Annotated in this window: 45 protein-coding genes, 3 pseudogenes and 3 CRISPR repeat arrays (1 of these 51 running past the window's edge); of the genes and pseudogenes, 23 read left to right on the top strand and 25 right to left on the bottom strand. The window is 68.1% G+C overall.

The genetic code is table 11. The annotated features are described in order from the left end of the window. The 9 genes from ACI2L3_RS32450 to ACI2L3_RS32490 form a co-directional block, all read right to left on the bottom strand. A protein-coding gene (locus ACI2L3_RS32450; RefSeq protein WP_404755975.1) for a hypothetical protein crosses the window boundary here: on the bottom strand, positions 1-38 show its beginning. Its footprint begins 2041 nt before the window's first position; 38 of the gene's 2079 nt are visible here — the first part of the coding sequence; its start codon is at positions 36-38; its stop codon lies off the left edge, out of view. Positions 39-159: 121 nt separating this feature from the next. Continuing rightward, positions 160-363 (bottom strand): hypothetical protein, encoded by a 204-nt coding sequence (locus tag ACI2L3_RS32455; protein WP_404755976.1) that lies wholly within the window; start codon positions 361-363, stop codon positions 160-162. After that, entirely contained in the window at positions 363-833 is a 471-nt protein-coding gene (locus ACI2L3_RS32460) for a hypothetical protein (RefSeq protein ID WP_404755977.1), read from the bottom strand. Before ACI2L3_RS32460 ends, ACI2L3_RS32455 begins: the two co-directional genes overlap by 1 nt. 144 nt (positions 834-977) lie before the next feature. Then, positions 978-2657, bottom strand: coding sequence for a DUF2637 domain-containing protein (locus tag ACI2L3_RS32465; protein ID WP_404755978.1), 1680 nt, complete (start codon positions 2655-2657; stop codon positions 978-980). A gap of 356 nt (positions 2658-3013) precedes the next feature. Next, the gene (locus ACI2L3_RS32470; RefSeq protein WP_404755979.1) at positions 3014-3166 is read right to left on the bottom strand and encodes a hypothetical protein; all 153 of its coding nucleotides are present in this window, start codon (positions 3164-3166) and stop codon (positions 3014-3016) included. Positions 3167-3266: 100 nt separating this feature from the next. Next, complete coding sequence (locus ACI2L3_RS32475) at positions 3267-3455, bottom strand: DUF5999 family protein (RefSeq protein WP_404756022.1); 189 nt, start codon at positions 3453-3455, stop codon at positions 3267-3269. 206 nt (positions 3456-3661) lie between these two features. Then, positions 3662-3805 (bottom strand): hypothetical protein, encoded by a 144-nt coding sequence (locus tag ACI2L3_RS32480; protein WP_404755980.1) that lies wholly within the window; start codon positions 3803-3805, stop codon positions 3662-3664. A gap of 102 nt (positions 3806-3907) precedes the next feature. Continuing rightward, entirely contained in the window at positions 3908-4165 is a 258-nt protein-coding gene (locus ACI2L3_RS32485) for a WhiB family transcriptional regulator (RefSeq protein WP_404755981.1), read from the bottom strand. Between the two features lie 241 nt (positions 4166-4406). Beyond that, positions 4407-5252 (bottom strand): hypothetical protein, encoded by an 846-nt coding sequence (locus ACI2L3_RS32490; RefSeq protein WP_404755982.1) that lies wholly within the window; start codon positions 5250-5252, stop codon positions 4407-4409. A 346-nt stretch (positions 5253-5598) separates the two neighbouring features. On the opposite strand from ACI2L3_RS32490, the gene ACI2L3_RS32495 reads away from it, so the two are divergent. From ACI2L3_RS32495 to ACI2L3_RS32525, 7 genes are all read left to right on the top strand, one after another. Then, positions 5599-6357 carry a GntR family transcriptional regulator gene (locus ACI2L3_RS32495; RefSeq protein ID WP_404755983.1) on the top strand — a complete coding sequence of 253 codons (759 nt, stop codon included), beginning with the start codon at positions 5599-5601 and terminating at the stop codon, positions 6355-6357. After that, positions 6354-7064 carry an AAA family ATPase gene (locus tag ACI2L3_RS32500; protein ID WP_404755984.1) on the top strand — a complete coding sequence of 237 codons (711 nt, stop codon included), beginning with the start codon at positions 6354-6356 and terminating at the stop codon, positions 7062-7064. The genes ACI2L3_RS32495 and ACI2L3_RS32500 overlap by 4 nt, the downstream gene beginning before the upstream one ends. 633 nt (positions 7065-7697) lie before the next feature. Next, positions 7698-8405 carry a hypothetical protein gene (locus ACI2L3_RS32505; RefSeq protein ID WP_404755985.1) on the top strand — a complete coding sequence of 236 codons (708 nt, stop codon included), beginning with the start codon at positions 7698-7700 and terminating at the stop codon, positions 8403-8405. Then, a complete protein-coding gene (locus tag ACI2L3_RS32510; RefSeq protein ID WP_404755986.1) occupies positions 8402-8992 on the top strand; it encodes an isochorismatase family cysteine hydrolase in 591 nt (196 codons plus the stop codon). The genes ACI2L3_RS32505 and ACI2L3_RS32510 overlap by 4 nt, the downstream gene beginning before the upstream one ends. After that, entirely contained in the window at positions 8989-9897 is a 909-nt protein-coding gene (locus ACI2L3_RS32515; protein WP_404755987.1) for an FAD-dependent oxidoreductase, read from the top strand. The genes ACI2L3_RS32510 and ACI2L3_RS32515 overlap by 4 nt, the downstream gene beginning before the upstream one ends. Positions 9898-11287: 1390 nt before the next feature. Beyond that, the gene (locus tag ACI2L3_RS32520) at positions 11288-13048 is read left to right on the top strand and encodes a hypothetical protein (protein WP_404755988.1); all 1761 of its coding nucleotides are present in this window, start codon (positions 11288-11290) and stop codon (positions 13046-13048) included. A gap of 319 nt (positions 13049-13367) precedes the next feature. Beyond that, positions 13368-14135 (top strand): DUF5131 family protein, encoded by a 768-nt coding sequence (locus ACI2L3_RS32525; RefSeq protein ID WP_404755989.1) that lies wholly within the window; start codon positions 13368-13370, stop codon positions 14133-14135. 12 nt (positions 14136-14147) lie between these two features. Here ACI2L3_RS32525 and ACI2L3_RS32530 read toward each other — a convergent pair whose 3' ends face one another. Beyond that, positions 14148-15263, bottom strand: a complete 1116-nt coding sequence (locus ACI2L3_RS32530) for a three-Cys-motif partner protein TcmP (protein WP_404755990.1) — start codon at positions 15261-15263, stop codon at positions 14148-14150. Between the two features lie 383 nt (positions 15264-15646). Then, positions 15647-16707: direct repeats of the CRISPR family, unit length 29 nt; unit sequence GGGACCATCCCCGCGCGTGCGGGGAGCAG. A gap of 440 nt (positions 16708-17147) precedes the next feature. Continuing rightward, a CRISPR array of direct repeats spans positions 17148-17664; the repeat unit is 29 nt; unit sequence GGGACCATCCCCGCGCGTGCGGGGAGCAG. A 104-nt stretch (positions 17665-17768) separates the two neighbouring features. Between ACI2L3_RS32530 and ACI2L3_RS32535 the strand changes: the two genes are divergently transcribed. After that, entirely contained in the window at positions 17769-18020 is a 252-nt protein-coding gene (locus ACI2L3_RS32535; protein WP_404755991.1) for a hypothetical protein, read from the top strand. Then, positions 18017-18388, top strand: coding sequence for a fic family toxin-antitoxin system, toxin component (locus ACI2L3_RS32540; protein WP_404755992.1), 372 nt, complete (start codon positions 18017-18019; stop codon positions 18386-18388). Before ACI2L3_RS32535 ends, ACI2L3_RS32540 begins: the two co-directional genes overlap by 4 nt. Positions 18389-18413: 25 nt before the next feature. Then, a CRISPR array of direct repeats spans positions 18414-19121; the repeat unit is 29 nt; unit sequence GGGACCATCCCCGCGCGTGCGGGGAGCAG. Between the two features lie 761 nt (positions 19122-19882). On the opposite strand, the gene ACI2L3_RS32545 is transcribed toward ACI2L3_RS32540, so the two are convergent. The 5 genes and pseudogenes from ACI2L3_RS32545 to ACI2L3_RS32565 all read right to left on the bottom strand — a co-directional run. After that, complete coding sequence (locus ACI2L3_RS32545; RefSeq protein WP_404755993.1) at positions 19883-20275, bottom strand: hypothetical protein; 393 nt, start codon at positions 20273-20275, stop codon at positions 19883-19885. Continuing rightward, on the bottom strand, positions 20275-20499 hold the full coding sequence (locus ACI2L3_RS32550) for a hypothetical protein (RefSeq protein WP_404755994.1): 225 nt from the start codon (positions 20497-20499) through the stop codon (positions 20275-20277). The genes ACI2L3_RS32545 and ACI2L3_RS32550 overlap by 1 nt, the downstream gene beginning before the upstream one ends. A gap of 554 nt (positions 20500-21053) precedes the next feature. Continuing rightward, positions 21054-21596, bottom strand: a complete 543-nt coding sequence (locus ACI2L3_RS32555) for a peptide deformylase (RefSeq protein ID WP_404755995.1) — start codon at positions 21594-21596, stop codon at positions 21054-21056. Positions 21597-21619: 23 nt separating this feature from the next. Further along, positions 21620-22360, bottom strand: coding sequence for an XRE family transcriptional regulator (locus ACI2L3_RS32560; RefSeq protein ID WP_404755996.1), 741 nt, complete (start codon positions 22358-22360; stop codon positions 21620-21622). A gap of 62 nt (positions 22361-22422) precedes the next feature. Then, positions 22423-22947 (bottom strand): annotated as a pseudogene (locus tag ACI2L3_RS32565) (multiprotein-bridging factor 1 family protein); the annotation flags it as partial. Between the two features lie 583 nt (positions 22948-23530). Here ACI2L3_RS32565 and ACI2L3_RS32570 point away from each other — a divergent pair. Further along, positions 23531-23878 carry a hypothetical protein gene (locus ACI2L3_RS32570; protein WP_404755997.1) on the top strand — a complete coding sequence of 116 codons (348 nt, stop codon included), beginning with the start codon at positions 23531-23533 and terminating at the stop codon, positions 23876-23878. A 49-nt stretch (positions 23879-23927) separates the two neighbouring features. On the opposite strand, the pseudogene ACI2L3_RS32575 reads toward ACI2L3_RS32570, so the two are convergent. Further along, positions 23928-25250, bottom strand: a pseudogene (locus ACI2L3_RS32575) (transposase); the annotation flags it as partial. A 2418-nt stretch (positions 25251-27668) separates the two neighbouring features. Between ACI2L3_RS32575 and cas3 the strand changes: the two are divergent. From cas3 to ACI2L3_RS32615, 8 genes are all read left to right on the top strand, one after another. After that, positions 27669-30479, top strand: coding sequence for a CRISPR-associated helicase Cas3' (gene cas3 / locus ACI2L3_RS32580; protein ID WP_404755998.1), 2811 nt, complete (start codon positions 27669-27671; stop codon positions 30477-30479). A 245-nt stretch (positions 30480-30724) separates the two neighbouring features. Continuing rightward, a complete protein-coding gene (gene casA, locus ACI2L3_RS32585) occupies positions 30725-32356 on the top strand; it encodes a type I-E CRISPR-associated protein Cse1/CasA (RefSeq protein WP_404755999.1) in 1632 nt (543 codons plus the stop codon). Beyond that, positions 32353-32949, top strand: coding sequence for a type I-E CRISPR-associated protein Cse2/CasB (casB, locus tag ACI2L3_RS32590; protein WP_404756000.1), 597 nt, complete (start codon positions 32353-32355; stop codon positions 32947-32949). The genes casA and casB overlap by 4 nt, the downstream gene beginning before the upstream one ends. Positions 32950-33003: 54 nt before the next feature. Next, a complete protein-coding gene (gene cas7e / locus ACI2L3_RS32595) occupies positions 33004-34170 on the top strand; it encodes a type I-E CRISPR-associated protein Cas7/Cse4/CasC (protein WP_404756001.1) in 1167 nt (388 codons plus the stop codon). Further along, positions 34167-34973, top strand: coding sequence for a type I-E CRISPR-associated protein Cas5/CasD (gene cas5e / locus ACI2L3_RS32600; RefSeq protein WP_404756002.1), 807 nt, complete (start codon positions 34167-34169; stop codon positions 34971-34973). The genes cas7e and cas5e overlap by 4 nt, the downstream gene beginning before the upstream one ends. Positions 34974-34981: 8 nt before the next feature. Then, positions 34982-35812, top strand: a complete 831-nt coding sequence (cas6e, locus tag ACI2L3_RS32605; protein ID WP_404756003.1) for a type I-E CRISPR-associated protein Cas6/Cse3/CasE — start codon at positions 34982-34984, stop codon at positions 35810-35812. 920 nt (positions 35813-36732) lie between these two features. Further along, positions 36733-36888 (top strand): hypothetical protein, encoded by a 156-nt coding sequence (locus tag ACI2L3_RS32610; protein WP_404756004.1) that lies wholly within the window; start codon positions 36733-36735, stop codon positions 36886-36888. Between the two features lie 386 nt (positions 36889-37274). Next, positions 37275-37892 carry a hypothetical protein gene (locus ACI2L3_RS32615; RefSeq protein ID WP_404756005.1) on the top strand — a complete coding sequence of 206 codons (618 nt, stop codon included), beginning with the start codon at positions 37275-37277 and terminating at the stop codon, positions 37890-37892. Here ACI2L3_RS32615 and ACI2L3_RS32620 read toward each other — a convergent pair. The 5 genes from ACI2L3_RS32620 to ACI2L3_RS32640 form a co-directional block, all read right to left on the bottom strand. After that, on the bottom strand, positions 37881-38453 hold the full coding sequence (locus ACI2L3_RS32620; RefSeq protein WP_404756006.1) for a GNAT family N-acetyltransferase: 573 nt from the start codon (positions 38451-38453) through the stop codon (positions 37881-37883). The genes ACI2L3_RS32615 and ACI2L3_RS32620 overlap by 12 nt on opposite strands. 95 nt (positions 38454-38548) lie before the next feature. Continuing rightward, entirely contained in the window at positions 38549-38965 is a 417-nt protein-coding gene (locus tag ACI2L3_RS32625) for a hypothetical protein (protein WP_404756007.1), read from the bottom strand. 425 nt (positions 38966-39390) lie between these two features. Continuing rightward, positions 39391-39516, bottom strand: a complete 126-nt coding sequence (locus tag ACI2L3_RS32630; RefSeq protein WP_404756008.1) for a hypothetical protein — start codon at positions 39514-39516, stop codon at positions 39391-39393. Continuing rightward, on the bottom strand, positions 39516-39662 hold the full coding sequence (locus ACI2L3_RS32635; RefSeq protein ID WP_404756009.1) for a hypothetical protein: 147 nt from the start codon (positions 39660-39662) through the stop codon (positions 39516-39518). Before ACI2L3_RS32635 ends, ACI2L3_RS32630 begins: the two co-directional genes overlap by 1 nt. Positions 39663-39671: 9 nt before the next feature. After that, positions 39672-39896 (bottom strand): hypothetical protein, encoded by a 225-nt coding sequence (locus tag ACI2L3_RS32640; RefSeq protein WP_404756010.1) that lies wholly within the window; start codon positions 39894-39896, stop codon positions 39672-39674. A gap of 163 nt (positions 39897-40059) precedes the next feature. Here ACI2L3_RS32640 and ACI2L3_RS32645 point away from each other — a divergent pair, with 163 nt between their 5' ends. Both ACI2L3_RS32645 and ACI2L3_RS32650 read left to right on the top strand, forming a co-directional pair. Beyond that, positions 40060-40224: a hypothetical protein gene (locus tag ACI2L3_RS32645; protein ID WP_404756011.1), complete on the top strand. Its 165-nt coding sequence runs from the start codon at positions 40060-40062 to the stop codon at positions 40222-40224. Between the two features lie 171 nt (positions 40225-40395). Further along, on the top strand, positions 40396-40929 hold the full coding sequence (locus ACI2L3_RS32650) for a hypothetical protein (protein ID WP_404756012.1): 534 nt from the start codon (positions 40396-40398) through the stop codon (positions 40927-40929). Between the two features lie 72 nt (positions 40930-41001). Here the strand turns inward: ACI2L3_RS32650 and ACI2L3_RS32655 are convergent. Continuing rightward, a protein-coding gene (locus ACI2L3_RS32655; RefSeq protein ID WP_404756013.1) for an IS5 family transposase occupies positions 41002-41845 on the bottom strand; the annotation gives its coding sequence in 2 pieces (ribosomal slippage) (positions 41002-41484 and positions 41486-41845; 843 coding nt in all). Between the two features lie 57 nt (positions 41846-41902). Next, positions 41903-42319 carry a hypothetical protein gene (locus ACI2L3_RS32660; RefSeq protein WP_404756014.1) on the bottom strand — a complete coding sequence of 139 codons (417 nt, stop codon included), beginning with the start codon at positions 42317-42319 and terminating at the stop codon, positions 41903-41905. A 246-nt stretch (positions 42320-42565) separates the two neighbouring features. On the opposite strand from ACI2L3_RS32660, the gene ACI2L3_RS32665 reads away from it, so the two are divergent. The 3 genes from ACI2L3_RS32665 to ACI2L3_RS32675 all read left to right on the top strand — a co-directional run bounded on the left by ACI2L3_RS32665 (position 42566) and on the right by ACI2L3_RS32675 (position 44402). Then, entirely contained in the window at positions 42566-43183 is a 618-nt protein-coding gene (locus tag ACI2L3_RS32665) for a hypothetical protein (protein ID WP_404756015.1), read from the top strand. A gap of 33 nt (positions 43184-43216) precedes the next feature. Then, complete coding sequence (locus tag ACI2L3_RS32670) at positions 43217-43357, top strand: DnaJ C-terminal domain-containing protein (RefSeq protein WP_404756023.1); 141 nt, start codon at positions 43217-43219, stop codon at positions 43355-43357. 274 nt (positions 43358-43631) lie between these two features. Further along, positions 43632-44402 (top strand): calcium-binding protein, encoded by a 771-nt coding sequence (locus ACI2L3_RS32675; protein ID WP_404756016.1) that lies wholly within the window; start codon positions 43632-43634, stop codon positions 44400-44402. A 393-nt stretch (positions 44403-44795) separates the two neighbouring features. Here the strand turns inward: ACI2L3_RS32675 and ACI2L3_RS32680 are convergent. Then, positions 44796-45293, bottom strand: a pseudogene (locus tag ACI2L3_RS32680) (peptide deformylase); the annotation flags it as partial. A 59-nt stretch (positions 45294-45352) separates the two neighbouring features. Then, positions 45353-45523, bottom strand: coding sequence for a hypothetical protein (locus tag ACI2L3_RS32685; RefSeq protein ID WP_404756017.1), 171 nt, complete (start codon positions 45521-45523; stop codon positions 45353-45355). Positions 45524-45721: the final 198 nt, after the last annotated feature.

Here is a 45721-nt window from a genome sequence, read left to right on the forward strand (position 1 = left end):
AGCGTGATGACGTCCGCACCCCGACCCTCGTCGGTCATCTTTTCGTCCTCACTTGACGTAACCGTCCACCTCGCGTACGCGCGCGCGTGACGCGCACGTGTGGCGACAGCCGAAGCGGCCGGATTCCTTGATTTGAACGTTGATTTTGAACGCGGAGAGTTACGAGCCGAAGCCCTTCCCCTTCAGGTACTTGCCGAGCTGGCCAGCCATTGCCGCCCACATCGGATCGTCGGCGGGAAGGTGCGCACGGGCCGCATCGATGAGGACGACGACCTGATCGCGAGGTGTGGCCGCCGCGTTGATCCGGGGCGCCCACAGCTCGAACGTGAGGCGCTTCGACCGCGCAGGATCCTTGCCCGGCATCACGCCCCCTTGTTGAGGTGCGCGAAGAACGGGTTCGTATCCGTCGCGGGTTCCGCTTTCGGCTCGGGCGCCTCGATCTGCTGCTGCCCTCCGCCGGCCTTCAGCTCCTTCAGGCGCTGCCGCTCAGCCTCCTTCGCGGCCCGCTTTGCGGGCAGTTCCTCATAGCTGCGCCGGTAGCGCGCGCTGTACGCGGTGAGCTGGACGATCACGTCCTCCAAGTCCGCGACAACCTTCGCCAGCGGCCGGACCGTGTGGCGCGCCCGCAGCTTCGACTGAAACGGCAGGTCACCGGGCAGCTTGTCGGCCTCGCCCAGATCAGCCTCGATCTCGGCGAGCAGCGCCTTCGACTCCGCGAGCAGAGGGGCGAGGTACTGCCTGCGCTGCTCGATGAACACCCGGCGCTTCTCAGGTCCTTCCGCGAGCAAGTCAGGCGTCCACACGCCCTTCCGCGGCTGCTTCTCGTCGCTCATCAGGGACTTCTCTCCTTTACGGGGCGCTGCCACAGGAGTTGGTGGCAGGCTGAGGGGCGGCGTTTCGGCGCCTTCACCGCGCCCCCGAGGCGCTGTCTTCGTCTCGGGGGCCGGTGGAACCGTCGAAACCGCGGGTCGTGCAGGTCACCACTCCGGGCGGTAGCCGCCCGCGAGCAGCTCGGCTGCCTCCTGGCGGTACTCCGAGGCGGTGCCGGGCGAGGCGACCGCCAGCTCGCGCTGGATGTCCGCGAGCGGCAGCCGGCCGGCGTCGCCAGCCGTGAGGATCATCCGGGCGACCTTGCGGACCGCCCGCTCGCGCGGCTTGAGCTTCGCGACGTCCTCGGCTTCGACCGCGCGCCGCTCGATTTCGGCAGCGGCGAGCCGGGCTTCAGCAGCGGCGTACTCGGTTTCGGCCTCCCGCTTGCGGGCCGCCTGCGTGTTCGCGTCGGCAGTCGCCTTGCGCTCGTTCTCCTCCGCCGTAAGCCGGTCGGCTTCGGCAGCGCGGCGGCGGGTTTCGGCAGCGGCCTCTTCCGCTTCGGCGGCGGCGCGGCCGGCTTCGGCAGCGCGCTTCCGGGCCTCCGCGATCTCCGCCGTCTCGAAGGCCTGAGCCTCCGCCGCGGCGATGCGGTCGGCCTCCGCCGCGAGCCTCCGCTTCTCCGCCGCCTGGCGCTCAAGTTCCGCCGCGCGGACGTCCGCGGCGGCCTTCGCCTCGTACTCCTGGGCCTCCTTGCGCTCAGCTTCCGCCGCGCGGGCCCGGGCTTCGGCGATGACGGCCGTCTCCAACGCCGCCTCCTCCAGCTCAGCGGCCCGCTCTGCGGCGCTGACCTGGGCTCGGGCATGCGCACGGGCCTGGCCGGTCTCGCCTTCCACCCGGGCACGGACAGCCTCGAGCTTGCCCTCCGCCTCCAGCCGGTCGGCCTCCGCCTTCTTCCGCGCGAGCTCCTGGCGCGTCTCCGCGTCCAGACGCCGGCGCTCCGCCTCCTCCGCGCGCGCCTCAGCAGCACGTTCCTGCTGCTCAGGCATCGCGAGAGCCTGCGAGACGGTGTAGCCGTGGGCAGCCATCTTCATCGGCAGCAGTTCGTCCTCACTCGCCTTGCCGAGGTCGCCCTCGCACTTGCGCCTGAGCCACTGCTCATAGCCGATGAGCTCCTGCTGGCGCCGGATCATCTCCGGGTAGGAGGTGACGTTGTGCAGCCGCATCCGGCGGTAGAACCGCGGCGTGGCGATGGGGGAGAGGATCCAGCGGTGCAGCGGGATCCGATCGGTGACCGTTCCCGCCTCCAGCCTGGCCTTCTGAATGATCAGGCGGCGGGCGGCCTCGACGCCGATCACGAACAGGATCGGCATGACGCCATGGCTGGCGGCCTGCACCGGGTCGGTGCTGATCTGGCCCTGTGAGCTGGCGTTGAACCAGATCGTCGCGCCCGTCATGGCGTGCGCGGCGAGCCGCAGGAGCGGCCATGGAGTGCTCTTGCGGATCAGGTACAGGTCCAGGGCGAGGAACGCGATGATGCTCGCATCGACGCCGACCGGGAACCAGGGGGCCAGTTCCTTGCTGAATCCCCAGCTCAGGGCAACCTTGGCCAGGGTGCTGTACGACATCGCGAAGCCGATGACACCGACCAGCGTGCCGCCGACCGCGGCGACGAGCGACAGGGCAGTCATCAGCCGGTCACGGGCGGGCTTGATCGTCTTCCGCTTGTCCGGTCGCGAAACGGTCCGGGCCGCGCCCGAAGTCTTCTCCGGTGCGCCCGAAACGGCGTCCGGCGGGCTCGAAACGGGGGCGTCAGGTGCCGCACTCTGCGGCACTTCGGTGATCGTCATGGGGGGCCTCCCAAGAGGGCGTTCAGGACGTGCGCGAAACGGCGGGGGCTGCTCCCGAAACGCGGCGGTGCTTTCCCGAAACGGCGGTCGGAGCAGTCGGTTGATCGTGAAACTGGCATCGGCTCTACCCGCTCCGGGCGCACGAAAAGGCCGGCCGCCCGGGAGGTGGGCGGCCGGTCTCGCGAAGCGTCGCGGGGTGGGCGCGAAACTGGGTGCGGCTCCCGCCGGGCGGGCGCGAAATCACCTGCTCGAGGTGGGAGGGCAGCGCCGCCGCCCAACCCCGCCACCAAGATGACGGCGAACGGCTCAGACGGTGATGGCACATGCCGCTCAGCAGGGCCGGACCAGTCGCGGTGCTATCCCCAGGCGCGCCCGCAGCAGCCGCAGGCGTCGTCGGTGTCCGCGTTGTCGGTGGCGCCGCAACCGCCGTTGCCCTGGCACGTCCAGCCGAGGACGAAGTTCCGGGTCACACGGTCCGAAAAGCGGGTGAGGAGGAGAGGCATGGTCATCGTCCTGACTGTCTGCGGGCCGGACTGTCCGGCTCCCCGACATCGCCCGGACCGCACCGCCGCGAGAGCGGCAGTCGGTGCGAGCGGTGCCAGGCAGCCGTCAGACCAGGACCGCGGGACGGTGCGGCACGACGATCTCACCGTCGGGGAGCAGCTCGCCGGTGTCCTCGAAGAGCAGGACGGCGTTGCACAGCAGGCTCCATCCCTGCTCCGGGTGCGCGGCCACGACGTGGGCGGCCTCCCGGTCCGGGCTGCTGGCCGACGGGCACTGCGGGGTGTGCAAGCACAGCGAGTCCGGCAGCCGGGCGGGGCCGGTGGCGGTCGTCGCGGTGTCGATCTGGGTACTGCTACGCATGGGCTCTCCTGCGGGGATGCGGGCCCGAGACTCTCCCGGGCTGGAGGCGTGCGAAAGGCCGGCCGCCCGGGGTACGGGCGATCGGCCTGGAGGAAGAGCGTGACGCGGGCCAGGAGTTGCAGCTCTGTCCCGTACCGCGGTCAGCGCCTCTTCTGCTGGGCGAGATAGGAGTTCTGCAGGCGGACGAACACCTCGTACAGCTGCTGACCGGTCTCGCACCGCGCGTCCGGCGAGCACCTGGTACAGGACTCACCGTGCGCACGGCAGGCGGCGCTGGCCTTCATGTAGCGAGCGTGCAGAGACTCAGCCACGGGACCTCCGACCGAAGTCGCGGTCGGCATTGGTCCGGTGCAGCTTGTCGGCGAGCTCCTGGCGCTCGGCCTCGCTCATGCCAGCCTCCGCGCCGCCCGCTTCCGGGCCGCGCGACGCTTCATCGAGCGGCGCTCGTCCTCGGACAACCCGCCCCAGACGCCCTCGTCCTGGCCGGACTCCAGCGCCCACTGAAGGCACTGCTCCATGACCGGGCAGCGGCGGCAGACCGACTTGGCCTCCCGGATCTGCAGGAGCGCCGGGCCGGTGTTGCCGATGGGGAAGAACAGCTCGGGGTCCTCTTCGCGGCAGACCGCGTTGTGACGCCAGTCCATGCCGCTCACTTCCCCTGCCGGACGCGGCGCAGGGCCTCATCCATGTCCGGGTCGGAATCGGTGGCGATCGGGCGTGCGATGCTGGTGTGCATCAGGTCCTCCTAGACAGGTCCTGGACAGCCCCGGGGGCGCAATCCCCGGGGCTGTCGCTTTGCTGGCTGGTCGTACGAGCAGCCACGGCCCCGGCCGTCCCGAGCGATCGGGATGGCCGGGGCCGTGGTCGTTCGTCGTGCGGTCCTACCTACCGGGTGAGCTGCTCTTCCTGCGTCGCCAGGAGAGTGATCGCGCTCATCAAGTCGGCGCGCTCCCAGGCGGTGAGCTGCGGGGCGTCGGCCTTGCGCGGGTTGAGCATCTGGATCAGCGCGGCCAAGGTGTCACGGACGCGCCGGAGGTCGGCATCGGCAACCGCCTCAGAGACGTTCTGCCACTGCTGCTCGTGCAGCAGGCGCAGACCCCACGCCCGGCGGTCGTTGAAGTCCTCGCGGTCCATCTGCGCCTTGCGGCGAGCGGGGGCGAGGCGCTTGGTGTGCGCGGCAAGCTGGGCAAGGCGGCGGCCGTCCGTGCACCGGGAGGCGAGGTCGGCGGCGCGCAGCATGTTGCCCTTGTCGTCCCTGATAGAGCAGGTGGAGCAGCCGCGGACGTGGGCTTCGTCCAGCTTGCGAGCCGTCTTGTCATCCACGGTGCCGCCGACGATCTGCATGACGGCCGGGGTCGAACCGGCCTTCGGCTTACGGATCACGCGGGTGGAGCGTCGGCCGGCCGTCTGGGTCAGACCCTCTTCCAGCCGCTGGAACCACTGGTCGACGGAAAGGTCGACGGTGACCAGGCGGTAGCTGCCGGGGCAGCGGACCGGGTCGTCGGTGCCGGCCTTCTTCGTGTGGTGAGGGACGAGCTTGGGCCGCGAGCTATGCGGCGTGTTGATCGGCACCCAGGTACGGCAGGTGGGGCAGACCAGCGTGGAGTAGGCGAGGTCGACCTCGTGCGGCTCGAGGCTGGAGACGACCAGCGGAGGCAGGGCGCTGATGGCGCGGGACCGGACCCGGCGCGGACGCTTCTGAGCGGTGAAGTCACGGGTTCGCGTAAGCATGAGGGCTCCTTCTACGGAGTGACAGGGGTGCGTCGCAGGTGCTCTCTCCGCCCCTCAGGCCGCACGGCGAACCGGCGTCCCGAAGGACGGACAACGCATCAGCGCTGCGGGGTAGTACTCGCCGCAGACCATGGGCGGAGGAGTTAGAGGTGCCTCGGGCTCCAGCCACCGAAGTGGCTAGGGCTTTGAACTCCGGCCACCGAAGTGGCGATCTGCTGCGATGGTGCCTACTCGGTGCTCCCGAAGGAGCACCGACGCCTTACATACATCAGGTTGCCTCAGGTACCCTCAGGTGTCAAGCGGTATAGTGAGGCACCCAGAGGAAATTTGAAGGAGGCGAAGGCACATGTCAGGGCCACCCCGAGCCGACAATCGGCCTCCGTACGCGCGCATCGCGGGCCACTACCGCGACCTGATCAGCTCTGGGGAGCTCTCGCCCGGTGACCTTCTGCCCAGCATCAAGGCGCTGGCGACCCAGTGGGAGGTCAGCACAGCCACTGCGGACCGGGCCATGCGCCTGTTGCGCGAAGAGAAGCTCGTGCAGGGCATCCCGGGTGTCGGCACCGAGGTGATGGCGTGCCCCATCTCGCTGTCCTCCGGGGCAGAGCGCCACGATCGCAGCAGCAAGACGCAGTCGTCGTGGGGCGTCGGCGAGAAGTCGTCCGGCCACACCGCCGGCATAGTCGAGGCTCCCGAAGACGTCGCTGACGTGCTGGGCATTTCGCCTGGCGACGACGTGATTCGCCGTAGCCGTGTCTACCGGGACGGTCATGGCATCGTCTCCCACTCCACGTCATGGATCCCGACGGAGCTCGCCCAAGCCGTGCCCGAGCTGGCGCGGAACGAGCGACTCAAGGGCGGGTTGTCGCTCGACTTGATCGCTCGGGCTACCGGGCGGCACGTTGTTAAGCGCGTGGATGAGGAGACGGCTCGCATCGCGACGGAACGCGACCTCGAGCTCCTGGAGCTGGAGGCCGACACAGTCGCGGCAATCCTTGTGCTGACCGCACGCTTCCTGGACGCCGACGGTGAACTGCTGGAATACGGCGTGGACCTGGGCGCCCCGGGTCGCACCCGGCGCACGACGTCAGAGGTGCAGCGGTGACCACGTCCGACGCCGCCGTACTGGACGACGCGCTCGTCTGCTGTCTCGAAGGCCGCCTCGGCCAGCTCCTTCGAACCGAGCGCACCGACACCCTCACGCTGAAAGGACGATTCGAGATCACGCGCATCGCCGCCGCATTGTCCGGCCGACCCGGCCCCGCGCCTCGCGCGATTCTCATGTCCGGTCTGCAGGGCGCTGGCAAGACGACCCTCGCCCGTGCCCTGGAAGAGGCCGGATTCCGGCGCCTCTGCCCTGACGAGGAGATGTTCCGCCGCTACGGCCATTACGGCAGGGACTTTCCCCGCGGGCAGTTCAGGGTCCGGGAGGCACCCGTACTCAAGGACATCGCCCTTGAGCTCCAGCGACTCCTGGCGGCCGGACAAGAGGCAGTAGTCGACCACGGCTTCTGGACTCCGGAAGAACGGGCGCAGTGGGCAGCGACCGTGATGGAGGCCGGCGGCGAGCCCGTTCTCATCTACTTGCCTGTGCCGCATGAGGTGCGCTGGGACCGAATCCGGAAGCGCAACGAGCAGTCGATGCTCGACGCGAACAGCATCGAGTTCAGCGAGGAAGATCTGCTCAGGCACGCGGGCCGCTTCTCCCCGCCGACCGACGATGAGCCACACATCGTGTACGACGGGCGACCGGAGCATGTGCTGGCGGAGCTCCACCGTGCGCGCCCCTCCACGGACGGCGGTCCACATTGACTTCTACCTCCCACTCGCCACACCGGGCGCCGGAATTGCAGGTGTGGAACAACAAGAACCAGCATCCGCACCAGGGGCCTTGAGCGAGATGCCCGACCGTGGAAGTGGTGTAGAAACAGCGTGGCAATAGGGCCGTTGATACCTGGAAGGTGACCGCCAAGGGGGTGTGTAGTGATCGCTGTGGACAGGTGGACAGGTGAGGAGGCGCTGCTGTTGCGGTCGGTGATGCGAGCGTCTGTGCGCGAGTTCGCCGGTCGCCTCGGCATCAGCCCCCGGACCGTCTCGAACTGGCAGCGGAACAAGACGAGTGTCTGCCGTCCCCAGATGGCACAGATCCTGGACACGGCGCTCCTTCAGTGCACCCCGGCTGAGCAGGAGGCGTTCAGCCTCCGTCTGGCAGCGCTGCGTGGAACGTCAGCTCCCCTCAACGCGGAGTCGGCAGCGCGTCCAGCACCGTGCACCGTTGTCTCCCACAAGTTCTTGCCGGTGTACCTCGGTGAGTGCAGTACGCCTCTCTACGCTGCGGGTTCGCCAAGCGAACCAGGGCCAGGTGGCTTGAAGCAGCGAGTCCTGCCAGCTGACCACGACTCCGCGCAGTCGTCGACGGTGCACATATACGCCTGCGGTGTCGCTGTGGTGCATCTCGAAGAGCGCCATCGTCTCGAGTCCTTGACCGAGCTGGCGTTGTGGCGCTACCGCACGTACCTGAAGGAACCGGGCTGGGTAGGCAAATGGATGGCCCACCTGCTGGACCGCCACAGCGACGACAAGCACCAGCCTGCCCAGTCGCTCATTCCGCAGTACGTGCTGTCGGCCTACGAGCTCCGCGCACATTCCTGGTCAAGTGCCGGTCTGGACACGGCTCTCCAACTGCTCGCTACGCCATCAGTGCTGGTCAACCGGCAAAACCCAGCAGATGTGGTGCCGCTGGGGCCAGGGGTAGAGGAAGCCAAGTTCCGTGACGGCTGGGCTCACCCCGAGGCCGTGACATTCGACGGCGGAGTCTCCCGCGGCGTCGTCGGCTGGTCTGGTGTCGCCTATCACCCGCAGCAGGATGAGCGGGCTCTGACCATGAGCCAGATCGTGGCCCTTGAGCTTGACGTACAGGCCCTCTGGGCCCTCTCGTCGCACATCCTGCACACGATCGAAGACGGCCAGGACCCGGTGATGCCGACGGCCTACGGCTGGCGCTTTCTGCGCAGCGCCTACTTCCGGCTCACTACCGCGCGCCCCACTGAGACCGCCCAACACCGTGTGATGCGCGAGGCCATCCTGGCCACCAGCGAGCTTCCTGATCGGCTGCGCGCCGCCCAGGACGCTCTCCGAGACAGCAATCCGTGACGGCCATGTGGAAGGCGGAGTGGGTGGACCCTCGATCAACAGCGCTGCTGGTCATTGATGTGCAGCAGGGATTCGTCAACCGGCACAGCCGCGGGGTCATCCCTGCGGTGGTTCGGCTGGTGGAGGGCTGGCAAGCAGCTGGCGCTCCCGTGGTGCTGTCGCGGTTCCACAACGAGGCCGGGTCACCGTACGAAACGATCACGGGATGGACGCGATTGCGTACTCCCGAGGAACAAGCCCTCGTTGCTGACCTGGTCCCCTTCGCCGCCAGCGCCGCCGCGATCATCAACAAGCCCCAGGCGTCGGTGTTCACCCCCGAGGGCGCCCGGACCATTCGTGAGGCGGGCTGGACCGATCTGGTGTTGTGCGGCATCGACACAGACGCATGCGTATACGACTCCGCTGTCGCCGCCTATCAGGCTGGCTACCGGCCGTGGATTGTCACCGACGCTTGTGCCTCCACCGGCGGCGCCCGCTACCACGACGCCGCGCTCCTGCTCGCCTCCCGAAACATCGGCGCTGAGCAACTGGTCACGAGCGAAGTTGTCTTGTCCCGAATCAGTGGTACGCAGGGAGCCCACGCATGAATACACCGCACGAGACAGATGTGCTGGCAGTCGGCGCCGGCCCGTCAGGCGTGGCGGCCGCGGTGATGGCAGCCAGCCTGAACCTCCGAACGGTCATCGTGGAGGCTGACTCAGTAGGCGGAAAACTGCATGTCATCGGGGCGCTGGAGAACGTCCCTGGCAACTGGGCGGCCGGCCCCCAACTTGCTGAAGCCCTTGCCGCTGACCTGGACCGCCTACAGCAGGCTGACCGATGCTCCGTCGTCCAGGGCCGTGCGACGAGGGTCACCGGATACGACGACCGGGCGGAGCTCGTACTCGAGGACGGACGCGTACTGAGTGCGCAGCTCATCGTGGTCGCCACCGGCGTGGCCGCCTTGGCCCCTCCCGATGCCGACTGGATCAGCGCTCCCGCCCGTTCGTCCGTTCCTCCGCTGTGGCGCACCGAGCCTGCAGATCTAGCAGGCCGGACCTACGTCCTCGGAGGGGACCGCCCCCTCGGAACATGGCTCCGCACCCACCCGAATTCCTCAACGACGCTGCATGTCCTCTGTCCGCCGGCAGATGACTACAAGATCGTCGAAGTCGCGGGGGATGAGCGTGTACACATCGTGCCCGTCTCTCACGTCGTCCTGTCGCCGATGGCCTATGGAGACGAGTGGAGCTTGCAGGTCAAGGACCGGCAGGGTGAGCACAAGCCCTACGTCGCCAAAACGGTGTTGAACAACCTCGGCAACACGCCAGCGGGTTTGGAGGGCCTCACCGCGAGCGAGGACGGCTACTGCCCACCCGGCAAACAGCACCCTCGGATTCGGGTCGCTGGCGACTTGAGGTCGGCCCAGTTCCAACGCGTCACGACAGCTCAGGGCTCTGGGGCGGAAGCGGTGCTCGCGTCCTACTACGCCTCGGTCCTGAAGCCATGCTGAGGCTTGATGCCCACCGCCCTAACGGCGTATCGCTGCATGGAGGCCGGGGTGACGGTAGTCGAACTGCCCGAGCTGACGGCGGCCGCCAAAGCTGTCAACCCACACCTGGGGGTCCTTGCATGACGGAGCAGGTGTACGTGATCAGATCTCCTCGCAGCCGGACCGTGAAGATCGGCGTTTCGGTCGACCTCGTCCGGCGGTTCCGAGCTCCATCCTCGACAAACGGTGCCGCTGTGGCGGCCGACGACGCCGCATCGGGATCAGGGGGCGGGGGTGCTGACGGTGCGTCAAGCTACGGCCCGACACGGTGTCACCCGTAGTCACTCTATGGGGCGTCAGGGGAGTAGGCTGGCCGCGGACTTGATCCGCAGTTATGCGAAAAAAGCCCCCTGGACCTTAGGCAAGTCCTGGGGGCTCTCGGTCAGGAGAAGACTCCCGACCCGGCGACCCACCTTTATGCGAGAAAGGCGGCCGCGTGATGCAGGGTACCCGTACCCGCTCGTGGACACACACCACCCCGCCGGTGAAGCGACGTGCGAGCGTCGCTCCGGGGGGGTGCCCGCATATGCGCACTGCCGTCTCCTCCACGCCAGCAGCGGTGAGCCGCCGGGCTCGTGACAGCTTCTGCGCCTTTTCTGATCTTCCGCGCCAGGTCGGCTGCGGGTACACGACGCCCCTGAGGGGGTCGCAATGAATTAGTGGATACGGGCGGCCTACCCGCCGCCGGGCCCGGCCCCTCGGTGATGCCACTCACCAGGGCACGGCGCCCCTTCTGATCTCCGGTTTGGCCTGCCACAGCCTCCCGGAGGAGTTGCCCGCCCCGGTGCCAGCCGGCTGCGAGCGATTCAATTTTCGGTTCTCCCAGAACCACGAAGCCGCCAGGGGGGCTTCGTCATGCCGTCTTGGCGATGCCTCCAACGACAGGAGTCATTGTGCAGGACTGCTATGCCGTTTTCCAGCCCACCTATGCCCGTTTCGCCCTGGTTCGCCAGGCATGCGGGGCTGGCCGAGTGGGATGCCACACGTCGGTTCGACCGTTTCCTCCCGTAGAAGCCGCACCGGGAGTGGATTCACCACGCCGACCTGTCACACCGGGCACGTTTTTCGCACCTGTAGCAGGTGTGACGACCCCTACCACTCTGTTCGCCAACACCATTCCGTCTGGCGGGACCAACACCAAGATCAATATCCGTCGGACGGGAGCGCCAGCGGTATTCGCGGCTGGACAGCCTCTGTTCACAGGCCGCCTGATGCAGGGTCGGCGGATGGATCACGAGACATGCGTTCTGCCCGCTGCGGGGGGCGTCCGCTTTGGCGTGTACATCGGCTCGATGACGCAGATGGCTTCGGCCCTGGTTATGGCCACCGCTCCCGTCGGGGCGGTGGGTCGATGAGCGCCGTGGCGGCGTCAGCCGCTGCCGTGGACGGGAGTGCGCCGGTTCGGCGGCAGCGGGTGCGGGTGCCGATGCGTCTGGTGTCCTCGCCGCACTACCAGGACGTGGCGCTGTCGGTGTACGTGAAGGTGAAGGCGCTCGGGATGCGGCCGGAGGGGTGCCAGGCGAAGTCCACGACGATCGCCTCGTATCTGGGGATGTCGCCGGCGTCGGTGGAGCGGGGGATGACGCAGCTGCGCCGTCCGGGCCCGGACGGCGTGGTGGAGCTGGTCTCGGATCGTCGGACGCTGCCTGGTGGCACGGGCACGTCGGCGGTGCGGACGGTGCGGGTGATGACTCGTACGGAGGCATTCGTGTGGCTGCCGGTGGCGGCCGCAGAGGATCTCACGCCCCGGCAGTTGCGTGCATTCGCGCTGCTCTCGTATGCGCAGGCGCGGGGCATCGCGCTGACAGAGGCTGAGCTGGCGGCCGGCCTGCGGCACCACTCGGGCCAGAAGGCCGGTCAGCCGTTGTCGGTGACGGCGGCGTCGGCGGTGGTGGACGAGGTGGAGTCGGCGCGCTGGGTGACGGTGCAGCGGCGTGCGGGGGCTCAGGGTCGTCATCGCTACATCGCGCACGACATTGCTCCCGAGGCCCGTCCGGAGGGTGGCTGCGCGGCGGTTGCTGGGGTTGCTGAGGCGACGGTGACCAGTGGTGCGTGGGAGTCGGTTAGTTCCCTGGTTGGTGAGGGGTCGGGTTCGCCGGTTGGTGAGGGATCCCTCGCGAATAGGGAATCACCTATGACTGACTCACCAGATGACGAGGGCGCGTTCTTCTCACCCGCCGCAGGCGAGGTACCGGTAGTTGAGGGTGCTCGGGCTGTGGGAAACCCGGCTGCTGCGACTGCGCGTACGGAAGCTGGCGGTGGTCTCGCGCTTCGCGCGGGTGGAAACAGCCAGCCCTCCCCCTCGAAGCGTGAAACCGCAAAGCGCAGCAGCAGGGGCGGGCGGTCGGCGCGGTCGTCGTACGACGGACCGCAGTTGACGATGAGCCCGCAGATCTACGCCGTGCTGGAGCCGGTGCACCTGCTGCTGGAGCGGGTGGACAGCGACTTCGTCGTCCGGCAGATCGCCCGTGAGGTGGGCCGCCAGCTCCGAGAGGGCACCGACGCCGAGCGTCTGCACCACCGGCTCACCGCCCGGTTCGCCAAGGTGATGCTCTCGGAGATCCGCGACCCGGGCCGTTGGCTGCTGGGGGTGGCTCTGCCGCGCTGGGGCTGCGGCTTTCGGGACTGTGAGGCCGGTGTCCTGTGGTCGACCAGCAAGGACTGCGAGGTGTGTGCCGAGATCGTCCAGGACAGGACCGCTGCCCGGCGGCGTGCCCAGCGCATCGAGCAGAGCCTGTGCCCCGAACACGGCGCCCGTCCCGGCCCAGGCGGCCGCTACACCGGCGGCATGCTGGACGACGCGACCCGCACTCCGGCCCCGGTCCCGGCGCAGCGTGGGCCGCAAGGTCCGCCGCGCGGTTCCTGCGGGGGCTGCGGCGCCCGGATCCTCGTGGTCGGCCGCGCCCTCGAGGACAGCCTGTGTAAGCCCTGCCGCGAGGAAGCCGTCGCGCTGGCCGCGCCCTCATCTGCTGTGCCTGACTGCCTGGCCCGGGCGGTGACCTGCCGTGGTGGGGACGGAGTGCCGTGTGGCCGCCGGTCCTTGCCGACACGCAGCGTCTGCGCACGCCACCTGGCTCAGGAACTGGCCTTGACCAGTGCGGAAGCATCGTGATGGTCGCTAGCACGACTCCAGGGTGGTCCGATCGGTTCGGCCGCTTGTCGCCAGCGGGAGCAGGGCCGTCGGTGGGCTGCGGACCCTGGCGCCCGGATCCGCAGTTGCGGCCGCGGTGGCCGCGTGAACGGCGGGCGAAGCGGCCCCAACAGCCCTGTTTCAAACAGGAGTTCGATATGGGAGTGTGGCAAGGAACCGGATGCGGTCGGATACCGGCGTACGTATCCCGCGACTCCGGCTGGGACGGCATCGTTAGGCAGCGCACCGTGATAGTCGGCCACAGCAGTGGCACCACGGGCATGAGGGTGGGAGGGGACCGGTGAGCGACCGCAGCTCTATCGAGTGGACTGAGGCGACCTGGAATCCGACGACCGGATGCGACCGGCTATCGGCCGGCTGCGACCACTGCTACGCCCTCACCCTGGCCAAACGGCTGAAGGCAATGGGATCGGCGAAATACCAGAACGACGGGGACCCGCGCACCTCGGGCGCGGGGTTCGGGCTGACTCTGCACCCGGACGCACTGGTCGTGCCGTATGGGTGGAAAAGTCCGCGCACCGTGTTTGTGAACTCCATGAGCGACTTGTTCCACGCGCGAGTCCCGCTCGACTATGTGCGGCGTGTCTTCGAGGTGATCTCGGATACGCCGCAGCACACGTACCAGGTTCTGACCAAGCGGGCGCGGCGGCTGCGGTTGGTCGCGGACCGCCTTCAGTGGCCTGCCAACCTGTGGATGGGCGTGTCGGTGGAGACTGATAAGGAACTTCCGCGCGTGGACGACCTGCGGCTCGTCCCGGCGGCTGTGCGGTTCCTGTCGTGCGAGCCGCTGCTCGGGCCGCTCACCGGCCTGGATCTGACCGGCATCGACTGGGCGATCGTCGGTGGCGAATCCGGCCCGGGTGCCCGGCCAATGCGGGAGAAGTGGGCCGCTGACATCGTCGAACGGTGCCGGCACTCCGGGACGGCGCCGTTCGTCAAACAACTCGGCTCCTGCTGGGACCAGCGGCATCACAAGGACATCGCCCGCTTCCCTGCGGATCTGCGGGTGCGCGAGTATCCGAAACTCAAAGACAGCACCTCGGTGTGACCGGCGACTCCGTCAGGCCGCAGCAGGCGGGCTGATCCAGCTTTTGCTGGTCAGCTTGCCTGGCGACTGGACCACGACGGAGCCGTCCTGCCGCATCTGCCGCACCGCCTTCAGCGCGTGTGTCGGCAGCCAGCGGGCGGTCTCCGTCAGCAGCCACTGCCCGACCGTCTCCACCGTGGCTTTACCGAGCGTGAGCCGCTGCGTGACCAGCTCCAGCAGCTCCGGATCGCAGGCGTCGACGGACTGGAAGAAGTCGAGCTGGCCGACCGGCTGGGCCCCGCGGGTGCGGGGGTCTTGGAAGCTCTCGCCGTCACGGTCGTCGACCTTCCACATCGCTTCCTTCATTGCCTTCAGCCCCGCGTCGCTGCCAGTGCCGAAGACCAGGTACAGGGGCTGCCCAGTGCGAGGCACGAGCCGGAACTGCAGTTGGTAGCCGAAGCCTGCCCGACGGAGTGCACTGCGGTAGGTGCCCAGCCATGCACGCCAACGTTCGTCAGGCCTAGCCTCTTCGGCAGCTGGCGCCCAGTGCTCACGTCCACCAAAAACCTCGTCAAGAATGTCACCGTTCAACTCCTCGCGGCGACTAAACCAGTTGGGGCCGAAGGTGGTGATGACTTCGCTGGAGCGGTTGTGTGCTATCCGGTGCACCACCTCCAGTGGCACGTTCACGCTGCCCCAGCTGTCGAAGATGCCGAGGATCGGATGCCCCCACGCGCCCAGCTCGGTCAGCACCGGCAGACTGTCTCGACCCGCCTCGCCACGCCGAACCTCTACCCGAACCGGCAGGTCGGCGAGCTTCCCGAACCGGCCCGTCAGCTCGGTCAGGAGGTGTTCATGGCGGGTCCTGTCCTTTTCGATGAAGATCAGGTGCACCCGGTGCGGACTGAGGTTCATCCGCTCTACCGCGGTGTGATGCAGGAGCCGGTCCAGGATGAACACCGGCGAGCCGGGTTCACCGCCCTCATAGCGGCCCGGGCCAGCGAACGCGTCCAGCAGCGTCACCCGCGGCCTGCTGAAGCCGGTGCGCTGGGACGTCTGCAGCAGGATCGGCCACCAAGCATCCAGATACCGCTGGTACAGACGGTGCTTGGCCGCCGTAGCGGGCTCCAACGGCCACAGAACACCCATGCCAGCCCCCTCAGACAACAGAATGTGGCACCGATTGTCCGCTGAGTACCTGTCAGGCGCCAGAGCGCCTTATGCGACAGCCACATTCGCGGAGCACGACCCTGCGCGACCTGCGGTCCGACGTACTCGGGACCACCCAGCGTGCGCGGAGCGGACCCTGCGCAACCTGCATCAAGACGGGCCCGGGCGCCGCATTCCGGGCCCGTGCTCATCGACGGATGAGCGACATCGTCGCCCCGGCCTCTATTGCGGGCAGCAAGCCGGTGACAGGACCAGGACTCACCGATCGGCGGTGCGGCAGGCGAGGCACGGCTGGGACGTACGGCGTGCGAGAACCGGAAAGCACTCTGGTCGCCGAACTCTGCTGATGAAAACCTGAGGGACCATCCCCGCGTGTGCGGGGAGCAGCGGAAGTCGCAGTTCATCCTCGGCGGGCCGGAGGGACCATTCCCCGCGTGCGCGGGAGCACGGGCTCGGCACCACGACCCCCGGAGCTAAGCAGGGACCATCCCCGCGCGTGCGGGGAGCAGATGATCACCCAACCGCCCCGGAACGCAGCAGCGGGACCATCCCCGCGCGTGCGGGGAGCAGGCCGCGGTCGAAGGCACCTGCCCCTGCCCCGAGGGGCCATCCCCGCGCGTGCGGGGAGCAGCCCAAGAAGCGTGGAGAGCGTGGTGCTGTGCAGGGACCATCCCCGCGCATGCGGGGAGCAGATCTCCTCGATCGGCACCAAAATCGCGGGCCTGGGACCATCCCCGCGCGTGCGGGGAGCAGCTGTTGTTCGCGACGGCCACCCCCTGCGTCGAGGGATCATCCCCGCGCGTGCGGGGAGCAGTTGGTCCTGAAGGACCAGCCGTTCGCCACTCCGGGATCATCCCCGCGGGCGCGGGGAGCACACGGTCGCCGTCGCCGCGCTCACCGCGGGGAAGGGACCATCCCCGCAGGCGCGGGGAGCACGGGAACCAGCCGGACCACGGCTTGCCGTTCTTGGGACCATCCCCGCAGGCGCGGGGAGCACTACCTGATTCCTGCGCTGCGGTCGGGCGTGCAGGGACCATCCCCGCAGGCGCGGGGAGCACGCAGCCCGGTTACCCAGGGACGTCAGCGCGTTGGGACCATCCCCGCGCGTGCGGGGAGCAGCTGGAGCGCAGCAGCAAGGCGGCCGTCGCGAAGGGACCATCCCCGCGCGTGCGGGGAGCAGAAACGGCGCGACTGTACGGCAAACTGGCTCCTGGGACCATCCCCGCGCGTGCGGGGAGCAGACGTAGACCGGCGGAGCCAGCGGCTCGCGGCCGGGACCATCCCCGCAGGCGCGGGGAGCACAACTGCCGCATGACGCCCTGACCGGCCTTGGAGGGACCATCCCCGCAGGCGCGGGGAGCACCACAGCCCATGCAGGACCGCCTCGGTGTAGGTGGGACCATCCCCGCAGGCGCGGGGAGCACACTCCTCGACCTGCAGGTTTAGTATTGCCAGGAGCTGATTTATAGCACTTTCGCTGATCCGGTCATAGCAGGCATACGGGTCGATCGGATGGTGGGCATCTGTATGTTGAGTATGCGTGATACCAGACGGCGTTGTCCGTGCAGAGGTGTGTTCGCACGGAACTGCTGCACGGCCACCGGGAAGCACCGAGCGAGCGTAGAGGCCATCCCGGGCCGGGCACGTAGCGCGACCACGCGACACCCCAGGGCCGACCCCCGTAGAGCCATCCCCGCGGGTGTGGGGGAGCGCGTCGTCGAGTGGCCCCTCGCCGAGGCCGAGTGAGGCGGATGAGGGGAACCCCACGCTCATAGCCCTTGACCTCTTGAAGTGCATGGGACCATCCCCGCAGGTGCGGGGGAACACCCCGAGCCGCCGACGTCCGGGGACGTTATCCCTGGTCGGACCATCTTTGCGCGTACGGGGAGCAGTTCGCCTCCTTCGGCGTCGCGGATACCGAGTGGGGACCATCCCCGCGCGTGCGGGGAGCAGAGAGCCATACCAAGCTGAGTAACGTACTTGTTGGGACCATCCCCGCGCGGGCGGGGAGCAGCCGGACGCGGTTTCGCTGTCCCGGCGGACGGAGGGGCCATCCCCGCGCGGGCGGGGAGCAGTCCCACTGTTGCTGTCGCTTGGCCGGCGTGCCGGGACCATCCCCGCGCGTGCGGGGAGCAGCAGCGTTTCCGAGCCTCGCCGAGACTCGTCGAGGGACCATCCCCGCGCGTGCGGGGAGCAGATGATCACCCAACCGCCCCGGAACGCAGCAGCGGGACCATCCCCGCGTGTGCGGGGAGCAGGCCGCGCGGCGAGCGGCCCTCACGACGTATGCGGGACCATCCCCGCAGGCGCGGGGAGCACTTGCCGAGGGGGATGACGCCGTCGGTGTCGGGGGGACCATCCCCGCAGTCGCGGGGAGCACCTTCCGGGCGTGAGCACGATGGCCACATCGAAGCCCTTGGCGAGCCTGGGGCAACTCCAGATGATCGACACCACGCTACTGCTACCACCCTGCTACCATCAAGTGTGGCTACCAACAAGCAGACACAGGTCCGACTCGATGAGAGCGTCCTGGAGGCCGGCAAGGCCGCCGCGCGCTCCCGCCGCCTCGACTTCAACAAATACGTGGAGCGGCTCATCATCGAAGACACCACCGGCGCCCGCGCCGCCGGCATGGCGGCCGCCCAGCGACTCATCGATGAACAGGGCACGTTCCTCGACAACCTCGAGCAGCAGCTCGACGCCCCGTCCACCCAGCGGCAGCCGGACGCCGCATGATCCTGCACGTCGACGAATCCTGGATCCTCGAAGTGGCGGAGCGGGCCGGGCACCGTGATCCGGCCGCCGACGACTACGGCGTGCCCATCGCCGCCGTCGCCCGCCACCGCGGCGAACTCCTCGACACCCCCGTCTACAACGGCGTCTTCGCCCGCGCCGCCGCCCTGGTGCACACCCTGGGACGCTGCCGATGGCTGGAGCGCTCCAACCTCACCGTCGCCTGCGCCGTCGCCGTCATGTACCTCGAGGCCTCCAACATCCCCGTCCACCCCACCCGCGAACAACTCACCGCACTCGCCCACGAACTCAACAACCCGCAGTGCACCGCCAACCGGATCGTCCCCCTCCTGCGCACTTGGAAGCCCTGACCCGAACGGGCAAGAACCCGCAGCGGGACCATCCCCCACGCGTGCGGGGAGCAGGGCGTGCGGCGGCCCAGCCATAGCGCCGACGCGGGACCATCCCCGCGCAAGCGGGGAGCAGGCGGTGGTTCACGGTCCCCCCAGGGATGGTGAGGGACCACCCCCGCGCCTGCGGGGATGGCCCCTCCACAGAGAACACCCCGGAACTACGACTGACGTGGTCCCCGCGCCTGCGGGGAGCAGGGCTGGGTCCGTGGACTCCGTCGGCGGATATGGGGACCATCCCCGCGGGTGCGGGGAGCAGCCAGTCACCCAACTACGTGTCAGGCACGTCGGGGGACCATCCCCGCGCGTGCGGGGAGCAGGACTGGTCGCGTGCAGTGTCCTCGTGGTCGTCGGGACCATCCCCGCGCGCCGCGCGTGCGGGGAGCAGGGTCCCGCGATCACGACCGGCGGGTCCCCCGGGGGACCATCCCCGCGCGTGCGGGGAGCAGCCACCAGGTGACGGCCAGGGTGGAGGTGAGGGTGGGACCATCCCCGCGCGTGCGGGGAGCAGTTGAAGTCCTGGAATACCGCGATCAGGTGGACGGGACCATCCCCGCGCGTGCGGGGAGCAGGCCGAGCTGAACGACGCATGCTGCGACGTCTGGGGACCATCCCCGCGCGTGCGGGGAGCAGCACTGGCCGTTGCTCTCGCAGCCGGGGCACTGGGGACCATCCCCGCGCGTGCGGGGAGCAGACTCCTCGACCTGCAGGTTTGTTACCGCCGGGAGCTGATTTCGAGCACTTTCACCGATTCGGCCATAACGGCCATACGGGGCGAAAGGTGGGTGAGCATCTGTATGTTGAGTATGCGTGATGCCGGAAGGCGCTGTCCGCGCAGAGGCATGTTTTGCGCGAACTGCTGCATGGCCGACGGGGAGCACCAAGCGAGCGTAGGGCCCCCGGAGCGCGAGCGCACCCTTCACACGACACCCAATGGCCGGCCCTTGTAGGACCATCCCCGCTCGCGCAGGGAAAAGTCCAAGTCCCGTCCGAAGGGGTCATCCACCCGGGGACCATCCCCGCACGCGCGGGGAACAGCCGGACGGCCCGGTCTGGATCCTGGTCGGCGGGGGACCATTCCCGCGCGTGCGGGGAGCAGTGGCGGTCTTGCCGACACCACCCTTCTGGTTCGGGACCATCCCCGCACGTGCGGGGAGCAGGATTCGCGGAAGGGCGGCCTGGCTGAGGGCGTGGGATCATCCCCGCGCGTGCGGGGAGCAGAGTCCGGTGACCCGCGTGCGGGCCACCTTCTTGGGATCATCCCCGCGCGTGCGGGGAGCAGGGGACTTCGAGCGCCAACTCGAATCGCACCGGGGGATCATCCCCGCGCGTGCGGGGAGCAGACTCCTCGACCTGCAGGTTCGCTACTGCCGGGAGCTGATTCCGAGCACTTTCGCCGATTCGGCTATAACGACCATATGGATCGAGGAGACGTCACCGTGCTTAGGGGGCACCTTAGTTCGCTGGGGCGGTCCAGGAACGGAGGGTGGATGCGATGCTGCGGAGGGTGAGACTGTTGTCGCGGATACCGGTGACGAGTTCGGGAAGGCCTCCGGCGGGTGGTTTCACGGGGCTTCCAGATTCGCGCAGGTACCGCAGGGCGAGCGCTGAGCCGACCAGGCCGTTGTAGTCAGCCAGCGGGCGAGTGAGCACGAACATCTGCAGCAGGATCGCCGCTCGCACCGGGGCTTCGAGGTAGAACGGCTCTCCGGCGTGCAGCTCGTAGGCGTGCCGGTACACGGCGGCCGCCAGAGCACCCCAGTCATCGATGCCGGTCTCCCGGCCGCTCTGGCGCTCGAACTCCTCCAGGGACTCCTCAATCCAGCGGGCGTCTACACGCAAGAACATCAACGACTGCCCGCCTCAAAGGCGTCCTCGAACTCGCCGAGCAGCTCATTCATGTCATCGACCAGCCCCGAGACAAAAGCGTCCCGGGCAGGGTCGACTTCACTCTCCACCAGGCCGGACACATACGCCTGCACCGTCATCCCGCGCCGCTTCGCGCGAGCTGTGAGCCGCTCATGCGTGTGAACTCCCACCCGGACATTCAACTGCCTCTGCTCTGCTGCCATACGGCCATACTAGCAATTGCTAGGAATCTGTGGGGCGGCAAAAGACAACTGTTGTGGTCCACCCTCCGGGTGCGGGAGCGCCCCCGGTCGAGCGGGCCCGACGCGACGAACCCCAGGTCTGGGCCATCCCACGCGTGCGGGGAGCAGAACCAGCTGTACGTAGACGGAGAGCAGCCCGAGGGGCCACCCCCGCGTGTGCGGGGAGCAGTGATCCCAGATCCGCCGGACCTCGACGTTGCCGGGGCCATCCCCGCGTGTGCGGGGAGCAGACGGTGCCGGAGATCACAACGCGGGCGTAGACGGGGTCATCCCCGCGCGTGTGGGGAGCAGAAGTCCGCCGAACGGCCCTGGACGGCCCTGGACGGCCCTGGACGGCCAGCTTGGGATCATCCCCGCGAGTGCGGGGAGCACACCGCCGCTTTCACGCGCGGCCGGGGTGACGAGGGACCATCCCCACAGGCGCGGGGAGTACCGGACCTCGTGGAGCCAGCGGGACCATGGCTGGTTCAGTGGTCCATATTTATACGTTGCACCAGAGCCCATGCTGGGTGATGTCAGGCGCCCTCGTACACCCAGGCCCTGCCGGTCTGCCGGTACTCCTCGACGGGGATGGGGTCGACGCCAGTCCTCATGCGGGCGGTGTAGAGCAGGCCGTCGAGGTGGTCGATCTCGTGGTGGATGAGGCGAGCGAGACCGCGTTCATACACGGTGGTGGCGCTCTCGCCGGTCAGGGCCGTGCTCTCGACGGTGATCCTCAGGGGGCGGGGGACGAGGCCGCGGACGTCGAAGAAGCTGAGGCAGCCTTCGTACTGTTCGTCCAGCTCGCCGGAGCGGTCGGTGATCCGTGGGTTGAGCAGGATGATGGCGGGTGCGTCGCCGGGTGGCTGGACGACGGCGGCGGCGCGGCCGATGCCGATCTGCGGGGCGGCGATGCCCATGCCCTTGGCGAATGGGTGGGCCTGGCCGATCCGCTCCGTGGCGGCGAACAGTTCGTCGGTGATGCGCTCGGCCTCGTCCCGCTCGGCGGGCAGGTCGAAGGCGCGGGCCGGTTCGGCGAGGATGCCGGTGCCGTGCTGGACGACTCCGAGATCTCGCATTTGCTGGCTGGGCCGCACCTCGATCACCTGAACTCCCCTTGATCCGTGTCACGTTCGGGCCGTGCCCGGAACCGCCACTCAAGACGGTACCGAGCGTGAAGGGCGGGTGTGGCCGTGACCCAGGTGAATTGCCGTAGATCCCCGTCGTCGCTGCGGACGGGCGGGGTCCGCAGCGAGGAGGCTTCTGCGGTCATCGAGGTCTCGGTTCCCCAGACCACCGGGTTGAGGTCGGCGGGGAAGGAGAGCTGGACTTCGAGCTGTTCGGTGGGCAGGCGGACAGCCCGCTGGAACCAGTTGCCCCACTTGTCGTCGCCGACGGTGTAGGCGTACTCGATCCACACGGACTCACCGGGGTAGAGCGGGAAGCGGCCGTGTTCGTTGTCGAACAGCAGCCAGACTTCCTTGAAGGCGTCGCGGTCGTGCTTGGCCTGCCAACGCATCGCCTCACCCCGGCAATTCGCCGTGAGGGCGAGTTCGTCCCAGGTCAGCGGGTGCGCCCGGTAGTGCGCGTTGGACCGCTCCGGATCACCTGGGTAGCGGTCGACGGAGACGCGGATCAAGTAGCGGGTGACCGGCTCGGTGCCGGTGTTCCGCAGTAGCCGGCGCATGGTGAGCCGGTACGAGCGGCCGTCGTACTTCAGGTGGGCGGCGTCGTGTTCGACCACGAGGGCGGAGCCGGTGGCGTACGGCTGCTCGGGCCTGCGCGGGGCCGGCGGGGCCGCGGGCAGGTGCCTGCTGCGGTCCGGGCCTGCTCGTAGTCGCACCAGCGCCGCCAGATGGCCTTCCCGGCGTTCAGCGCTTCGTCGGCGAGCCGGGCGAGCTCCTCGGTGGGCTTGGTGCGGCCGGACTCCATGTGGCTTACGTAGGACGGGTCGAAGCCCATAGCCTGGGCTAACGCCCGCTTGGACATGCCGCGTACCTCCCGCCACCTCGGCCGCGAAGTCCTCGGCCGCCTGCTCGGCGGTGACTGGATCGAATAGGGACCATCCCCGCGGGTGCGGGAGCACTTCGGTACCCAGGCCGAGGACCTCGGAGCAGCGGGACCATCCCCGCGCTTGCGGGGAGCAGCCGCCCATCGGCGCCCGGTTGCCCTCCAGATCGGGATCAACTCCGCACCTGTGGGGAGCAGGCTGCGCAGCCGGGCGGGCCGCGCTCGCGGTAGGGACCATCCCCAGGGGTGCGGGGAGCACCCGAGTCCACGGAGGAGTCGGTCTTCGGGCTGGGGCCATCCCCGCGCGTGCGAGGAGCAGTCCAGGCGCAGCGCCTGCCCGGCAGATGCCCCGGGACCATCCCCCCGTGTGCGGGGAGCACTTCCGCAAGCCGCTGTTCGTGGCGTCGGCCGGGGGGCCATCCCCGCGTGTGCGGGGAGCAGTCTCCCCTCAGAAGTGTGGTACCTGGATGAGCGGGACCATCCCCGCGCGTGCGGGGAGCAGACTCCTCGACCTGCGGGTTTGTTGCTGCCGGGGGCTGATTTCGAGCACTTTCACCAATTCGGCCATAACGGCTATACGGGTCGAACGAGGGGTGGGTGCTTGCATGTTGAGTATGCGTGATGCCGGAAGGCACTGTCCGCGCAGAGGCGTGTTTGCGCGGAACTGCTGCGTAGCCGGGGGGGAGAGCACCAAACCAGCACAGGAGCCCCCCCCGGGCACGGAGCGCACTCTCCAGGCGACACCCCAGGGCCGACCCCCAGAGCCATCCCCGCAGGCGCGGGGAGCACGCCGCCAGGACGTATCCGCCCTGCGTACCGCCGGGACCATCCCCGCGCGTGCGGGGGAAGGTGCCCCTATGCCTTGGTCAAGCAGTCTGGGTGCCCGTGGGGGGCGTGGTGCGCGCATGTCCGTGACCGACACCCTCCAGATCGAGGAGTGATCTGCGGTGCGATAGTTGGTGCCACATCAGGCGAATGGGCGTGCTGGCCAGAGGGGGAGAGAGTGGAGCGGATCAGCGAGGACCAGATCACACAGCTGGTCCGTTTCGTGTTTTCGCGCATCCCGGACACGGCCCCGCTCCAAGGCGAAGCCCGTCGCACGGCCATGGCTCTGCGTCTGGCCGCCAACAAGCAGATCGCGGCGGTGCGCTTCCACCGAACTTCAGCGCCTGAGCACGCGGCGGAGACCGAGCTGCACGCAGCAGCCTCATGGAACCTTCTGGTTGCCTTCGCTCAGATCTGGCACGACCACCCGGATTTCCCGGCCGACGCCGCGGTAGAGACGTTCGAGTTCGACTGCGAGTCGCCTCTGTCGACGGTCGTGCACCGCAACTTGCCGTGTGAGCGATAAGCCCCACGGAACTTGGTGGGTCGCGTGCTGGTCTCGGAAGGCGCAGATCTCACGTCACTGCGGCAGGCCGAGGCTCATAGAAAGTGCCGTCCCGGAGCATCCCGCAGAGGACGTCTGCCCGGCGTCGGGCGAGGCAGAGCAGGGCTTGGGTGTGGTGCTTCCCTTGGGCGATCTTCTCGTCGTAGTAGGTCCGCGGCTCAGGGGCGCCCAGGGCCGCGAACGCGGAGAAGAAGAAGGCCTGTTTGAGCTGCTTGTTTCCCCTCCGGGAGCGTTGTTCGCCTCGGATTGAGGACCCTGAACTGCGGGTCGGACACGAGTCCGGCGTAGGCGGCGAGGTAGCCGGCGGTCGGGACTGCCGTCACCGACCTCGATCCGGATACGGGCGCCGGTCCTGACGCCGATGCCCGGTATCGACGTCAGGACCTTCAAAAGAGGGCGGGCCTCCAGCAGTACGCCCATCCGCCCGGCCAGAAGCTTGCGTTGGTCAAGGACCGAGGTCAGCGATCCGGCCAGGCTCGGGACGATGAGTGCGGCCGCATCGGTCGTGGGAACGGTGACGGCCTGCTCGTCCAGGGCAATGAAGACGGCCTCGACCAGCCGCTCGGCTATCCGCGGGGCTTTCGGCCTCAGCAGCGTGACCAGGCGCCGTCGTCCGGCTTTGCGGATCTGGGCCGGTGATCCGAACCGTTCCAGCAGGGCGAGCATGGCAGGATGTTGTAACCGATGCCCAAGAACGCGCTCCAGCGACGGATGGAACTGGGTCAGTAGGCGGTACAGCCGGTTCGCGACCCGAGTGGCCTCGCAGGCAGGTCATCGTCGAAGCCCAGGTCATCTCAGGCCCGGCGATCGTCTCGTCCTCGCCGTCGATCGCCCGCAGCGTGTGCGCCATCGCGCGGGCCGCGTCCGCGATGATGAATGCGTCCCGCGCATCGGTCTTGGCCTCGTCCGGGTAGTCGCAGCTCAGGTAGTCCGGGCGGGTGCGTGGGTGTCCACCGCCGGTTCGGGCGACGCGGATGCGGTCCAGGACCTCGATCAATTGCGGGGCATCGCCCCACTGGCCCGGTGTGAGCACAATTGCGAGCGGCCGTCGGCCGCCTTCGCTGGCCAGGTGGATCTTGCATGTGAAGCCACCGCGTGAGCGTCCCAGAGCTTCATCGGCGCGGTGCGAGACGGGGCGCCGTCGGCGTCCTGGAATGCGAGGAGCGGATCGACGGGCCCCGGCCGTTTGTTGGTGAGCGCGGCACACTGTGGAGTCCACGCTCTCTATGGACCAGTCGATGCGGCCCTCCGCGTCAGCGTCAGCCTGGACAGCACACAGAACCCTGTCCCACGTACCGTCCGCTGACCAGCGTCGATGCCTGTCGTGCACTGTCTTCCACTTCCCGAACCGGAGCGGTAGGTCCCTCCATGGAATGGCGGTCCGCTGCCGGAAGCAGGATTCCGTTGATCACTCTGCGGCGGCTCTTTCTGCTTCGTCCAACGTTCTTCGGCAGGTGCGGTTCCAGCCGAACCCACTCCTCATCCGAGAGGTCACCCCGCCCCACACCGATTGGAACGATCCCCACGTTGGTCAGTCACCGGACCTATCGGACAGGCCCTAGGGACCATCCCCCGCAGGTGCGGGGAGCACTGCGTCTGAACTTCCGACGCGGTGTACTCGGTGGGACCATCCCCGCAGGTGCGGGGAGCAGGCAGAAACCCTTGGAGGCTCCTGCTAGCCCGAGGGGCCATCCCCGCGGGTGCGGGGGAACACCCCGAGCCGTCGGCGTCCGGGGACGATATCCCGGGCCTGACCATCCCCGCGGGTGCAGGGAGCAGCCGGTATTCGGCTGGCCCCGTCCACCGGCTGAGGGACCATCCCCGCGCGTGCGGGGAGCAGTCCGCGGCCTCGCCGGCGTCACGGTGGACGTGGGGACCATCCCCGCGCGTGCGGGGAACAGACCTGCACGGTCGGCAGCTCGTTGAGGAGGTTGGGATCATCCCCGCGCGTGCGGGGAGCAGGCTCCTCGACCTGCACGTCTGTTGCTGCCGGGAGCTGATTTCAAGCACTTTCACCGATTCGGACATAACCGCCATACGGGTCGAACGAGGGGTAGGTGCGCGCTTGTTGAGTATGCGTGACGCCGGAAGGTGTTGTCCGCGCAGAGGCTTGTTTGCGCGGAACTACTGCGTAGCCGGCGGAGAGAGCATCAAGCCAGCGCAGGAGCCCTCCCCCGGCACGGAGCGCACCCTCTAGGCGACACCCCAGGGCCCGACCTCCAGAGAGCCACCCCCGCGGGCGCGGAGAGCAGTCCGCGCCGATCGTCACGGCGGGCAGGGCCACGGCACCATCCCCGCGCGTGCGGGGAGCAGATCAACGAGGCCGCCAACATCCTGAGTACGCGGGGACCATCCCCGCGCGTGCGGGGAGCAGACTTCTCGACCTGCAGGTTTCTTACTGCCGGGAGCTGTTTTCGAGCACTTTCGCCGATTCGGCTATAACGGTCAATGGGTCGAGCGAGGAGTGGGTATCTGTATGTTGAGTATGCGTGATGCTGAAAGGCGCCGTCCGCGCAGACGCGTGTTTGCGCGAACTGTTGCGTAGCCGGCGGGGGAGCACCAAGCGAGTGCAGGAGCCCGGGCCGGGCACGGAACGCACCCTTCACACGACACCAACCAAGGGCCGGCCTCTGTAGAGCCATCCCTGCTGGCGCGGGAAGCACAATCGGCTCCGCCCAATCCTGGCTCTCCCGCAGGGAATCCCCGCAGGTGCGGGGAGCACGTCCATACCAAGGACGCACGAGGACGCAACTGGGGACCATCCCCGCGCGTGCGGGGAGCAGCGCATCGTCGAGCGGGACCGCAAAGACGCGCTGGGACCATCCCCGCTGGCGCGGGGAGCACCGACGCAGCCACGGCCGCACCTGGGAGTCGGCGGGGCCATCCCCGCAGGCGCGGGGAGCAGGAACTGGCCGTACGTGTCCTCGCTGGCCTGCTGGAACCATCCGCGCACGTGCGGGGAGCAGGAGATGTACCGGTGACGCAGGTAATTCGCACCGGGACCATCCCCGCAGGTGCGGGGAGCACGGACGCCATCACCCCGCTGGGCCTGATGACGATGGGACCATCCCCACGCATGCGGGGAGCACGGCGACTTGGTCGAGGACGTCGTCGAAGGCGGCGGGACCATCCCCGCAAGTGCGGGGAGCAGCCTGGGGCGGCGCCGAAATCAAAGTACCTGAGGGGACCATCCCCGCGTATGCGGGGAGCAGACTCCTCGACCTGCAGGTTCGTTACAGCTGGCAGCTAGTTTCGAACACTCTCGCCTATTCGCGCATAGCGGTCATACGGGTTGAACGAGGGGTTCGTACTTGCATGTTGAGTATGCGTGATACCCAAAGGCGCTGTCCGGGTATCTGTAGAGCCACCCCCGGGCGCAGGAGGCACTCGGGATCGAGCTGCACAACCGCGGCCGGGGGCTACCCCCACTCATGTGGGGGTCACGGCATCAAGGCGGTTTGGGAGAAGGTCGCCAGGGGGGGCATCCCCCGCGGGTTCGGGGATGGCACGCGCCGGGAGGGCTCCTCTATGCGTGGTGGCGGTCTCTCAGTAGGCTGTCGGTCCCGTGCAGACGGGGACAGGTCGTAGACGGGATGCTCCCGTTGGATGCGTGCTTATGCCAACCCGCGACCATGTCGGCCCCGTGCTCGCGGGGATGTCTCGGTAGACGAGAGAGATGGCGACTTGGCCCCGCTGAACGGGGATTGTGGCGCCTCTGCGCTGTCAGTGCTGGCCTCTATCGTCTCCTCTCATGCTGATCACCGATATCTGTGCGGCTCTGGGGTTGACTGAGCAGGAGATGCGGCGCCTGGGCGTGGTGTGGGGGAAATCCCGGCGGAAGGCTGGCGGGGTCACGAATCTGCTGATTGCTCACATGCTGGATACCGCCGCTGTGGCTGAGCTCATCTGGGATGGCTACCTCGCACCTCATTCTCGTCACCAGATCAACATCGTCGCCCCTGGCGGTGACGGCCGACGCTTCTTCGCTTGGCTGTGTGGTATCCATGACTGCGGTAAAGCGACCCCGAGCTTCCAGCGGGTCGACGCTACGGAGGCAGCGCTGCTGGCCGGGGCGGGGCTCACCTGGGACAGGGGAATGGTCACCGGCAGCACGTCCCGGGCGTGGCGGCACGACAAGGCCGGTGGCGCTGTGCTCCGTAGTGTTCTGAAGTCTGCGGGGTGGGGGCGGCAGCAGATTGGTTGGGTGTGGCCCCTTGCCGCGGGGCATCACGGCACGGTGGCTGCGCAGCAGCCGTCAGACCGCGGTTACATGCACGGCCAGGCGCAAGGGAAGAGTCCGGAGTGGAAGACCCTCCAGAGGCAGCTCGTGGAGGTGTTCACCCGCGCTCTCGGTTACGACACCGTCTTGGCGGTGCAGCCCGTCGCTGCGCCGGCCAGGGCCGTGCAGCTGAGTCTTCTCGGGTACGTGGTCATGGCCGACTGGATTGCGTCCGACGAGAGGCACTTCACCGGTCTCGACCGGCTCGAGGAGATCTCCCCTGACAGGGCGCGTGGCCGTGCCCAGGCGGCCTGGAGGGCGCTGCGCCTTGAGGGGGGTCTGCGTGTCCTGGAGGGGAGCGGTGATGTGTTCACTTCGCGCTTCGGTCATGGACCGCGCCCGTCTCAGAGCCTGGTGGTCGATGCGGTGCGCCGCATGGGTGCCCCGGGTCTGACCATTGTTGAGGGGCCGATGGGGGAGGGGAAGACCAAGACGCTCCTTGCCGCCACGGAGGTGATCGCTGGGCGCTTCGGTTTTCGTGGTCTTTTTCTCGGTATGCCGACGCAGGCCACGGCGGATCCCATGCTGTCCCAGGTCAGCCGGTGGGCTGATGCTGTGTCGCCCGGTGCGGGTGCTGATGTTGTTCTGTTGCATGGCAAGCGGGCGTTCAATCCGGTGTGGAAGGCGATGGTGGAGGCCGAGGGTCGGGCGTCGTACGAAAGTGTGCAGGAGGACGGTGGGGGCGAGGACTGTGAACGTGAGCATCACGCGCCGGCGGAGTGGTTTCTAGGGCGTAAGCGGGGTCTGCTGGGGCATCTGGTCGTGGGTACGATCGATCAGCTCCTGTACGCCGCGACGCGCACGCGCCATGTCATGCTGCGGCACGCCGGGCTGGCGGGGAAGATCATCGGTCTGGACGAAGTGCACGCCGCGGATGTGTATATGAGCCAGTACCTGAAGGAAGCGCTGCGCTGGCTCGGGCAGGCGCAGATCCCGGTGGTGTTGCTGTCTGCGACGCTTCCGCCGGCGCAGCGGCGGGAGCTCACCGATGCGTATCTCGCGGGGGTCCGCAATGAGCCCGGCTTCACGGCCGAGGTTCCCGTTGCTGGGGGCTATCCCGCTGTGACGTGTGCCTGGCAGGAGTCCGCAGCCGATGCTCCGACCATCACTGTGGATACGTGTGCGCCCTGGCGGCAGGATTTTCCGGTTCGGGTTCGTGTTCTTCCTGAGACGGCGGACTCCGAGCAGCCGGTCATCGACACGCTGCGCACGCAGCTTGCCGAGGGCGGCTGCGCTTTGGTCATCCGCAACACGGTGAAGCGCGCCCAGGGCACGTTTCGGCGGCTGCGGGCCGAGTTCGGGGACGACACTGTCATCTTGCACGGTCAGCTCACCGTCAGAGAACGGGCCGAGCGGAGCGAGGACATCATCGCCCGGCTGGGCCCCGGTGATGATCAGCCGCGGCCCGCTCGGATGATCGTGGTCGCCACGCAAGTCGCCGAACAGAGTTTCGATGTCGATGCTGACCTTCTCATCACCGATATCGCCCCTGTAGACCTGCTGTTGCAGCGCATCGGCCGTATGTGGCGCCACGAAGGCACCCCGCGCCCCGCCGGGGTTACGCAGCCCACCGTCTATGTCACTGCCTGGAGCCCTCAAACTGACAACGGAGTGCCCCGTTTTGATGGCGGCGCCGAGTACGTTTACGGCAGTTGGCTTCTGCTGCGCACTGCTGCCCTCGTCCGCAGCGCTGCCGAAGGCGCCGGCTGGAACATTCCCGGTGACGTGCCGCGGCTCGTTGCCGATGTCTATGACGGTGGCCCGCTGGTGCCTGGCGCCTGGCAGGCTGCTGAGCAGCAGGCGGCCGAGGCCTGGCGCCGGGAGCAAGAGCAGCGGGCTTCGAGCGCCGAGCGTTATCTGCTGGCGCGTCCCGCTGAGCGTGATGCGTCCACTCTCGCCGGGCTGCACTATGCCGATTCGGATGCGCAGGACGAGGAGCGGCTGCGTGCGGTGGTCCGGGACGGGGAGGACTCCGTCGAGGCCGTGCTTGTCGTGCACGGCGCTGACGGGTACCGGACACTTCTCGGCACTTGGCTGGGGGTGGCGGGGGAGTTCGCGGGCCGCCATGTCGAGGAGCTTGCGGGTGATGTTCTGCGGCTGCCCGTGGCCGTGACCAGGGATCGCGCCCCTGAGTCGTTGGGTCTTGTCCGTCTTGCGGCGTGGTCGTCGCATCCCTGGCTTCGTCAGGCGCGGGCTCTCGTGCTCGACGCGGATCTGAAGGGGCGGGCCGGACCGTACCGGGTTACCTACGACCGTGGCATCGGGCTGACCTACGAGAAGTGACCCATCTGGGCTTGCGGTCTGGAAGGGGATTCACGGCTGACGTGCCGCTCGAGGCCCTCTCGCCGATGGCAGGGCCCAAGTCGCTGCAGGTGAGAGGGCGTTGTCAGACCCTCCCGTCATGATGCGCGGTAAGAACGTGGCCTCGCGCTCCGATTTGCACGAAGAGTTATCTCTCTTCTACGTTGCGTGCTCCTGCGGTCGGATTGTCAGACCACGTTCCAACTGCCATACCTGGAGGGGCACTTGTGTTCTCAACATGCCTAGTCGACGGTCTCGGATGGCTTCCGGTCACCGCATCAAAGGATCTGTCGCTGCGCGAGTACCTGCATCGCAGCCACGAACTCACCGGCCTCCTCGGTGATGTGCCAACGGTGGCGCCGGCGATCCGCTCGCAGGTCCTGCTCCCGGTCGTGCGTCACGCCCTGGCCGACACGCTCACCTACGACACCTGGGCCGCCACGCTGAAGGCCGGCCGCTTCTTTCCGGAACAACTCAAGGCGATCGACCGCTACCTCGACGAGCGTCTCGACCGGTTCCGGCTGTTTGACGAGGTGCGGCCCTTCGGGCAGGCCGCGGGGCTGAGCCACGCCAAAGGCGAGGCGAAACCCTCATCGCTGTTGGTGCCGGTCATCGATTCCGGCAACAACGTGCCCTTGTGGAGCGGGCGGACCGATGGGGATCCGCTTCCGCTCACGCCGGCTGAAGCGGTGCGGTGGATGCTGCACGCACAGTGCTGGGACACCGCCGGCATCAAGGCCGCCGCGGTCGACGACCCGCAGGCAGCAGCCGGGAAGACGGCGGGCAATCAGACGGGCTCTCTGGGTTCGCTGGGTGTGGTCGAAGTGATCGGGCGTACCGAGCTGGAGACCCTCCTCCTCAATCTTCCCTGCACTCCTCTGACCGAAGGGGATCTGCCCCAGTGGGACCGTGAGCCGCAGACGCAGCTCTGGTCTTCCCGCCCCTGCACGGGGATCCTCGACCGCTGGACGTGGCCGTCCCGGCGCATTCGTCTCCTGCCCGAGCAGACGGAGTCGGGTGCCCTCGTCATCCGGCAGATCATCCTTGCCGCAGGTGACCGCTGCACTACCGCTCTCACCCCCGACACTGAGCCGCGGACCTGCTGGGGCAAGAAGACCGAAAAGAAGAAAGAGATCGTCTACCCGCGGCGCCACCGGCCTTCAGTTGCCGCATGGCGCGGGCTGGAAGCCCTGGTCACCCTGCACCGGGAGGGCAGCAAGCACTTCGAAACCTCGCTGCTCCTGAGCCAGGTCGCCGATGCCCTCGCAGACGAGGACCTGCCGGATGACTACCCTCTGCGGGTCGCCCTGTCCGGCATCGAATACGGCACCCAATCCTCCATCGTCAAGGACGTCCTGGGGGACGGCATCCCACTGCCGGTCGCGGCTCTCACCGCCGACAGCGATGTGCGTGAACACGTCCTCAAAGTGGTCCTCCAGGCCGAGACGATCGCCCGGGCCATTACCAGCCTGCACCAGCATCTGCTGCAGGCCGTCGGCGGAGAGGCGCCGCCCACCGGCAAAGGCGCCCGGGCAGGCGATCGCATCCTGCACGCCATCGACCCCTACGTACGGCGCTTCTTGGCCGGATGCCAGCGCACGCCGGACAGCGACCTGCTCACCCGCGTCCATCTTGCCTACGAAAAGGTCCTTGACCGGATCGCCCGCAAGGAAGCGGACAGCATCCTGCGGTCGCTGCCCAGCAAAGCGTTCACTGGCCGCACTCGCGAAAACACGGCCGGGAAGACCATCGTCTTCCGGCAGGCCGAAGCGGAGCGGTTCTTTTACGCCGACCTGCGTAAAACGCTCACCTACCTCTACTCCGATACCCCTGGGCCAAAGGCGGAGGACGCCGCATGACCGACACCACCCCTGCCCCCTCTGTCCCGGATCCCGGCGCGAAACGCCGGCTCTGGTACTGGGAGGACTACACCCCCCACGGCGCCAAACCGGGCGAACTGCCCCCCGGCGGTGACCTGGCAGCCCTGCGTCTGGGGCTCACCCTGGCCGCCGGCACCGCACCGCAGATGTGGCGCTTCTACCGCACCCCCGTAGACGACCAGCACGCCGGCCGCGGTGAAGTGAGCGACGACCAGGCGGCCGAACACATGGCGCTCGCCCTGTTCGCTATGCACCAGCAGTCCAAGACCACGCTCATGCACCACAGCGGCATCCGCTTCGGCACCGCTGTTCGCGCCCTGCACGAGCGGTTCAGCACCGAGGCTGTCGCCAGCCGCATGGCCGCCGCCGCCCAGGCCCGCAGTCAGAACGCGGTCTTCTTCCACCTGCGCGGACTGCTCAGCCAGCTCTCGGTGATTTCCCAGCCGATCGACTACACCCGCCTCCTCGCTGACCTCAAAGCGTGGCCCTGGCCCCAAAGCCGCTCCCGCGTCATCCGTTCCTGGGGAAGCGCCTACCACGCCTACGTCAAAGAGGACCCTGCCCACCCCTGACCGGCCCCAGCACGGCAACCCCACCTAACCCGCCCACGTTGCAAGGAAGTACGCATGTCCATCACGCTGACCCGCCGCGCCTTCATCGACATCCACATCCTGCAGACCACCCCGCCTGCCAACCTCAACCGGGACGACGCCGGCAGCCCCAAGGAAGCCATCTACGGCGGTGTCCGCCGCCCACGTGCCTCCTCCCAGGCATGGAAGCGCGCTACCCGCATCGCCTTCACCACGCTCGGCATCAACGCCGACGACCTCGGCACCCGCACCAAGCGCATCGCCGCGGATCTTGCCGACCGGCTCGCCGCACGCACCAACCTGGACGAGGAGGCCGCCGCCCGCGTCGCAGCCGCCATGCTCATCCCGCTCGGCGTAACCGCTTCGACCAAAAAAGCCGCCGAGACCGCCTACCTGCTCTTCTACGGGCAGCGGCAGCTCGAGCAGCTTGTCGACCTCGTCGCCGACCAGGCGCACGCCCTCGCCGAGTTGGAGGACAAGCAGCTCAAGGACAAACTGAAGGGCCTCGACGTCCGCAAGGCGATCACCACCGGGCATCCCATCGATGTCGCTCTGTTCGGCCGCATGGTCGCCGATGTCCCCGGCATCAACGTCGACGCCGCCTGCCAGGTCGCCCATGCCCTGGCCACACATGCCGCCGAGCTGGAATTCGACTGGTACACCGCCGTCGACGACCGCAACGAAAAGTCCGAGACAGGCGCTGGAATGATGGGCCGTATCGGCTTCAACTCCGCCACCTTCTACCGCTACGCCACCGTCGGCCTCCACCAGCTCGACCAGAACCTCACCGACCCCGCCAAGGCCATCGAGACCGCGGCCGCCTTCATCCAGGCATTCACCCGCTCCATGCCTGCCGGCTACGGCAACTCCTTCGGGCACCGCACCATGCCCCAGCTCGTCGCCCTCAATCTGCGCACCGACCAGCCCGTCAACCTGGTCACCGCCTTCGAAAAGCCCATCACCACCCGCACCGGCGGTTACGCCGCACCCTCCGCACGCGCCCTCGCCCGCGAGTACCAGACCATCGCCACACAGTGGGGCGCCCCCGCACTATGGACCGGCATCACCCACAACTTCACCGACGACTCTGACACCGCCGCCGCGCTCAGTGCCGCCTTCGGTGAACCGCAGGCCTTCCCTGTCCTCCTCGACCAGCTCACCGACCGCCTGCGCGCCCTCGGCCAGGACCAGGAGACCAAGTGAGCACCCGCACCCTCCTGCTGCGCCTGGCCGCCCCGCTGCAGGCCTGGGGAGACCACCGCGGCCAGGTCGAACGCCGCCACACCCAGCCCCTGCCCACCAAATCCGGGGTGATCGGCCTGCTGGCCGCAGCCCTCGGCCACGACCGGGACACCCCGCTCGGGGACCTCGCGCACCTTCAGATGGGTGTCCGAGTCGACCTACCCGGCACCCTCCTGCGCGACTTCCACACCGCCTCCGACTACCGCGGTAAGCCCCTGCCCGCAGCAAAGGTCAACGCCAGAGGCATGCAGACCGCCACCTCACCCCCCAAGTACACCCTCACCTCCGAGCGCTTCTACCTCCAGGACGCCGCCTTCCTCGTCGCCCTCGAAGGCCCCGCCCAACGCATCGAGGAGGCCGCCGCAGCCGTAGCCAATCCGGTCTATCCGCTCAGCCTCGGCCGTCGATCCTGCCCACCCACCTACCCTCTGCGGCTCTGCGTGGCCGACCTGCCCCTGGACGAGGCACTGGCCCGCCAGCCCTGGCTCGCTTCGCCCTACGCCCGCCAGGTCTGGTCACACCAGCACGGCGGGAAGAAGCCTGCACAGCCGCCCATCATCCACCTGCACGCCGAGGTCGAAGACGAGGCCGGTGACGTCCACCGCACCGACCAGCCCCTCAGTGCGCAAACCAGCACCACCCGCCATGCCACCCGACGCGTACGCGTCCTCCAGATTCCCATCGCCACCGGATGGGACCCCGATACCGACACCCAGACTGACCAGCAGAGCGGCCATGATCCGCTCGCCCTCCTCGGATGGTGACCCGCCCTATGGCCTACCTCTCCCGTATCCCCATCGCTCCCCTGCGCGAAGGTGCGCGACGCCTTTTGAGATCACCGCAGGCCATGCACGCCGCCGTCCAAGGCGCTGTCGCCTGGCACGCTGAACCCGGCCGCACCCTGTGGCGCGTCGACGCCGACACCCCACACCGCCCCTACCTGTATGCCGTCACCCAAGTTCAGCCGGACTGGACACACCTGACCGAGCAGGCCGGCTGGCTCATCGACGACCCCAGCGTGAAACCTGCAATCGCCGACTACACGCCTTTGCTCGCTCAACTGCAAACCGGACAGGAGTACGCCTTCCGGCTCACCGCCTCCCCCGTCCAGAACACCAAAACGCCACACAAAATGAGCCCCAACCAAAAGCGAATCGCTGCGGAAACCGCAGCACAAGACGGACGCCGACGTGGCTTCCGCCTCGGACACCGAACGGCCAAGCACCAGCTCACCTGGCTGGCCACCAGGGCCAAGCAACACGGCTTCGAACTGCGCGAAGTCCCCGCACAAGCACCTGCAGTGCCCAGCATCCTGCCACTCATCAACACACCAGACGGTGACCTCGAGCCCGTCCTGGACGCGAGCGTCACCAGCTCCGACCGGCACGTCTTCAGCAAGACAGACACCAAGGACGGGAAGCCCGTCATCAAAGACGGGAAGCCGGTAAGGCGCCAAGTCACCGTCCAGACCGCCACCTTCAGCGGCACACTTCGGATCACCGAGCCTGTCGACCTCGCCCGGACGCTCCTTGCCGGCATGGGGCCAGCCAAAGCCTACGGGTGTGGACTTCTCACCCTCGCCTCGCTCTCCGAGAAGGCATGAGAAGCCACGCCCGGCATTTGGCGGCAGACCCTCCCCCTCCCCTCCCCAGACCTGTACGACCTCATCGTCACGCCTCCGGACGTCAGAAGAGCCTCGTTGCGAAGGCGACGCCCTGTGTCTCCTATGTAAGCCGCAAAGGATCGAAGGATTTTCATGGGCTCGACGGGCTCAAGAGCTGACGTCTGGTGTTGTCCCACGGGTCTGCTTCTCTACCTGGAGCGCTACCCGCCCACCGTGTGGACGAGGCGGTTGGAGTCCTGTGAAACGGCTTCATGGGCTGGCAAAACAGCAGTTCGGGCAGTGTGCTCCTGGCGCTTGGGGTGGTCTCCGGTCCACCATCTTCGGCGGGGAGGGGGGGGACGCCCCCCAGCGCGGCGAAGGCGAGCGCCACGATGAGGTGGCTCCCGCACCGCGGGGATGGCCCCTTCCCGGACTGGCCCTTGGGGAACGCGGTCGTGTGCTCCCCGTACCCGCGGGGATGGTCCCCCTTCGACGCCCACCTCGCCCAGCCCAACTCCGTGCTCCCCGCGGCCGCGGGGATGGTCCCGCGGCGAGCACCGCGGCGACTTCGCCTTCGTCGTGCTCCCCGCGCCCGCAGGGATGGTCCCGACCGGCAGCTCTCCCGTCTGTACGCCTCGTAGTGCTCCCCGCGCCCGCGGGGATGGCCCCGACAAATCGGCGGACTGCGGCCGATCATTCCCGGATCCCTTGTAGCCGCGCAGCAGGTCCTGGAGCCGCCAAGGCCCGCGCCGAATCCGCGGCCGCGCAGTCGGCCGACGACGTCGCGGCCGCACCGATGGCACCGATCGTGCTGCCCGCGCCGCGTCCGCTCGCCGCACCTGACCGGTCGAGACGACGACCAGGAGCTCGTCCTCGAGGACCTGACCCGCGAACAGGGCCGTGCCTGGCGGGCGAGAGGGTTGAAGGACCACAGCGTCGTCTTCGACCACATCGACCAGTACGTCGAAACGTCGGCCAGGCGCCTGTTCAGCCACCAGGTGGTCGACCAGTCACAGCACCACTCCCGGCTCGGGCACCTGAACCTCGCCTACACCACCTGGGGGGAGCAGGTATGAGCGAGGGTGAGGTGTCCGGGGTCGACCTGGCCCACTCGCGCTGCAGGCAGAACGACCCCCTCGGTGAGAACGCGACTCCCGCACTCGCCCCGAAACGACTTCGAAAACTCACTTTCACAGTCAAGCGGGTCTCCACGGCGCGGGTTCAGCATGCGGACCCTACCTGGCCGCTGAACTGATCTGGTAGCAAGATGAGTTGGAGCAAATCGGAGGGGTCTCTTTGCATCGCGACAAGCAGCAGATCCAGACGGCAGTGCTGGGCAGCGCGGACTCCGAGGAGCCGCTGACGCTGCCCTCGGAGGCGATCGAGCTGGACGCCTTTCGCTATCGGCACGAGCACCACACGTTCTGGTGCGGGCTGTTTTTTGGGGGGCTGCGGCGGTCAGTTGACGACCAAGCTCTACACCGACCGGGTCTGCCACTTCGCCCATCATCCGGACCCAGACGGTGTGCCGCAGGTGTGCGGCCGCCACGCGAGGGGTGTGGCCAGCGCCGACCACCTGTACGTCAAGTCCGCGGCCGCCGCCTGGCTCCACGGCCGGGGCGAGCAGCCGCGCTTCGACTACGCCCGGCCCAACGGAGCGCCGATCGGCTCCGTGGTGGATATCCAGTGGCACCGCGGCGGACTGCGCGTGCACCTGGATCAGGCAGTGACGCCGGAAAGGGACGCGGGTACCGAGCCGATCCTTGGAACGTCGGTGCCCGCGGAACGGGACACACTGATCCGCCGCTGGTACGTCCACCGCATCCGCTTGGACAGCGAAGGGACGGACCGCCGGGTGCGCATCGGCACCGAGGCGTTCGCCCGGCCCACGGAGTGGTTCGCTCTGGACGAATGCGAGATGACCGAGCGCGGGCTCTCCACGCCGGCGGTCGAGCGGATCATCCACGCCCACCGCACGCCGCCGCCATCGCGCTGGCCGACGGGCAAGGTCAAGAAGTCGCCGACTGCGCATCACCGCCTGGATGGGTTCTGTCTCCGCGTCGTGGGATCAGGCGCCTAGCCGTCGTGTGTGCACATGCCCTTCGAGAGGGAAGGCAGGTGGTGCCGCGGTCAGGACTCGGTCGAAGTTGAACCCGGTCTTCTCCGCCACCCGACACGAGGCCACGTTGTCCACCTGGTGCAGCAGTTCGAGGTGCTTCAGCCCGTCGGCTCCCATGGTGTTGAAGGCCCAGTCGGTGAGGGTCTCCAGAGCGCGTGATGCCACGCCCTTCCCGCGGGCGGGTGCGCTGGTCCAGTAACCCACCTCAGCCGACTCCTTGCCGGCGGCTGCCTCCTTGAGGAGGACTCCACCGAGCAGCTGTCCGTGGGAGGAGTCAGGCCGTGCTTCAAGGACGGCGAAGCCGAATCGCTCGCCCGTCGCCCAGCCATCCTGCTCATATCGCACCCACTGTTGCGCATCGCCTTCTGTTTCCACGGCGGTAGCGGCGGGAATCCACCGACGCATCGTGGGATCGCGGAAGACTTCGACCAACGCAGGAGTGTCGTCCATGCTCCAGGGCCGCAGGAGGAGCGCAGGGGTCGGCGACCTCTCGGCCGTCTGCAGTATTACTGGATCATTCATCCGGGGATCGTATGCGGCAGCATCCGTCTCGTCACTGGCGGTCGAGAGCAGCGGGCGATGACCGGGAGAGGGCTGAGTTGGAGGGGGGCGTCCGGTCAGGCGCAGAGGCTTCGGCTCGGCGTGGACGGGCGGGAGTGCCGGCTCGCGCCTTCGCGCGGCTGGCAGCCCTGGGCGAACAGGCCGCGCGCACCGGGCGCCCGGTCTTCGACACCGAAGCTCCCGACTTCGACCCAGACTCCGCCGTCCCTGGCGCCGAACCCTGCCAGCCGGCAGACCCGGCCCAGCTCGTCACGCTGTCGTTCGCCCTGCCCGAGCCGTTGCGGGTGCGTCATCGGCTCACCCCTCAGAGCTGGGTGCATGACCTCGGTCCGACCGGTCAGGTTCTTGCCCAGCCCACCCACGAGAAGCTGACCGCGCACAAGCGGAAGACCGGCGGCCCAGGCCAGCTGCGCCGCGCCGCCGAACTCGGGCTGACGACTGGACTCGTGATCGACGGGCGGGTCGGCTGGCAACCACCCCTCCTGCACACCGACGACGCTCCCCCGGGAAGCCGTCTCCCGCCATCGAGCCGCTCCATGCCGACGTGGCCCGTGGGACGCGACCGACGACGGGGACGAGGAGGACCGGATCCTGCTGGCCCCACTTGAGCAAGGCAACCGGGTCTGGAAGATCTTCCTGCCATCGGAGCCGGAGCCCCAGCCGAGCTGAGGGCTCGCGCTGCACGAAGTCCCGGGACTGATGGCCATGACGTCCGGGGTTTCTCTGTGCACGTGTCCTCCGGCGTGAGGCAGGCGTCAGCAATGGGGGCTGTACTCGCCGATCCACCCGGGCACCTTCCGCTCGGCGAAGGACTGCTGCTCCCGCCAGCCGCGCATGACCCGGGTCTGCCACGCTGGTATCCCACGAGCCGCACAGGCCCGGGCCGTGCCCGGCTGTCTCAGGCCTCGAAGTAGGCGACGGTGATGATCGTGCGGCGGACGGTCATCGTGTAGATGATCCGCATGCTGGTGCCGGGCTGCCGGTACTCCCACATCAGGACGCCGTGCTCGGTCTTGATACGCATCACACCGAGGGTGGGGGGTCGGCTGCGATGGCGGACAGGGCCCGGTCGACGTCGATGGTCTGGGCTGTCGTGGAGTCGTCGGCCTGGCGGGCGGCGACGTCGCTGTATTGGATGCGGGCTCCGGGCTTGCGGTGCTTGGGCGGCATGGGCCCTGATTATGCCGCTGGGCTGCTCACGTCGATGCCGTGTTTGGCATACAGCTGCACGCGGAGGTCTTCCCAGTTCGTGGTGTTGATGGAGCCGTCGCGGATGCCCGTCCAGTAGTCGGCGAGCTCCGTGTTGCCGGCGTCGCGGGCGGCCTGGATGGTCTCGTTGAGGTCGGCGAGCTCGTCGTCGGTCCAGTGCGAGCTGCTCATCGCGACCTCCGGGGCGTCCGTCATGGCCTAGGCCACCACGGTACCGTCCGGCCGGGCGGTCGGGCGGCCGCCCGGGAAACAGGTGGGGGTGGTGGGCTGTTGCGGCCGAGTCGCGCCGTTGCCAGCCCGCGGAGGCCGAGAGCACTCTGGGGGCACGGCTCGTGCGGGGCGGCAGGGGAGGCGGGGCGTGAACTTCCTGTTTACGTGCGGATGGTGCGATGAGGACAACGTCCTCTACGGCGAGCAGGCCGGGTTCTGGGGGACCCGGTATACGCTGCCGGAGGAGTTCGAGTGCTGGTGGTGCGGCGGGACCAGCACCGTCCCCGACGGACCGTGGACGCCCGCCGACTAGGGCCTGTCTTCCGGATCATGCCGGCCCGGCAGCACACCTCGCCGCGCTGTCGGGCCACCCGAACACGCACGGAACCGCGGCGGGCCGGGGCCGCGCCCCCGCCTTCTGACCGCGCGGGGGGGGATTGCAACGGCGCCAGCGTTGTCGTTCCCCGGTGCTAGCGTCGCCACCATGGCGAACCGTTCATACCTCTACTCTGCGGACTCGATGCCGAACGAGGCAGAGATCCCCAAGCGGATCCGTTGCATATCCGAGCACAACTGGGACATCCCCCTCGCGCACAAGCTCATGGTGGGGCGCGGAACAACGATCGTTCCGTCCATGATCTGGAATCCTCCGATCGGCATCGCGGCTGACTACGCCGGCGGGGCGGCCTTGCTGCACGACCTCCTACGCGCGGTCGGCAAGGGCCTGGAGGACGACGCCGAGTTCGCCGAATGCGTTGCCACGACCACGGCCCACCTCGACAAGCAGCAGGCAAAGTACTTCGTCCTGGAGACCGGAGAGATCGTCTCGATGACAGGCGAGGACCCGGCAGCGAGCGTACGGCGTCTGGCGTCCGAGGACATCCCCGACGCCGTGGCCCAGGCCGAGGCGGCACTCGCCGGCCGCAACGACGACTGGCTGGCCTCGGTCCGAGCAGACTGGCAGAGGCACGTCGGGTCCTTCTACAGCGAGGCGCTCTACTTCTCCTTCCCCAACTGACGGCACCCGTGGCGGAGTGTCGGGCTTTCCGGACAGACCCGGAAGACACGACCTAAGGCTCTTTCCTTCGGATCACCTGGCCGACCAGATGAAGATGGCGGCGATGTGGAGTCCGGCGAGGTAGACGGTGGCGGTCTTGTCGTAGCGAGTGGCCAGACCGCGCCACTGCTTGAGCTTGTTGATGCACCGCTCGACGGTGTTGCGCTGCTTGCATGCCTCACGGTCGAAGGCAGGCGGGCGGCCGCCTGATCGGCCTCGCCTCTTGCGCTTGGTGACCTGGTCGGAGGGTTGGGGGATCACCGCCCGGATCCCGCGCTGACGGAGATGTGTCCGGATCGCGCGCGACGAGTAGGCTTTGTCGGCCAGGATCATCTCCGGTGTGGTTCTGGGCCGGCCGGTCCGCCGCGGCACTCGCAGGCTGGCCATGACCTTGGGGAAGGCGGGTGCATCACCGGCCTGGCCGGGGGTGAGGACGAAGGCGAGCGGCCGACAGCGGCTGTCCGCGGCGAGGTGGATCTTGGTGGTCAACCCGCCGCGGGACCGGCCGAGGGCATGGGCGTCCGGCTCGCCGGCCGGAGCCCCTTTTGACGGGCCCGGCCGCGTGCTGGTGAGCACGGACGATCGTGGAATCGACCGCGACGATCCAGTCGAGGTCGCCTTCGGTATCGGCCTGGGCCAGCAGAGCGATGAAGACCTTCTCCCAGGTGCCGTCGCAGGCCCACTTCCGCAGCCGGTTGTGAGCTCCCTTCCACGAGCCGAAGTGCTCGGGCAGGTCCATCCACGGAGTGCCGGTGCGGTACTTGAACGCGATCGCGTCGATCACCTGTCGGTGATCACGCCATCGACCACCCCGCCTCGGCGTCCGGTCCGGCAACAACGGCTCGATGCGCGCCCACTGGGCGTCAGTCAGCGACACACCAGACCAACGATCCGATGATCTGAAAGAAACGGCCTAGCGGCAGGCCGACCCGGATCAGTACTCGCCGGTCTCCCGTAGCTCCGCTTTCACGCGCCCGGCCAGCTTCGGGCAGTACGCCTCCGTCCCGAGCACCACCAGCTTGTGTGCCTCGCTCTTCTCGGTGCCCCAGTCCTCGCCGATCGGGTACAGGCCTCCCTCGCCCAGCAGCCACTGCACGGAGTGGCCGCCCTTCAACGCTTTGCACCAGTCCTTCGGCATCGCCTCCAGCTCGTCGCCGGAGGGGCCCGCGTCCTCGGTCCACGAGGTGATGCCGGCAGCGTTGATGGACTGCCTCCACTGATCCTCGGGGCGCAGCTTGTACACGGTGCTTTTGCTGGCTTCCGGCGCGGCCTGGGTGCCGTCGTGTGTCCCGCAGGCGGTGAGCGTCAGCAGTGCGCAGGCGGCGAGCAGGACGGTGGCGGTGCGGCGCATAGGCCCTCCCGGGATGGCGGTGGGCTGCATGATGCCGCCGCATGGGGGCAGTGTGAGACGGGTTCGCCGAACCGTGATCCTTCGGTGGTCGCTGCTTCCCCCGGTGGATGCGGATACTGTCGCGGCCGCGGAGGCCCGCCTGATGCGTGTGCTCGATTTCGGCTTCCCGCCCGAGCTCAAGGCTTTGTGGCAGGTGTGCGGCGGTGTCCGGAAGGTCGATGTGCCGGGCAATGAGGACGGTGAGCTGTGGGCGGGCAAGTTCCTGCCCGGGGGATCTTCCTCGGTCCCGAAGCCTCGCTCTGGCAGCGTCTTCGCTTCGGTCCGGGCGAGGGTGATCCGTGGGAGGGGGCCGACTTCGTGTCGTTTCTCGATGCCGAGGAGCCAAGTGGCGCAGGCGAGTTCGGCATGTACGTCTCATGGTCGACGGATCCGACCCTGCAAGGTGTTGGGGAATGGTCGACCATGACGGGCCCGGATCTGTCGCCCCCGGCCTGGCCGTCCGTGGCCGCCTATCTGGAGGCGGTCTGTGAGCTGCTTCAGACCGGCGATGGGACCCTGCTGGAAATGGCTGACCGGCAACAACCGGTGCTGTCACTGGGGTGCTTGGTGTGGATCGATCCCGAGGATGGCCTGGAGGTTCCCTGGCGGCCTGTCCGTCCGTGGGATGAGCTGGTGCGGGCCCCTTTGGGCCCGCACCAGCAGTCAGGCGATGGCGGCTATCTCGTCATCGTGCACCGGAACGGCTTTCCGGTACCGTCCGTCGCATCGTCCAGAGCGCTGGGGTCACCGTTTTCCGCGGCCCACCCGGTGGGGCACATACGGGCCCGGTTCTTCTTGTTCTGCGCGGCATCGCCCATGCAGTAGAGGGGCACCACCTGTAAAGGGGAGGGAAGGATCATCAAGGTCCGCACCGTCAAGGTCCGTATCCCATCCGGCGTCAAGGACGGGCAGAAGATCCGGCTCAGGGAACTCGGCGCTCCGGGAAAGCACGGCGGAGTACGCGGAGCCCTGTACATCACCGTGCACATTACCGAGTGATCGTTGCCACACAGGGTCAGGCGTCGGCCTCCGACTCGCCGGGCTCCGGTTGCTCGCTGGCTCACCACGCTGATCACCTCTGTCTCTCCGATGGAGGGACTATTACGTCCAAAACCGCGCGAGCTCTGCAAGGTGCTGTCGCTGGATGTGCGGGGGACACAACCGTTTGACGTCTTCACGAGTCGTCTTCGACGTCTCAGGAACACTGAGGTGGGTCAGACAACACCTGGTGTCAGGTGTTCTCTGACCCTATTGAGTCGAGGGAAAGACACTGATGCGTAAGCGTGCTGTCGTGGCTGCCGTTGTTGGCGCCCTGTCCGCGTTCGCCGTGCCGGGTGGCGCGCAGGCGGACGAACATGAGGGTGATACCCAGATACTCAAGGTGGTCATCAACGGGGGGCACGACATCGCCCTGGGCACCACGAAGGCGAAGAAGTTCACCCTCCGGGTAACCGCCAGCGACGATTCGGGCATCAAGGAAGACTTCACCGTCCCGTCACTGTGGAACGGCTCCAAGGGACTCGTTCTTCCAGACAATGACACCGGGGACTGTGCACCCCATGCCGGTGCGCCGACGACCAGCACGTGCACGTACCGCATGACCTTGCGCCCGCGGATCGATCCCCAGGACAACACCACGGCCGGAATCTGGAAGGCGGCTGTCCCGATCAGCGGCAACGACGGCGACTACATGGGTAAGGACGCCGCCGCCACGGTGCAGGTAAGGCGCTCCGCCAAGATGACGGTCAACGCTGGGCCGGAGCCGGTGAAGAAGGGCAAGACACTGAGTGTGACTGGCAGCCTCGCCCGCGCGAACTGGGAGACGTACAAGTACGCCGGCTATACCCGGCAGCCGGTGAAGCTGCAGTTCCGGAAGAAGGGCTCCAGCGCCTACACCACCGTGAAGACGGTGACCACGGGCAGCGGCGGATCCTTGAAGACGACGGTGAAGGCCGCGACTGACGGGTATTGGCGCTGGTCGTTCGCCGGCACTTCGACCACCCACCTTGCCACCACCACCGCCGACTACGTCGACGTCAGGTAACCATCATCGCACCGCTCGCGTCGACCGCTGCCGCCGCGACGGTCGACGCGCCGGGCAGTCACTTCTGCCGCCGGGTGCGGTACGCAGACGAGTTGATGATCAGCCACTTCCCTGGAATATAGTGGATCTTGAGCTGGTCGCCACAACGCGCGATGACCGGTGATGCGTTGGTGGTCCAAGGAAAGACGCCCCGCTTCCTGCGGGGAAATGCAGGTGCAAGGTCTGCCCGGCGCTCGATTAAGGCCCGTACGCGTACAGCGCGTACGGGCCCATTGCGTTGACCGGCCGCCCTTGTATAACACCGCGCACACCGAACCGCCTGTTCCGCGATCGCAGCCGTCGGACCCTGTAAGCGCTCCTGGGGGGCTGCAGAAGAGGAGTCGCGGATGACGTCTACTGCTCGTAAGCCCAGGCGCGGCCGGTCTGGCGGTACTCCTCGACCGGGATCGGATCGACGCCGGGCCGCATCCGGGCGGTGTAGAGCAGACCATCGAGGTGGTCGATCTCGTGCTGGATGAGCCGGGCCAGGCCGCGTTCATGGATGGTGGTGACCGTCGTGCTGTCCAGGGCCGTGGTCGCCACGGTGATCCGCAGCGGTCGGGGCACCAAGCCGCGGACGTCGAAGAAGGACAGACAGCCCTCGTACTGCTCATCCGTATCCACGGAGCGGGCGGTGATACGGGGGTTGAGCAGGACGATCGGCGCCGCGCCCGGCTGGACGACGGCCGCCGCCTGAGCGAGGCCGAGCTGCGGGGCCGCGAGCCCCATGCCCTTGGCGAAGGCATGCGCCTGCCCGATGTGCTCCATAGCGGTGAACAGCTTCTCGACAGTCTGCTCGGCGGTATCCCGCTCGGTGGGCAGGTCGAAGAGCCGAGCAGGCTCGGCGAGGACGGGGGCGCCGTACTACACGACGCCGAGGTCCCGCATCTGCTCGCTGGGCCGCGCCGTGCTCATGCGAAGTCTCCTTGGTTCATGCCCTGTTCGGACCGGGCGCGGAAGCGCCATTCCAGACGGTATCGGGCGTGCAGGGCTGGTGTAGTGGTGGACCAGGTGTAGGTGCGCATGCCGTCCTCGTCCCGCCTGCTGGGGGCGGTCCGCAGCGGGGTCGCTTGGGCGATCATGGAGGTCTCGGTGCCAGATCACCGGATCGAGTGCGAGGGGGAAGGCGAGTGCGACCTCGGCTGCCGGGGTAGAGCGGGAAGCGGCTTCCCAGCCACCCGTACTCCCGGGCTGCCAAGAAGAGGTGGCAGGGCGCGTTCAACAACGGGATCTGCAAGCAGATCACCGGGTACTACACGCTGTACTGCTATCCCTACCGA

This window comes from Streptomyces sp. NPDC029674 (assembly GCF_044903205.1).
GTDB lineage: Bacteria > Actinomycetota > Actinomycetes > Streptomycetales > Streptomycetaceae > Streptomyces.

Coding starts and splice junctions, on each gene's coding strand:
- ACI2L3_RS32455 (WP_404755976.1), bottom strand. CDS start 363: ATGCCGGGCAAGGATCCTGCGCGGTCGAAGCGCCTCACGTTCGAGCTG.
- ACI2L3_RS32460 (WP_404755977.1), bottom strand. CDS start 833: ATGAGCGACGAGAAGCAGCCGCGGAAGGGCGTGTGGACGCCTGACTTG.
- ACI2L3_RS32465 (WP_404755978.1), bottom strand. CDS start 2,657: ATGACGATCACCGAAGTGCCGCAGAGTGCGGCACCTGACGCCCCCGTT.
- ACI2L3_RS32470 (WP_404755979.1), bottom strand. CDS start 3,166: ATGACCATGCCTCTCCTCCTCACCCGCTTTTCGGACCGTGTGACCCGG.
- ACI2L3_RS32480 (WP_404755980.1), bottom strand. CDS start 3,805: ATGAAGGCCAGCGCCGCCTGCCGTGCGCACGGTGAGTCCTGTACCAGG.
- ACI2L3_RS32485 (WP_404755981.1), bottom strand. CDS start 4,165: ATGGACTGGCGTCACAACGCGGTCTGCCGCGAAGAGGACCCCGAGCTG.
- ACI2L3_RS32490 (WP_404755982.1), bottom strand. CDS start 5,252: ATGCTTACGCGAACCCGTGACTTCACCGCTCAGAAGCGTCCGCGCCGG.
- ACI2L3_RS32495 (WP_404755983.1), top strand. CDS start 5,599: ATGTCAGGGCCACCCCGAGCCGACAATCGGCCTCCGTACGCGCGCATC.
- ACI2L3_RS32515 (WP_404755987.1), top strand. CDS start 8,989: ATGAATACACCGCACGAGACAGATGTGCTGGCAGTCGGCGCCGGCCCG.
- ACI2L3_RS32520 (WP_404755988.1), top strand. CDS start 11,288: ATGAGCGCCGTGGCGGCGTCAGCCGCTGCCGTGGACGGGAGTGCGCCG.
- ACI2L3_RS32530 (WP_404755990.1), bottom strand. CDS start 15,263: ATGGGTGTTCTGTGGCCGTTGGAGCCCGCTACGGCGGCCAAGCACCGT.
- ACI2L3_RS32540 (WP_404755992.1), top strand. CDS start 18,017: ATGATCCTGCACGTCGACGAATCCTGGATCCTCGAAGTGGCGGAGCGG.
- ACI2L3_RS32545 (WP_404755993.1), bottom strand. CDS start 20,275: ATGTTCTTGCGTGTAGACGCCCGCTGGATTGAGGAGTCCCTGGAGGAG.
- ACI2L3_RS32550 (WP_404755994.1), bottom strand. CDS start 20,499: ATGGCAGCAGAGCAGAGGCAGTTGAATGTCCGGGTGGGAGTTCACACG.
- ACI2L3_RS32555 (WP_404755995.1), bottom strand. CDS start 21,596: ATGCGAGATCTCGGAGTCGTCCAGCACGGCACCGGCATCCTCGCCGAA.
- cas3 (WP_404755998.1), top strand. CDS start 27,669: ATGCTGATCACCGATATCTGTGCGGCTCTGGGGTTGACTGAGCAGGAG.
- casB (WP_404756000.1), top strand. CDS start 32,353: ATGACCGACACCACCCCTGCCCCCTCTGTCCCGGATCCCGGCGCGAAA.
- cas7e (WP_404756001.1), top strand. CDS start 33,004: ATGTCCATCACGCTGACCCGCCGCGCCTTCATCGACATCCACATCCTG.
- cas6e (WP_404756003.1), top strand. CDS start 34,982: ATGGCCTACCTCTCCCGTATCCCCATCGCTCCCCTGCGCGAAGGTGCG.
- ACI2L3_RS32620 (WP_404756006.1), bottom strand. CDS start 38,453: ATGAATGATCCAGTAATACTGCAGACGGCCGAGAGGTCGCCGACCCCT.
- ACI2L3_RS32630 (WP_404756008.1), bottom strand. CDS start 39,516: ATGCGTATCAAGACCGAGCACGGCGTCCTGATGTGGGAGTACCGGCAG.
- ACI2L3_RS32635 (WP_404756009.1), bottom strand. CDS start 39,662: ATGCCGCCCAAGCACCGCAAGCCCGGAGCCCGCATCCAATACAGCGAC.
- ACI2L3_RS32640 (WP_404756010.1), bottom strand. CDS start 39,896: ATGACGGACGCCCCGGAGGTCGCGATGAGCAGCTCGCACTGGACCGAC.
- ACI2L3_RS32650 (WP_404756012.1), top strand. CDS start 40,396: ATGGCGAACCGTTCATACCTCTACTCTGCGGACTCGATGCCGAACGAG.
- ACI2L3_RS32660 (WP_404756014.1), bottom strand. CDS start 42,319: ATGCGCCGCACCGCCACCGTCCTGCTCGCCGCCTGCGCACTGCTGACG.
- ACI2L3_RS32675 (WP_404756016.1), top strand. CDS start 43,632: ATGCGTAAGCGTGCTGTCGTGGCTGCCGTTGTTGGCGCCCTGTCCGCG.
- ACI2L3_RS32685 (WP_404756017.1), bottom strand. CDS start 45,523: ATGATCGCCCAAGCGACCCCGCTGCGGACCGCCCCCAGCAGGCGGGAC.